The 43,882-nt window shown below is 62.6% G+C and carries 43 protein-coding genes and 1 tRNA gene (1 of these 44 cut by a window edge); 21 read left to right on the top strand and 23 right to left on the bottom strand.

The genetic code is table 11. The features are described 5' to 3' along the window. From acuI to DL1_RS11730, 4 genes are all read right to left on the bottom strand, one after another. Positions 1-244, bottom strand: the beginning of a protein-coding gene (acuI, locus tag DL1_RS11715) for an acrylyl-CoA reductase (NADPH) (protein ID WP_038066317.1). 749 nt of this gene lie to the left of the window's left edge; the window shows 244 of its 993 coding nt (coding positions 1-244); the start codon lies at positions 242-244; the stop codon falls past the left edge of the window. Positions 245-255: 11 nt separating this feature from the next. After that, entirely contained in the window at positions 256-897 is a 642-nt protein-coding gene (acuR, locus tag DL1_RS11720; protein ID WP_038066322.1) for an acrylate utilization transcriptional regulator AcuR, read from the bottom strand. Positions 898-965: 68 nt separating this feature from the next. Beyond that, on the bottom strand, positions 966-1,718 hold the full coding sequence (locus tag DL1_RS11725; RefSeq protein WP_038066323.1) for an SDR family NAD(P)-dependent oxidoreductase: 753 nt from the start codon (positions 1,716-1,718) through the stop codon (positions 966-968). Positions 1,719-1,823: 105 nt separating this feature from the next. Continuing rightward, positions 1,824-2,600 carry a DUF1013 domain-containing protein gene (locus DL1_RS11730; RefSeq protein WP_038066441.1) on the bottom strand — a complete coding sequence of 259 codons (777 nt, stop codon included), beginning with the start codon at positions 2,598-2,600 and terminating at the stop codon, positions 1,824-1,826. Positions 2,601-2,734: 134 nt separating this feature from the next. Here DL1_RS11730 and DL1_RS11735 point away from each other — a divergent pair, with 134 nt between their 5' ends. Beyond that, positions 2,735-3,373, top strand: a complete 639-nt coding sequence (locus DL1_RS11735) for a ribonuclease T2 family protein (RefSeq protein WP_038066324.1) — start codon at positions 2,735-2,737, stop codon at positions 3,371-3,373. 8 nt (positions 3,374-3,381) lie between these two features. Here DL1_RS11735 and DL1_RS11740 read toward each other — a convergent pair whose 3' ends face one another. Then, entirely contained in the window at positions 3,382-4,374 is a 993-nt protein-coding gene (locus DL1_RS11740) for an NAD(P)H-quinone oxidoreductase (protein ID WP_038066326.1), read from the bottom strand. Beyond that, the gene (locus DL1_RS11745) at positions 4,374-5,042 is read right to left on the bottom strand and encodes a COQ9 family protein (protein WP_038066328.1); all 669 of its coding nucleotides are present in this window, start codon (positions 5,040-5,042) and stop codon (positions 4,374-4,376) included. Before DL1_RS11745 ends, DL1_RS11740 begins: the two co-directional genes overlap by 1 nt. Positions 5,043-5,146: 104 nt before the next feature. Between DL1_RS11745 and rpsU the strand changes: the two genes are divergently transcribed. Both rpsU and DL1_RS11755 read left to right on the top strand, forming a co-directional pair. Next, on the top strand, positions 5,147-5,353 hold the full coding sequence (gene rpsU / locus DL1_RS11750; protein WP_011748553.1) for a 30S ribosomal protein S21: 207 nt from the start codon (positions 5,147-5,149) through the stop codon (positions 5,351-5,353). A 347-nt stretch (positions 5,354-5,700) separates the two neighbouring features. Continuing rightward, on the top strand, positions 5,701-7,086 hold the full coding sequence (locus DL1_RS11755) for a TrkH family potassium uptake protein (RefSeq protein WP_248642589.1): 1,386 nt from the start codon (positions 5,701-5,703) through the stop codon (positions 7,084-7,086). A gap of 15 nt (positions 7,087-7,101) precedes the next feature. Here the strand turns inward: DL1_RS11755 and DL1_RS11760 are convergent, their stop codons facing one another. Beyond that, positions 7,102-7,566: an Lrp/AsnC family transcriptional regulator gene (locus DL1_RS11760; protein WP_038066333.1), complete on the bottom strand. Its 465-nt coding sequence runs from the start codon at positions 7,564-7,566 to the stop codon at positions 7,102-7,104. A gap of 144 nt (positions 7,567-7,710) precedes the next feature. Between DL1_RS11760 and ald the strand changes: the two genes are divergently transcribed. Continuing rightward, positions 7,711-8,835, top strand: coding sequence for an alanine dehydrogenase (gene ald, locus DL1_RS11765; protein WP_038066334.1), 1,125 nt, complete (start codon positions 7,711-7,713; stop codon positions 8,833-8,835). A gap of 52 nt (positions 8,836-8,887) precedes the next feature. On the opposite strand, the gene mscL is transcribed toward ald, so the two are convergent. Beyond that, positions 8,888-9,316, bottom strand: coding sequence for a large conductance mechanosensitive channel protein MscL (gene mscL / locus DL1_RS11770; protein ID WP_038066335.1), 429 nt, complete (start codon positions 9,314-9,316; stop codon positions 8,888-8,890). 112 nt (positions 9,317-9,428) lie between these two features. Here mscL and DL1_RS11775 point away from each other — a divergent pair, with 112 nt between their 5' ends. After that, positions 9,429-10,124, top strand: coding sequence for a glutathione S-transferase N-terminal domain-containing protein (locus DL1_RS11775; RefSeq protein WP_038066345.1), 696 nt, complete (start codon positions 9,429-9,431; stop codon positions 10,122-10,124). On the opposite strand, the gene DL1_RS11780 is transcribed toward DL1_RS11775, so the two are convergent. The 3 genes from DL1_RS11780 to DL1_RS11790 all read right to left on the bottom strand — a co-directional run bounded on the left by DL1_RS11780 (position 10,102) and on the right by DL1_RS11790 (position 12,638). Then, the gene (locus tag DL1_RS11780) at positions 10,102-10,767 is read right to left on the bottom strand and encodes a hypothetical protein (protein WP_038066348.1); all 666 of its coding nucleotides are present in this window, start codon (positions 10,765-10,767) and stop codon (positions 10,102-10,104) included. The two genes, DL1_RS11775 and DL1_RS11780, sit on opposite strands and share 23 nt — an antisense overlap. A gap of 107 nt (positions 10,768-10,874) precedes the next feature. Then, a complete protein-coding gene (locus DL1_RS11785) occupies positions 10,875-11,666 on the bottom strand; it encodes an inositol monophosphatase family protein (protein ID WP_038066350.1) in 792 nt (263 codons plus the stop codon). 66 nt (positions 11,667-11,732) lie between these two features. Continuing rightward, positions 11,733-12,638, bottom strand: a complete 906-nt coding sequence (locus tag DL1_RS11790) for a LysR family transcriptional regulator (RefSeq protein ID WP_038066353.1) — start codon at positions 12,636-12,638, stop codon at positions 11,733-11,735. A 93-nt stretch (positions 12,639-12,731) separates the two neighbouring features. Between DL1_RS11790 and metF the strand changes: the two genes are divergently transcribed. Both metF and DL1_RS11800 read left to right on the top strand, forming a co-directional pair. After that, on the top strand, positions 12,732-13,598 hold the full coding sequence (gene metF, locus DL1_RS11795) for a methylenetetrahydrofolate reductase [NAD(P)H] (RefSeq protein ID WP_038066361.1): 867 nt from the start codon (positions 12,732-12,734) through the stop codon (positions 13,596-13,598). A gap of 130 nt (positions 13,599-13,728) precedes the next feature. Next, positions 13,729-14,220, top strand: coding sequence for a PaaI family thioesterase (locus tag DL1_RS11800; protein WP_038066364.1), 492 nt, complete (start codon positions 13,729-13,731; stop codon positions 14,218-14,220). Here DL1_RS11800 and DL1_RS11805 read toward each other — a convergent pair. Together DL1_RS11805 and DL1_RS11810 are read right to left on the bottom strand one after the other, a co-directional pair. After that, on the bottom strand, positions 14,122-15,216 hold the full coding sequence (locus DL1_RS11805) for a DUF2235 domain-containing protein (protein ID WP_074854993.1): 1,095 nt from the start codon (positions 15,214-15,216) through the stop codon (positions 14,122-14,124). The two genes, DL1_RS11800 and DL1_RS11805, sit on opposite strands and share 99 nt — an antisense overlap. Before the next feature lie 204 nt (positions 15,217-15,420). Continuing rightward, positions 15,421-16,566 carry a type III PLP-dependent enzyme domain-containing protein gene (locus DL1_RS11810; RefSeq protein ID WP_038066366.1) on the bottom strand — a complete coding sequence of 382 codons (1,146 nt, stop codon included), beginning with the start codon at positions 16,564-16,566 and terminating at the stop codon, positions 15,421-15,423. Positions 16,567-16,773: 207 nt separating this feature from the next. Here DL1_RS11810 and DL1_RS11815 point away from each other — a divergent pair, with 207 nt between their 5' ends. Then, the gene (locus DL1_RS11815) at positions 16,774-17,205 is read left to right on the top strand and encodes an Lrp/AsnC family transcriptional regulator (protein WP_038066368.1); all 432 of its coding nucleotides are present in this window, start codon (positions 16,774-16,776) and stop codon (positions 17,203-17,205) included. 197 nt (positions 17,206-17,402) lie between these two features. On the opposite strand, the gene DL1_RS11820 is transcribed toward DL1_RS11815, so the two are convergent. Further along, complete coding sequence (locus DL1_RS11820; protein ID WP_038066369.1) at positions 17,403-18,155, bottom strand: sulfite exporter TauE/SafE family protein; 753 nt, start codon at positions 18,153-18,155, stop codon at positions 17,403-17,405. Between the two features lie 232 nt (positions 18,156-18,387). On the opposite strand from DL1_RS11820, the gene DL1_RS11825 reads away from it, so the two are divergent. Continuing rightward, entirely contained in the window at positions 18,388-21,510 is a 3,123-nt protein-coding gene (locus DL1_RS11825) for a valine--tRNA ligase (protein WP_038066373.1), read from the top strand. 48 nt (positions 21,511-21,558) lie between these two features. On the opposite strand, the gene DL1_RS11830 is transcribed toward DL1_RS11825, so the two are convergent. Then, positions 21,559-22,863: an MFS transporter permease gene (locus DL1_RS11830; protein WP_038066376.1), complete on the bottom strand. Its 1,305-nt coding sequence runs from the start codon at positions 22,861-22,863 to the stop codon at positions 21,559-21,561. Between the two features lie 118 nt (positions 22,864-22,981). On the opposite strand from DL1_RS11830, the gene DL1_RS11835 reads away from it, so the two are divergent. Next, a complete protein-coding gene (locus DL1_RS11835) occupies positions 22,982-24,100 on the top strand; it encodes a pyridoxal phosphate-dependent aminotransferase (protein ID WP_038066380.1) in 1,119 nt (372 codons plus the stop codon). A 161-nt stretch (positions 24,101-24,261) separates the two neighbouring features. Continuing rightward, the gene (locus DL1_RS11840; RefSeq protein WP_038066383.1) at positions 24,262-24,468 is read left to right on the top strand and encodes a hypothetical protein; all 207 of its coding nucleotides are present in this window, start codon (positions 24,262-24,264) and stop codon (positions 24,466-24,468) included. A 24-nt stretch (positions 24,469-24,492) separates the two neighbouring features. Here the strand turns inward: DL1_RS11840 and DL1_RS11845 are convergent, their stop codons facing one another. Continuing rightward, positions 24,493-25,692, bottom strand: a complete 1,200-nt coding sequence (locus DL1_RS11845; protein ID WP_038066385.1) for a pyridoxal-phosphate-dependent aminotransferase family protein — start codon at positions 25,690-25,692, stop codon at positions 24,493-24,495. A gap of 193 nt (positions 25,693-25,885) precedes the next feature. On the opposite strand from DL1_RS11845, the gene ygfZ reads away from it, so the two are divergent. Both ygfZ and DL1_RS11855 read left to right on the top strand, forming a co-directional pair. After that, entirely contained in the window at positions 25,886-26,617 is a 732-nt protein-coding gene (gene ygfZ / locus DL1_RS11850; RefSeq protein ID WP_038066388.1) for a CAF17-like 4Fe-4S cluster assembly/insertion protein YgfZ, read from the top strand. A 418-nt stretch (positions 26,618-27,035) separates the two neighbouring features. Next, positions 27,036-27,362, top strand: a complete 327-nt coding sequence (locus DL1_RS11855; protein ID WP_038066390.1) for a DUF6280 family protein — start codon at positions 27,036-27,038, stop codon at positions 27,360-27,362. A gap of 89 nt (positions 27,363-27,451) precedes the next feature. Here DL1_RS11855 and DL1_RS11860 read toward each other — a convergent pair whose 3' ends face one another. The 3 genes from DL1_RS11860 to DL1_RS11870 all read right to left on the bottom strand — a co-directional run bounded on the left by DL1_RS11860 (position 27,452) and on the right by DL1_RS11870 (position 30,701). Further along, on the bottom strand, positions 27,452-28,402 hold the full coding sequence (locus DL1_RS11860) for a hypothetical protein (protein WP_038066392.1): 951 nt from the start codon (positions 28,400-28,402) through the stop codon (positions 27,452-27,454). Positions 28,403-28,536: 134 nt separating this feature from the next. After that, complete coding sequence (locus DL1_RS11865; RefSeq protein ID WP_051693510.1) at positions 28,537-29,928, bottom strand: TolC family outer membrane protein; 1,392 nt, start codon at positions 29,926-29,928, stop codon at positions 28,537-28,539. 122 nt (positions 29,929-30,050) lie between these two features. Next, the gene (locus DL1_RS11870) at positions 30,051-30,701 is read right to left on the bottom strand and encodes a protein-L-isoaspartate O-methyltransferase family protein (protein ID WP_038066394.1); all 651 of its coding nucleotides are present in this window, start codon (positions 30,699-30,701) and stop codon (positions 30,051-30,053) included. A 186-nt stretch (positions 30,702-30,887) separates the two neighbouring features. Here DL1_RS11870 and DL1_RS11875 point away from each other — a divergent pair. Beyond that, positions 30,888-30,961, top strand: a tRNA-Cys gene (locus DL1_RS11875). 260 nt (positions 30,962-31,221) lie between these two features. Here the strand turns inward: DL1_RS11875 and DL1_RS11880 are convergent. The 3 genes from DL1_RS11880 to poxB form a co-directional block, all read right to left on the bottom strand. Beyond that, the gene (locus DL1_RS11880; RefSeq protein ID WP_051693511.1) at positions 31,222-31,875 is read right to left on the bottom strand and encodes an NAD-dependent malic enzyme; all 654 of its coding nucleotides are present in this window, start codon (positions 31,873-31,875) and stop codon (positions 31,222-31,224) included. 63 nt (positions 31,876-31,938) lie between these two features. Beyond that, the gene (locus DL1_RS11885; RefSeq protein ID WP_051693512.1) at positions 31,939-33,294 is read right to left on the bottom strand and encodes an MFS transporter; all 1,356 of its coding nucleotides are present in this window, start codon (positions 33,292-33,294) and stop codon (positions 31,939-31,941) included. A 186-nt stretch (positions 33,295-33,480) separates the two neighbouring features. Then, a complete protein-coding gene (gene poxB / locus DL1_RS11890) occupies positions 33,481-35,199 on the bottom strand; it encodes a ubiquinone-dependent pyruvate dehydrogenase (protein ID WP_038066397.1) in 1,719 nt (572 codons plus the stop codon). A 536-nt stretch (positions 35,200-35,735) separates the two neighbouring features. Between poxB and DL1_RS11895 the strand changes: the two genes are divergently transcribed. From DL1_RS11895 to DL1_RS11925, 7 genes are all read left to right on the top strand, one after another. Next, the gene (locus tag DL1_RS11895; protein WP_143081743.1) at positions 35,736-36,947 is read left to right on the top strand and encodes an ABC transporter substrate-binding protein; all 1,212 of its coding nucleotides are present in this window, start codon (positions 35,736-35,738) and stop codon (positions 36,945-36,947) included. 83 nt (positions 36,948-37,030) lie between these two features. Beyond that, complete coding sequence (locus tag DL1_RS11900) at positions 37,031-37,885, top strand: branched-chain amino acid ABC transporter permease (RefSeq protein ID WP_038066399.1); 855 nt, start codon at positions 37,031-37,033, stop codon at positions 37,883-37,885. A gap of 3 nt (positions 37,886-37,888) precedes the next feature. Beyond that, positions 37,889-38,860: a branched-chain amino acid ABC transporter permease gene (locus DL1_RS11905; protein ID WP_038066401.1), complete on the top strand. Its 972-nt coding sequence runs from the start codon at positions 37,889-37,891 to the stop codon at positions 38,858-38,860. Continuing rightward, positions 38,853-39,620, top strand: coding sequence for an ABC transporter ATP-binding protein (locus DL1_RS11910; protein ID WP_038066404.1), 768 nt, complete (start codon positions 38,853-38,855; stop codon positions 39,618-39,620). Before DL1_RS11905 ends, DL1_RS11910 begins: the two co-directional genes overlap by 8 nt. Beyond that, positions 39,617-40,321: an ABC transporter ATP-binding protein gene (locus DL1_RS11915; RefSeq protein ID WP_038066405.1), complete on the top strand. Its 705-nt coding sequence runs from the start codon at positions 39,617-39,619 to the stop codon at positions 40,319-40,321. The genes DL1_RS11910 and DL1_RS11915 overlap by 4 nt, the downstream gene beginning before the upstream one ends. A gap of 72 nt (positions 40,322-40,393) precedes the next feature. Continuing rightward, on the top strand, positions 40,394-41,164 hold the full coding sequence (locus DL1_RS11920) for a FadR/GntR family transcriptional regulator (protein WP_038066407.1): 771 nt from the start codon (positions 40,394-40,396) through the stop codon (positions 41,162-41,164). Positions 41,165-41,248: 84 nt separating this feature from the next. Next, entirely contained in the window at positions 41,249-42,661 is a 1,413-nt protein-coding gene (locus DL1_RS11925; RefSeq protein ID WP_038066408.1) for an amidase family protein, read from the top strand. A gap of 114 nt (positions 42,662-42,775) precedes the next feature. Here the strand turns inward: DL1_RS11925 and DL1_RS11930 are convergent, their stop codons facing one another. Next, entirely contained in the window at positions 42,776-43,756 is a 981-nt protein-coding gene (locus DL1_RS11930) for a malate dehydrogenase (protein ID WP_038066410.1), read from the bottom strand. Positions 43,757-43,882 lie beyond the last annotated feature (126 nt).

The raw sequence follows: 43,882 nt of genomic DNA on the forward strand, positions 1-43,882 counted from the left end.
CGCCCGGCTTATAGTCGGGATGCTCGCTTTCGCGCACGATGCCCGAGAAATCGATCCCCGGAACCATCGGAAAGCTGCGCACGACCGGGGCTTTCCCAGTGATCGCCAGCGCGTCTTTATAGTTGAGAGTCGAGTACGCGATTTCGACCAGCACGTCGCCTTCGGGCAATTGCTCGGGCGAGACCTGGGTCTGCGAAGCGCTTTGGGTGTCGTCGGTTTTCTCAATCAGGATAGCGTCGAACATAGGACCTCCGGTCAGTTTTGAATGAGGGTGAAGAACGTGTCGGCGAACTGGCGCAAAGGCTGGGCGCTGCGTTCCATCTTGGCGCGCAAAACCGCCCCCTCCCAGCCAGTCCAAAACTGTATGGCGAGCGCCTGCGGATCGAGCCCGCCACGCAGTACCCCTTGCGCAAGCGCTGCGTGCAGGCAGGCGGCGGTGCGATCCTGCCACTCAGTCAGAACCGCGATCAACCGGGCACGAAACGGCTCAGGCAGCGCGCCGATCTCTTGGCCAAGGTTTCCGATCAGGCAGCCACGGGTGAAATCATGCCGCGCCATCCCAGCCTCCGCATCGCGGGTGAAGGCGCGCAACCGCTCCAGCGGATCAAGCGTCGGATCGCTTAGCGCACGATCCAGCTTGGCAATGAAATAGCTGTGATAGGCCTCGATCAGGGCCGCGCCGAATTCGGCCTTGGAGCCAAACTGGTGATAAAAGCTGCCGCGCGGCACGCTTGATGCCTTCAGAATCTCATCGACCCCCGTCGCGCCATAGCCGCGCTCGGTCAGATGCACGAGCCCTGCCCGGATCAACCGCGCCCGCGTCTCAGAACGGGCCGGGTCGAGCCGGGGGCGGCCCCGCCGCTTGGGCGATGGCTCAGGCTGGGGCTGTGTGCTCATGGCATTTATTAGACGGATCGGTCTAATAAAGTCAATACGGCCGCATCAGCGCCGCGCAAAAGCGCCGATCAGATCGAGCCAGCCTCGACCATGTAGTTGTTGGCCGTGCACATCGCGGCATCGTCCGAGGCCAAGAACAAAACCATCCGAGCCACATATTCCGGCTGGATCAGGTCGGGCAGGCATTGCCGCGTGCGATGGGCCTCAAGCGCCTCGGGCGAAGCCCAAAGCGTCTTTTGCCGATCGGTCATGATCCATCCCGGCACGACCGTATTGACGCGGATCCGGTTGCCGCCCAGCTCGCGCGCCATCGTCCGCGTCAGACCATGCACGGCGGCCTTGGCTGTGGCATAGGCCGGAAAGCCGCGGCCCGCTTCCCACCAGCTGTTCGAGCCCATATTGATGATCGAGCCCGCGCCTTTCGCGATCATGTCGGGCGCCACGGTCTGGATCGCGAAGAACATGTGGCGCAGGTTGTTCGCCTGCCGCTCGTCCCAATAGGCCGCGTCGATCTCGCGCCAGTCGTGACGATCATCGCGGGCGGCATTGTTCACCAGCACATCCGCCGGGCCGATCTGGTGCTTCAGCTCGACCAACCCCGCCTTGAGCGCATCGATGTCGCGCAGATCGCAGAGCGCGCAATGCACGTTCTCGAACCGCTCCGTGAGCGCCTGCGCGGCCTCGGCATCGCGATCGAGAAACCCCACACGCGCGCCCTGAGCGGCAAAGGCCTCAACGATCAGCGCCCCGATCCCCGAGGCTCCGCCCGTAACAACGACGGACTTCCCCTTAAGGCTTGGGAAAATTGCAAATTCTGGCATTTTGAACTCCTCCGGTTTCGCGCATCCTTACGCTCTGAGACCGGAGAGACAAGCAAAAGGCCGCCCCAATGGGACGGCCTCAAAGCTCAGAACGATCTGGACCGATCAGGCCCGGTTATCGTCCTCATCCTCGTCGTCATCTTCATCCTCGGGGAGGTTGAAGAAGCTGTCAGCATCCGAGAAATCGGCATGCTTGTTGTGATCGTCGTCTTCCGCATCCTGCTTGAGATCGGCGGAAGAGAAATTCTCAAGCCCGGCAATCCCCGAGGGCAGGCGCGGCTCTTCGGTCATGCCAAGGCTTTGCTCGGTCGAGACCAGTTTGCGACGCTCGTCATCGGTCATCACGCCGTCAGCCGCCGATTTCTTGGCCGCTTTTTGCACTTCCAGATCCAGTTCGGTCTGACGGCACAGCCCCAGTGCCACCGGATCGATCGGCGTCATGTTCTGGATGTTCCAGTGGGTGCGCTCACGGATCGTCTGGATCGTGGGTTTGGTGGTGCCCACGAGACGCGCGATTTGCGCATCAGCCAGCTCGGGGTGGAATTTCACCAGCCACAGGATCGCGTTGGGACGGTCCTGACGCTTGGACAGCGGCGTGTAGCGCGGGCCACGACGCTTGTCCTCGCCCACGGCAGCCTTGTTGAACTTCAGCTTGAGCTTGTGGAGCGGATCAGCCTCGCCCTTGTCGATCTCGGCTTGATCGAGCTGGTTCGACGCGACGGGATCAAACCCCTTCACGCCCGAGGCCACATCGCCATCGGCAATGCCCTGCACCTCGAGTTCGTGCATGCCGCAGAAATCTGCAACCTGCTTGAAGGTGAGCGTCGTATTGTCCACCAGCCACACGGCGGTGGCCTTTGCCATGAGGGGCTTGTTCGTCATCGCGGCCATCCTTTACATATATCTCTCCCGGGCCGAGAAACCGGCTGCGGCGAGGATCCTTCCCTGCCGCGGTCCATTTCTGGAAGGGGAATTGAGGCCCATATAGTCGTTCACGCGCCCGGAGAAAAGAGAAAATGAAAGCCCTCCTTGCCGTCATCGCCCTGTGCCTGAGTGCATCCCTGTCTCAAGCCGAGGGGGAGAGGGCCGGAGATTTCGACTATTATGTGCTCTCGCTCAGCTGGTCCCCGACATGGTGTGCCACCACCGGGGATGCGCGCCGGTCCCCGCAATGCGACGGACGACACGATTTCTCTTTCGTCCTGCACGGACTCTGGCCGCAAAACGAGAGCGGTTGGCCCAGCTATTGCCGCACCGGCGCGCGCGATCCCTCAAAACAGGAAACCGCCGCAATGCAGGACATCATGGGGACGCCCGGCGCGGCTTGGTATCAGTGGAAAAAACATGGCCGCTGCGCGGGGCTTCCGGCCAAAACCTATTTTGAAACTGCCCGCAAAGCCTATGACAGCATCACGATTCCCAAGGTTCTGGCGCAGCTCAACCGCGATGTTCGCCTGCCCGCAAGCGTGGTCGAGCAAGCCTTCATCGAGGCCAATCCCGGCCTCAAGCCAGACGAGATCACCATCACCTGCGATCAGGGGCGCATCCAAGAGGCCCGGATCTGCCTGACCAAGGATCTCGCGCCGCGCCGCTGTGGGCACGACACGATCCGCGACTGCAAGATGAGCGATGCGCTGATGGAAAAGGTGCGCTGAGCCGCAACTCAGCCCCCCGCCACCTCCAACACGATCTTGCCGATATGCTGGCTGCTTTCCATCCGCGCATGGGCCTGCGCGGCCTCGGCCAGCGGATAGAGGCTGTCATGCAGCACCCGCAGCTTGCCCGATTCCAGCATCGGCCAGACATGGGTACGCAGCTCGCGCGCGATTGCAGCCTTGGCTGCGACCGATTGCGGGCGCAGCGTCGAGCCGGTGAGCGTCAGCCTGCGCGCCATGATCTGCGCGAAGTTAATCTCGGCCTTGGGGCCTTCGAGGAAGGCGAGAAAAACCATCCGGCCATCATCGGCCAAAGACTTGATATTGCGATCAATATAGCTCCCGCCGACCATGTCGATGATCAGGTTCGCGCCGCCTTCCGCGCGCATCACATCGACGAAATCGCCGGTCTTGTAGTTGATCGCGGTGGCACCCAACTCCTCGCAGGCCGCGCATTTCTCGGCGCTCCCGGCGGTGGTAAAGACGCGCGCGCCAAGCGCCGTCGCGATCTGGATTGCCGTTGTGCCGATCCCAGATGAGCCGCCATGGATGAGAAAGCGCTCACCCGCCTGCAAGCCGCCGCGCATCACCATGTTGGACCAGACCGTGTAGCAGGTCTCGGGCAGGCAAGCAGCGTCGCGCATGGAGATCCCGGCAGGCACCGGTAGGGCATGCGCGGCGGGGCAGGTCACGAATTGCGCATAGCCGCCGCCGGGCAAAAGCGCGCAGACCGCATCGCCCACCGCCCAGTCCGTCACACCCGGCCCGAGTGCGGCGACATGGCCCGAACATTCCAGCCCCGGCAGATCAGAGGCCCCTGCGGGCGGCGCATAGGCTCCGGCGCGCTGCAGGGCATCGGGGCGGTTCACGCCGCTATAGGCGACCTCGATCAGGATCTCCCCATGACCCGGCACGGGGGCTGCGCGTGTCGCCATCTGCAAGACCTCGGGCGCGCCCGGTTCGCTGATCTCGACGCAGTGCATCTCCTTGGGAGCATCCATTATCTCGTCTCCTTTCCGGGCATATCCGCCCGGTCGTTCGGGGCGCGGATCGTCCCCAGAATTTGCGGCAGGAACGGCAATTTCATCGCCGCGCCCTTCACTTTTTCAAATTGCATCACGTTTTCAATGCGACGGTCGAGAAACGCCCAGCTATCGGCATGGTCCTCGCTCTCATCGCCCATCCAATAGAGCACGGTCGCGCTATAGACCCCCGACAGGGTCATCCGCTTGGTGTACCAATTGTAATCCGCGCTCTGATCGCCCAGCACGGTCCAGATCTTGTCACAGGTCTCCCAAACGAGCTTCGAACCGGTCGCGGCGTTTTGCGGCAGGGCAAAGATCGCCGCCCCACGCCGCACCAGTTCGGGATCCGCGGCCTCAAGCCGGAACCGCACCGCAGCCGCAATCCGGTCGCGAAATTTCATCTCCGACAGATCGGTCTCTGACAGCCGCTTCAACATCGCCTCATCGCCCTGCCGGTGATATTCCACCGCAAGATCGACCGCGCCACGCGGGCAAATCACCCGCGCCAGCTGCGCATCCATCCCCAAATCAGAGACGGCGGCCTGAAAGCTAGGCTCGGACCAGCCGTCGAAGGGCACATTTGGTTTGATCGCTTCGAGAAGCTCGGATCTGGCGCGCGCCACATCGAGATGATCATTCTTCATCGCGTACTCTCCGTTCATGACGGTAGACAAACCACCTTTTCCTCCTTATATGGAGCGCTCCTGCAACTGACTTCAACTCAAACTTAGGAAGGTGGTGACACCACATGCAGGTCAGCGTTCGCGACAACAACGTCGAACAGGCGCTTCGTGCTCTGAAGAAAAAACTTCAGCGCGAGGGTGTGTTTCGTGAAATGAAGCTCAAGCAACATTTCGAGAAACCCTCCGTCAAGAAAGCGCGCGAGAAGGCCGAGGCCGTCCGCCGTGCCCGTAAACTGGCACGTAAGAAGGCCCAGCGCGAAGGCGCGCTCTAAGCGCTCCACGCCGCGCAGGCGTCTGAAAATGCTGGCGGGCTTGCCCGCACCGATGACCCCCGTGGCCCGGCCCCGGGGGTTTTTTGGTGCGCTTTGCGATCTCACGGGCCAGATTCGGGGCCCGGTCAGCCCCCGCCCCCCGCGCAACACTTGAGCGCGAAAGCGCAGGGTCGGGCTTTTTCCCTCTCGCCAGACCCTGCAGACGAAGTTTAAGTCTGGGCAATGGCCAAACGGCCGTCACCGTCGCCATCCACTGGACACCAAGGCTGGAACCGCTCTGAATCATGTTCGATGTTCGGCCCGTCTTACATCTTTTCGGCCTGATCCTCATCGTCTTGGGGGGCGCGATGCTGATTCCGATGGGGCTCGACCTGTCGGATGGCAACGCGAACTGGCACAGCTTTTTTGAAAGCGCGATCGCAACGATCCTTGTCGGCGGATTTATGGCGCTGTCCTCGCAGGGCGGCTCGGTCAAAGGGCTCACCGCGCGTCAGGCCTATCTCCTGACGGCTGCGATCTGGCTTGGATTGCCGCTCTTTGCAGCCCTCCCCTTCATGGATGGGGCACCGCATGTCTCTTTCACCGATGCCTATTTCGAGGCGGCCTCTGGGATCACGACGACGGGCTACACGGTGTTTCCCAAACTCGACGCCCTGCCGCGCTCCGTCCTGCTCTGGCGCGGCATGCTCAACTGGTTCGGCGGGCTCGGCATCGCATTTGTCGCGATGATCTTCCTGCCGGTCCTGCGCATCGGCGGCATGCGGTATTTCCAGACCGAAGGGTTCGACACGCTAGGCAAGGTGCTGCCGCGCGCCCGTGACATCGCCCGCTCTCTACTGGGCGTCTATACCACGCTCACAGCGCTTTGCGCGCTCAGCTATGTCACGACGGGGCTCAGCCCGTTCGATGCGCTGTGCTACGCGATGGCCACCTTGGCCACGGGCGGCTTTGGCACGCATGACAGCAGCTTCGCCAGCTTCTCTCCGGCGGCGCAATATGCCGCCTCGCTTTTCATGCTCGCCTCGGCCCTCCCCTTCATCCGCTATGTGCAGCTCTCCCGCGGCGACACCCGTGCCTTCTGGAGTGACCCGCAGGTGCGGGCCTTCTTGCGCTGGTTCTTCGTAGCCCTCGGGGCGCTTTTGATCTGGCGCTACACGCATGGGCATGCCCCGGTCGAGACGATCCTGCGCGACAGTCTTTTCAACCTGTCCTCGATCATGACCGGCACCGGCTTTGGCACCTCCAACATCACCGCTTGGGGCAGCTTTGGTGTTGTCTTGGCCTTTTGGGTCGGGATGATCGGCGGCTGCACCGGCTCCAGTTCGGGCGCGCTCTCGGTATTTCGCTGGCAGGCGCTTGGCGCGGTCGTCCGCACGGCGCTTCGTCGCCTGCATGCGCCTCACCGGGTGATTTTGCCGCGCCTTGCGGGCAAGGTGATCGAAGAAGACGTGCTCTCCTCGCTCACCCTCTATTTCACCGGCTATATCCTGACGCTGGGCCTGATCTCGGTCGGGATCTCGATGACGGGCGCGGATTTCGTCTCGGCGCTGTTTGCCACATGGGGCGCGTTGGGCAATATCGGCTATGCGGTGGGCCCGTTGACCGCCAGTTCGGGAACGATGGCCGAGTTTTCCGGCACTGCGATCTGGCTGATGACGCTTGCGATGCTGCTGGGCCGGATCGGGATGCTAGCGATTCTGGTCCTGCTCTTGCCGCGATTCTGGCGCGGCTAAGCAGGCCTCGCGCACTCAGACCGGAAGCGCCGTCGTCGATTGCACACATTTGAGCGAAAAGCTCGACTGGATCTGCATCACCCCGGGCAGGCAGGCCAGCTTGGCCCGATGCAGCCGCGCGAAATCATCAGCATCCTGCGCGACGACCTTGAGCAGATAATCCGCAGTCCCCGCCATCAGATGACATTCCAGCACCTCGGGAACTTTCTGCACCGCCTGCTCAAACGCATCGAGGATCTCATCCGCCTGCCCCGAAAGCTTGATCTCGACATAGATCACGGTCGTGCGGCCCATCTTGCGCGCATCGAGAAGCGCCACATAATCCCGGATGAACCCCTCTTCCTCAAGCCGTTGGACCCGCCTGTGACAGGCTGAGGGGGACAGGTTCACCCGTTCGCTCAGATCGGCGTTCGAGATTCGCCCCTGCTGTTGCAGCACGGACAGCAAACGGCGATCCGTCGCGTCGAGTTTCCCATCCATGCAAAATCCTGCCGCGTTCGGGGGTGATAATCGAAGATACTGCCCACGCGGCACTGCCACAAGCCAATATTGGCAAAGCTCTTGCGTGGAAAATCTCGCAAAATGGGCGGTAAGACACCATGTCTTTTCGGAGGAGGATCCATCATGAAAATCGGAACCGTACGCGAGATCAAGACACACGAATACCGTGTCGGACTGACGCCCGCCGCAGCACACGAAGCCATCGCCCATGGCCATGACGTGCTGGTCGAAGCAGGCGCCGGCACCGGCGCGGGCTTTCCCGACAGCGATTATACCGATATCGGCGCAGAGATTATCGCGAGCGCAGCCGAGGTCTTTGAAGCCGCCGATATGATCGTCAAGGTCAAAGAACCGCAGGCATCCGAGCGCGCAATGCTGCGCGAAGGACAAATCCTGTTCACCTATCTGCACCTTGCCGCCGACGAGGCTCAGGCCCGCGAGCTGATGGAATCGGGCGCAACCTGCATCGCCTATGAAACCGTCACCGCGCGCGATGGCAGCCTGCCGCTGCTGGCGCCGATGTCGGAAGTGGCCGGGCGTCTTGCCCCGCAAATGGGCGCATGGACGCTGCAAAAGGCCAATGGCGGGCGCGGCGTGCTGCTGGGCGGTGTGCCGGGCGTGACCCCTGCCCGTGTCGTGGTGATCGGTGGCGGCGTGGTCGGCACCCATGCCGCGCGCGTGGCCGCGGGAATGGGCGCGGATGTGACCGTGCTTGACCGCTCACTGCCGCGTCTGCGCTACCTCGATGACATGTTCGCAGGCACATTCCGCACCGCCTATTCGTCGAAAGCCGAGACCGCAGCGCTTGTAGCACAAGCCGATCTGGTGATCGGCGCAGTACTGATCCCCGGCGCGGCGGCCCCCAAGCTAGTGACGCGCGACATGCTCAAGACCATGAAGCCCGGGGCTGCAATCGTTGATGTGGCCATCGATCAGGGCGGCTGCGTGGAGACCTCGCATCCCACGACCCATGACGATCCGATCTATGAGGTCGATGGCGTGATGCATTACTGCGTGGCCAACATGCCCGGCGCGGTTGCGCGCACCGCCACGCTCGCGCTCTCCAACGCCACCCAGCCCTTCATGCTGGCTCTGGCCGACAAGGGCTGGGAGAAGGCCTGCGCCGAGGATCCTCATCTCGCCAACGGGCTCAACGTGCATGCCGGGCAGATCACCTATCCGGCGGTGGCCGAGGCGCTTGGCCTGCCGCTGCATCCGACAGAGGCTGTGCTGCACGCAGCCGAATAACGCAAAAAGCCCGTGCGCGCGTCCCGGGCTTTTTCTTGTCCGCCTGAGCGGCTTATTTCCGAAGTGAATCCCGGATCTCGAGCAATACATCCAACTGGCTCGGCCCGGTGGGCACGTCGGGTGCCACCTCGTTGGGGCGCTCGGCCAGAGACTTCACGCGGTTGACCATCTTGACCAGCATGAAGACGACGAATGCGATGATCAGGAAATTGATGATGGCCATGATAAAGCTGCCATAGGCGAAGACCGAAGCCCCGGCCTCGCGCGCGGCGGCAAGGCTCGCCCCTGCGGGCACCGTGCCCGACAGCACCGCGTAATTATTGGTGAAATCCACGCCACCGGTGAACAAACCGATGATCGGGTTGATGATATCCTTGACCATCGAAGTCACGATCGCAGTGAAGGCCGCGCCGACAATGATGCCGACCGCCATATCCATCACATTGCCTTTCGCGATGAAGTCCTTGAACTCTTTTATCATTCTTTGCCCCCGTTGAGACCTGTCCGAACCCATTTCGAACACTAGTTTATTAACACATTTCCAAATGCCGGGGAATCAGCCCCGCGCCAGAACCGACGGAGCACGCGCCCTTATGACCGACCTGACACAGTTCCCGATCACGAAACGCTGGCCTGCGAAAGATCCGTCTGTCTTGCAACTCTATTCGCTGCCGACGCCGAATGGGGTCAAAGTCTCGATCATGCTCGAGGAGATCGGGCTGCCCTTTGAGGCACATCTGGTCAAATTCGACACCAATGATCAGATGACGCCCGAGTTCCTCTCGCTCAATCCAAACAACAAGATCCCCGCGATTCTCGACCCCAACGGACCAGACGGCCAGCCGCTGGGGCTGTTCGAAAGCGGGGCAATCCTGATCTATCTGGCGGAGAAATCCGGCAAGCTGCTGCCCCAGGCCCAGCGCTACGAAATCCTGCAATGGCTGATGTTCCAGATGGGCGGGATTGGCCCGATGCTTGGCCAGCTTGGGTTCTTTCACAAATTTGCAGGCCGCGAGATCGAGGATCCGCGCCCGAAAAAGCGTTATGTCGACGAGACCGCACGCCTGTTGAAGGTGCTCGATGGTGTGCTAGCGGATCGCGACTGGATCGCTGGCGACTACTCCATCGCCGATATCGCGATCTGCCCGTGGCTGCGCGGCCTGCGTGATTTCTACCAAGCCGGTGATCTTGTCGGCTGGACCGATCTGCGCCACGTGCCGGGCTATCTGGATCGCTTCCTCGAGCGGCCCGCCGTTCAGCGCGGGCTCAACATTCCCGCACGCGACTAGATCCCGAAAGCGCCTCAAGCCGATCCCGCGCGCGGGCCACAAGCAGCACCGCGATGCGGGCCGCGCATTGGGTCGAGGCCGCATCGAGTGGGGCGTCCTCGTCTCCGGCGGAGATTTCATAAAGCCGCGCGCGGGCCTCGAACCGGGCGCGGCGACTCACCTCCTCGGGGGTGAGGGCCAAGGCCTCGCGCACAAGCGCGCGCGCCTCGTCCGGGGCGATGTTGGGATCAAATCCGGGTGCGGCACATCCCGTCGCACAAGACAAATGCAGCCAGCTGCGCAGGCGCCTTTGAGAGGCCCGCATACGCGCCCGCGCAAGATCTTTCTGATCGGCGTGGAAGGCATGCTCAAGCGGTAGGGTCTCGGCCAGTTCGGCGCGCTCTTCACCAAGCGATGCCGCCGCACTCCAAAGGGCTTCCGCCTCTTCGGCCGTGCTTCGCGCCGCATCTGCCTGACAGGCCCGGATCATGCCGTCGAGCATGACCACCCGGTTATCCGAAATCAGATCCGCCGTCTCGGCAATGGCCAGATCATGCGCCGCGCATTGCAATTCGCGCAGCGCCGCCTCAAGCGGGAAGGCGGCATTGGCCGCGCGCGATGAGAGCGGCTGATCCGGTTCAACCTCGTGATAATCTTGGAACATGGCGACCTTCCCTGATGAAGACAGGGGAAGGCTTGCACGCAGAAGGTGAACAGGAAGTGAACACGATCCGTAAAAATCGTATCACCTCACTGTAGAGCACCGATATATCAGGATTTTTCCGTCAAAACTTTCGTCAGCGGATCAAACATCGCCGCGTTGCTGGCAATCACGGAGCCCGATTCGAAGATCGTGCGCCCATCGCGCAACGAGGACACGAAGCCCCCCGCCTCTTTCACCAGAATCAGCCCGGCCGCGATGTCCCAGCTGTTGAGACCGCGCTCCCAATAGCCCTCGTAGCGGCCCGAGGCCACGTAGGCGAGATCGAGCGACGCCGCGCCCCAGCGCCGGACACCGGCACATTGCGGCATCAGGCGCGCCAGATCTTGCAGCGTTGCCGGCAGGGTCGATTTGCCGCCGAACGGCACGCCGGTCGCAAAGACCGACTCGATCATCTTGTGACGGCCAGAAACCCGCAGGCGGGTCTCGTTCATGAACGCGCCCATGCCTTTTTCCGCGTAATACAGCTCGTCCTTAGCGGCGTCGAAGATCACACCGGCAATGACTTCGCCCTTATGCTCCAGCGCGATCGAAACCGCCCAATGCGGCAGGCCGTGCAAGAAGTTGGTCGTGCCGTCGAGCGGATCAACGATCCAGCGGCGCGTCGGATCTTCGCCCGCCTCTTCGCCGGTTTCCTCGCCCACCCAGCCATAGGACGGACGCGCGGCACGCAGGTCTTCCTTGATGATGGCCTCGGCCTCGCGATCGGCCTTGGAGACGAAGTCACCCGGCCCTTTGGACGAAACCTGAAGGTTCTCGACCTCGCGGAAATCCTTGACCAGCGAGCGGCCAGCCTTGCGCGCGGCCTTGATCATCAGGTTGAGATTTGCGCTACCTTGCATGGAACGGGCTCCTTGAATGTCAGGCGCGTGGATTACAGGGGTTGCGCGCAGAATCCAAGCCTCGTTTCACGCCCTTTGCAGCTTAACCGGTTCGGAGCGTGCAAGCTTCAGGAAATGGGCCATGAAAGGCCGGGTCGCATCCTCGACGCGGGTGGCCGCAAAAAGCCGCTTGGTCAGCCCGCCTTCGGTGACCGGGCGGGTGATGTAATCGGGCTGATACTTCACCTCGCGCATCACCCAGTCGGGCAGTACCGCCACCCCGCGCCCCGAGGCCACGAGCATCAAGATCACCGCCGTCAGCTCCACCTGCCGATGCGCCCGAGGCTCGACCCGGGCGGGCGTCAGAAGCTGCGAGAAGATGTCGATCCGCGCCCGGTCCACCGGATAGGTGATCAGCGTCTGATCGGCGAAATCCTCGGCCACGACAAAGGCTTTGGCCGCCAGCGGATTGGAGGATGCGGCCACAAAGGTCGGCTGGTAGTCAAAGAGCGGATTGAACTGCACGTCCTCGATGGTTTCGGGATCGGACGAGATCACCAGATCCACCTCTTCGCGCGACAAGGCAGGCAGCGCGTTGAAGGCGAGCCCCGCGCGAATATCCACGTCGATCTCGGGCCAAGCATGGCGGAATTTCTCAAGGACGGGAAAGAGCCAGTCAAAGCAGGCATGGCACTCGATGGCGATGTGCAGCCGCCCCGCACGCCCCGAGCGCAGCGCCTCGAATTCGGCCTCGGCGGCGGCAATCTCGGGCAGGATCCGCTCGGCCAGCCGAAGCAGTTTCATGCCCGCCGCGGACAGCTTGAGCGGCTTGGAGCGGCGCACGAAAAGCTCCACCCCGGCCTGATCCTCCAGCCCCTTGATTTGATGCGAGAGCGCACTTTGTGTTATAAACAGTTGGTCCGCAGCCCGCGCGAGCCCTCCCGCATCGTGAATGGCCTTGATCGTGCGCAGATGACGGAACTCGAGATGCATAATGTAGTTAGGCTCATAACCATTGTGAGGATTATGAGTTTGTCTCACAAAGCCCGATCTGGCACAAGATACGGAACGAAAAGGAACGCCACCATGATCACGCCGAATGTCAGCTTCGAATTCTTCCCCCCGAAAACGCTCGATGCGTCCTTCCGGCTGTGGGAAACGGCACAACTTCTCGCTCCGCTCAAGCCCAGCTTCACCTCCGTGACCTATGGCGCAGGCGGCACCACGCGTAAGCTGACCCATGAGGCGGTGGGCGCGATCCACAAGAATTACGGGCTCAACGTGGCCGCGCACCTGACCTGTGTTGAGGCCACGAAAGCCGAGACGATGGAGATCGTGGATGCCTATGCCGAGGTTGGCGTAAGCGAGATCGTGGCGCTGCGGGGCGATCCGCCGCAGGGTGCCAAAGGCTTCACACCGCATCCCGAAGGCTTTGCCTCTTCGGTGGAGCTGATCGAGGCGCTGGCCGAAGATGGTCGCTTCACGATCCGCGCAGGCGCCTATCCCGAACCCCATCCCGATGCCGCCGACCCGATGGCCGATGTGCGCTGGCTCAAGCGCAAGGTCGAGGCGGGCGCCACCTCCGCGATCACCCAGTTCTTCTTTGAGGCCGATACGTTCTTCCGCTTCCGCGACGCCTGCGAGAAAGAGGGGATCACGGCCAAAATCATCCCCGGCATCCTGCCGATCCAGTCCTGGAAGGGTGCAAAGAAATTCGCTCAAAGCTGTGGCACCTCCATCCCCGCTTGGGTCGAAGAAGCCTTTGAGGCCGCGCTGCGCGACGACCGCGAGCAGCTTCTGGCGACCGCCATCTGCACCGAGCTGTGCGACAAGCTGATCGAAGGCGGCGTCGAGGATCTGCATTTCTACACGCTCAACCGTCCCGGCCTGACCCGCGACGTGTGCCACGCGCTTGGCGTGATGCCCGATACGGTGCTCGAAAACGTCGCTTGATCCAAGCGTCGGACCCAATCTGAAATCGGGGGGCTCACGGCCCCCCTTTTTCATGACAGCCTGTCAGAGCAGCCCTTTCCTTCGGGCCGGTCGGCCTTAGCCTATAGCGCGACCGCAGAGGAGAGCCGCAATGCCAGAGCCCCGTTACGCCGATGGACCCGATGATTTCCTGAAACCGCAGGACGTGCTGTCGATGTCCGGGCTCGACTATATCCGCAAGATGATCGCCGGAGAGGTACCCTCCCCCACCGTGCAACGCCTGATGTCCTATCGCATCATCGAGGCCGAGCTGGGTCATGTGACGTTGCACGGAACGCCGGAGCATCCCCAAACCAATGGCTATGGCGGCATTCACGGCGGCTGGTACGCGATGGTGCTGGACACGGCGATGACCTGCGCGGTGGTCACCGGCCTGAAACAGGGGCAGACGCAGACCACGCTGGAATTCAAGGTGAACCTGATCCGAGCGATCAAACCGGGGACCGAGGTCATCGCCACGGGCCAGCTCGATCATATCGGGCGCTCAACCGGTGTCGCGCGCGGAGAGATCCGGGGCGCGGAGGACGGACGGCTCTACGCCACCGGCACCGCCACCTGTTTCATCATGACGCCCGAGCTCTGAGCCCTTCGCATCGGACGCCGTGCGATGCCCGCGCAGCAAATGGGGCCGCAAGATCCACCGCCGGTCGCTCGGCGCAGGATCGGGGACAGAACTGTGCACCCGCTCGCTCGGATCGCGCCCGACGATGCGCGGCGCGCGCATCAAGGAATATTTCCCCCAGCCGCGCCAATTGCCGACCGAAGGGGCCGCAGGATCGCAGGGGAACTGCGCACGCCATCCGGGCGGCAGCGGCAGATCCAGCTCCTCGGCCCGCTCCAGCATCCAGACCAGCGGGATATTGGCCAAGGGGCGCGCCTCCGGGAACGCCCCCAACTGGCCGCCGATATCGCCGTGACAGCCGCGAAACCAAACCTGCTCGACGCGCTCGGCGGCCGCATCGGTGCTGTCCCAGATCAACGGCTCATAGGCCGACCGGGTCTCATCAAGTGCCAGCGCCTGATAGCCGTGATGTACGCTGTGCCCAAGAAAGTGGTCATGAAACCGCGTCCGCTTTTCGTTCCAGCCCAGAAAGAACGGCAGCGGCACGCCCAGCGCGCTGACCGTATCGAACACGCCAACCATCTCGATGCGGACATGCGCATGGCACAGCCCAGTGCGAAAGCTCTGCAAGATCGGCGCCGGCGTCTCGCCCTCATAGTGACGCCATGCCAACCGGACATTGCGCTCGATCGCGGCCTCATGGCGCAGCAGGCCGACCCGTTCGATCATCCCCGCCAGAGAGCGCACCGCGAAGGCACCGCGCGAATAGCCGATCAAGAAGATCCGGTCGCCGGGCTGGTAGCGCATCGCCAGCCAGCCATAGGCGCGCAGGATCTGGCGGTTCACGCCCCAGCCGAACCAGACATCCGAGGTGTCATGCCATTCGCGCCATTGCAGCCCCTTGCCGTAATAGACCGACATGCCCGGCGCCGAGCCCCGCAAAAGCCGGTACATCATTCCGATCGAGGTGAGGCGATCCGGGCGCAGGCTGCCAAGCGTGCCATCGAGCAGGATCACGTGGTTAACCGGGCCCCGCCCGCGCAGGCCCGGATGCGCCTCAGCCCGCCGCTTGCCGCGTTGGCGAAATGCCGAAATAACCCTATCGAATAGCCCGCGTATCACAACATTCCCCCCAGCACCGGCAGTGCCCCTCCCTCTTCAATCTAGGGTGATCTGGGTTAAGTTTCATCTAATGAATGCGCACGGTCCAGCCAAACTAGGTCAATCGGTCAGTCGCATTGCGGTGAGCGTCTCAAGCTGACCAAAGCCGTTAAAGCGGGTATTGGTCACGCCGGAATAGGCACCAAGCCCATGAAAAAGAATGTAATCTCCTTCGGCCAGATCCCCCGGTAGCGCCATCTCTCCGGGCAGCCGATCAAGCGAATCGCAGGTCGGACCGAACACGACGCGCGGGTATGCGGGGGCGCGGCGCGGCCGCCCGTCCGGCGCGATGACCTCGATCCGCTCTAGCAAACCGATTTGCGGCAGCTCTGTCAGCGCGCCGTAGACACCATCGTTGAGAAAGACGTCTCGCCCGTCGCGCAGCGCCTTCACGCAGGCGATATGGGTCACGGAATCGGCCACAAGCCCCCGGCCCGGCTCGCAGACCAGCGCCGGGCGCGCGGCTCCGAACGCAGTCTCTACCGCCTGATCGATCCGCGCGAAGATCTCGTCCAGCGCGGGTGCCGGCCCTTGCGCCCGATGGCTCGGAAAGCCCCCGCCCAGATTGAGACGTGCCAGAGTGACCCCCGCCGCGCGCGCGATCGAGGCCGCCGCCCGGATATATGTGTCCCACGCAGCCGGATCGGTGCATTGTGTGCCGGGATGGAACGTCAATGACGGGCGGAACCCGAGCGCAGCCGCCTGCGCCAATAGCTGCACCGCCTGAGCCTCGGTCGCGCCGAATTTCGAGCCGAAATCATAGGCCGCACCGGCAACCGGCAGCTTGAATCGCACAGCGATCTCGGACCCGGGCACGAGCCCCTGCGCGCGCAGCTTGTCCAACTCGCTTTGCGAATCCACCGACCAGCTCGTGACCTCGGCGGCGATGGCGCAGGCGATCTCATCGCGGCTGCGCACCGGATTGTGGTAATGAAGCGCCGACCCCGGCGCGAGGCTTCGGATCAAGGCGATTTCCGCAGGGCTTGCGACGTCAAATCCGGTGATCCCAGCTGCGACAAGGTTTTCGATCACCATCGGCTCGGGATTGGCCTTGACCGCATAGGTCACAAGCCCCGGAAAACCGTGCAGGAAGTGCTGCGCCGTCGCCTGAAGCGCGCTCGGTGCGAAGACCGAGATCGGATGTTGCGGCCTGCGGGCGCGAATGATCTCACGCGGGCTGGCCCAGATTGGGTCGGAAAGTTCCATGCTCTGCCTCCTTGTCGCGGGCGCCCAGCTTGGCCTTCTCGCCCCGATCACCGCGCCGCTCTGCGGAACAGCGATGGGGGTGCCGCCTTGCGCCTATCCTTCCATGATCCGAAAGCGCGCCGTCGATTTCATCGGGCAGATGAACAAATCTGCTGTATATTTTCGTTAAAATGACAAAAATGCCGGTCATACTGCAGGGAGGTCGCCATGGATGAGCTGGATCAGAAGATTGTCGGGTTGCTGGCGGGCGATGCGCGGATGTCGCTGGCGATGCTGGCCCGACGGCTACATATTGCGCGCTCCACGGTGCAGGCGCGCCTTGAAAGGCTCGAAACACAAGGCGTGATCGCGGGCTATACGATCAAGCTGGGAGATGCCGCCGAAGCTGGGCGATTGCGCGCCACGGCGATGCTTGAGATCGACCTGCGGGTCCAACCCGCGATCTTGCAAAAGCTCCGCAGCCTGCCCGAGGTCGAGCGGATCATCACCTGCTCGGGCCGGATCGATTTGATGCTGCAACTCGCCACGCGCTCCACCCAGCAGCTGGACGCCGTGCTGGACCTAATCGGGGAAATCCCGGGCGTTCAGAACACCGAAAGCCTGATCCATTTGACCACCAAGCTCGACCGCGCGATCTGAATGCGCGGATCGCAGTCTGAACCCCGCCCGAAGGATTTAAATCGATCAAACGTCCGGCTTACACCCTGACGGAAAGGGAAAGCCGGACGCCCTGATCTGCGCGCCTTATACGCGGGGTATCGGACCTTCTGGCCTTACCCTCACCACCGTTTTGCAGCGATTCTGGTAAAGAAACTCTTACCGCCTGCACCACGCTCTCAGCCAAGCACAGGGGATCCGATCTCAAACCCGCCGCGGATCAACAGCAGGATCGACAGGATCAGCAGCAGGATCTGAATCACCCGCACATAAAGCGCCTCATCCATCAGCCGTGTCAGCCAGCGCCCGATCACCGTACCGATGATCCCGGAGACAGACAGAGCCACGATCAAACCCCAGTTCAACCCCGACAGCTGACCGATCACCGCATAGGCGGGCAGTTTGGCAAGATTGCCAATCGCGAAAGAGATCGCAATCGTGCCTGCGAATTGCAGCTTTGGCAGCTTTTGCGGCAACAGATAGGCCTGAACCGGCGGCGCGCCGGAATGGGTGATGAAACTCGCAATCCCGGTGAGCGCGCCCCAGAAAATGCCGGGGGCCACCTCTGTGCGGCGCGCCTCAGAGCTTCCCCGCCCAAACCACGCCCGCGAGATATACCAAAGCCCGATCAACCCGGTGAAAATCAGCAGCGCGGATTCCGGCGTATAGGGCGTGATCACCGTAGCGATCACGATGCCCAGCAGGATCGAGGGAACAAGGATCTTCAGATTGGGCAGAGAGAAGTCTCTGCGATACAGCCAAACGCCGATCCAATCCGTGACGATATAGACCGGCAAAAGCGTGGCCGCCGCCTTCACCGGGTTCATGAACAGCGCCAGCATCGGAACCGCGATGGCCGCAGCCGAGGCCAGCCCGCCCTTGGCCAGACCAACAATCAGAGCGGCGATCAGAAACAGGGTCGTATCGAGCATCAGAGAGCCTTCTCGAAATCAGGGCAAGCGCGGCCAGTTTGGCACCGCCCAGCGCTCGCGAGACGTAGCCCGCCAAGCCTCGAGCGCAAGTTGGAGAGGCCCATTTTCGGGGATGGGACAGCCCCGCTGCCGCAACCGTGAGCCAAGCCGCGTCCCCTGCCTGCGCCACGAAGGGTTTTCCTTGTCCCCGGCGCAGGCTAAACAACGGGCAAGCCAGTAAGGATGCCATGACATGACGATGGACAAAACTTTCGACGCAGCCCAAGCCGAGCCGCGGATCTACGCGAAATGGGAAGAGGCCGGAGCCTTCAAGGCGGGCGCGAATGCCAGCCGCTCCGAGACCTTCTGCGTGATGATACCGCCTCCGAACGTGACCGGCGCACTGCATGTCGGGCACGCCTTCAACAACACCGTGCAGGATATGCTTGTGCGCTGGCACCGGATGCGGGGCTTTGACACGCTCTGGCAGCCGGGACAGGACCATGCGGGCATCGCGACCCAGCTGATGGTCGAGAAAGAGCTGGCCAAGACCGGGCAACCCAAGCGCATCGAACTGGGGCGTGAGAAATTCCTTGAGAAGGTCTGGGATTGGAAGGGGCAATACGGCTCCACCATCATCACCCAGCTCAAGCGTCTGGGCGCAAGTGCTGACTGGTCGCGCAACGCCTTCACGATGGCAGGCGCGCCGGGCGATCCGCGCACGGGCCATGAGAACAGCGCGAATTTCCACGATGCGGTGATCAAGGTCTTCGTGGATATGTATGAAAAGGGCCTGATCTATCGCGGCAAGCGGCTGGTGAACTGGGACCCGCATTTCGAAACCGCGATTTCCGATCTCGAGGTCGAGAATATCGAAGTTGCCGGTCACATGTGGCACTTCAAATATCCGCTCGCCGGGGGCGAGACCTATACCTATATCGAGCGCGACGAGGACGGAAACATCACGCTTGAAGAAGAGCGCGATTATATCTCGATTGCGACGACGCGCCCCGAGACGATGCTGGGCGATGGGGCTGTCGCCGTGCACCCCTCCGATGAGCGTTACGCCCCCATCGTGGGCAAGCTCTGCGAAATCCCGGTCGGCCCGAAAGAGCTGCGCCGTCTGATCCCGATCATCACCGATCAATATCCGGACAAGAATTTCGGCTCGGGTGCGGTGAAGATCACCGGCGCGCATGACTTCAACGATTACCAAGTCGCCAAGCGCAACGAGATCCCGCTTTATCGCCTGATGGATACCAAGGGTGCGATGCGCGATGACGGCGCGAGCTATGCCACCTGTGCGGCCCGCGCGATGGAGATCTCGAAAGGGGCGGGCTTCTACGAGGCCGAGATCGACAGCCTCAACCTCGTGCCCGACGAATTGCGCGGGCTCGACCGTTTCGAGGCCCGCGAGGCGGTGATCGCGCAGATCACGCGCGACGGTCTTGCGGTGATGATCCCCGATCCCAATCCCGAAGAGGGCACGGATCCGCAGATGATCCCCTATGTCGAGAACAAGCCGATCATGCAGCCTTTCGGCGATCGCTCGAAAGTGGTGATCGAGCCGATGCTGACCGATCAGTGGTTCGTCGATGCCGAGAAGATCGTTGGCCCCGCGCTCGATGCGGTGCGCAATGGCGAGACCAAGATCATGCCCGAGGCGGGCGAGAAAACCTATTTCCACTGGCTTGAGAATATCGAGCCGTGGTGCATCTCGCGCCAGCTCTGGTGGGGGCATCAGATCCCGGTCTGGTACGGCCTTGATCTTGAAGCGCCCGATTTCCGCGACGACGAGGGCGATGGCGCAATCGATCTCGTCGAGATGGGCCGCCTGCTGGTCGAGACACGCATGGTCCATCGCGACGACCGCTACCATTGCGCGCCCGATATCGACGGCGTCACCGGCTATTTCAAAGCCGGGATCGCCAATCTGCCGACGCCGCTCAACGCGGCGCGGATCGTCGAGGTCGAGGACCGCCATGCCGCCATCGAGGCACTCGCCTCGACACTGGCGCAATACGCCATGACCGAGGATCCCACGCAGCTGATCTACCCGATCTGGCGCGATGCCGATGTGCTCGACACGTGGTTCAGCTCGGGCCTCTGGCCGATTGGCACGCTGGGCTGGCCCGAAGATACCGCGGAGATGGCAAAGTACTTCCCGGGCGATGTGCTCGTCACCGGCTTCGACATCCTGTTCTTCTGGGTGGCGCGGATGATGATGATGCAGCTTGCCGTGACCGATCAGGTGCCGTTCCACACCGTCTATCTGCATCAGCTTGTCCGCGACGAGAAGGGCAAGAAGATGTCGAAGACGACGGGCAATGTGATCGACCCGCTCGAGATCATCGACACTTACGGCGCCGATGCGCTACGCTTCACCAATGCCGCGATGGCGGCGATGGGGGGCGTGCTGAAGCTCAGCGAGGACCGCATCAAGGGCTATCGCAACTTCGGCACCAAGATCTGGAATGCGACGCGCTTTGCCGAGATGAACGGCGTGTTCGAAGGCCCGGTGGTCACCGCCCCACCGCAGCCCGAGCACACAGTGAACCGCTGGATCATCGGCGAGACCGCGAAGATCCGCGAACTGGTCGATGAGGCCTTTGAGAGCTACCGCTTCAACGACGCAGCACTGGGGCTCTATGGCTTTGTCTGGGGCAAGGTCTGCGACTGGTATGTCGAGTTCGCCAAGCCGCTCTTTGATGGCGAGCATGCCGAGGAAACCCGCGCCACGATGCGCTGGGTGCTCGATCAGTGCTACATCCTGCTGCATCCGATCATGCCCTTCATCACCGAAGAGCTTTGGGATCTGACCGCCCCGCAAGGCGATCGCGCCAAGTTGCTGGTCCATACCGACTGGCCGAGCTACCGCGCCTCCGATCTGGTCGATGAGGCTGCGGATCGCGAGATGAACTGGGTGATCGATCTGATCGAGGCGATCCGCTCGTCACGCACGCAGATGGGCGTGCCGGTTGGGCTGAAGCTGCCGATGGTGCTGGCCGAGGCCGATGACGCAGCGCGCACCGCGATGGCCCGCAACGAGGCGCTGATCTTCAAGCTGGCCCGCATCGAAAGCCTGACCGAGGCACCGATCCCGAAAGGCGCGATCTCGCTACCCGCGCAGGGCGCACTCTTTGGGCTGCCGCTCGAAGGGGTGATCGATATCGGCAAGGAGAAGGCCCGGCTCGAAAAAGCTCTGGGCAAGATGGAGAAGGAAATCGGCGGCATGAAGGGCCGTCTGAACAATCCGAAATTCATCGCCAATGCGGACCCGGAGGTTGTGGTGGAGACCCGCGAGAACCTCGCCCGCGCCGAGGAAGAGGCCGAGAAGGTGCGCGCAGCCGTCACCCGCCTCGCCGCTCTGGGCTAAAAGACAGCGCGCCGCGCCCCGATCCAACGGGCGCGGCGCGGATCGCCCTTACTCCGAGCCCGAGCTGGCCTCTTTCATCGTGAAGGCCACACCCGAGGCGAGGATACAAATCACCGCATAGGCGCTGAGCACCGCCTCCGGCCCCGCCAGCGCGACCGCCGAGCTGAACGCCCCGAACACCAGCAGCAGCAAACCAACCGTCGTGTTCGACACCGCCGTGTAGGCTGCGCGGTTATCGGCAGGCGCCATATCGACAAGATAGGTCGAACGCCCCAGCCGCACGCCCTGATAGCCGATCATCAGCCCGAACAGCGACAGCGGTGCGGCCCAGACAGACCCCATCACCCCGGTCAGATCCAGAACCACGGCCAGCGCCAGAAACGCTGCCGCTACAAGGCCGGTAAAGATCAGAACCTTGCGCGACGACCGATCCGCCAACCGCCCCCAGATATAGGCGCTCAGAAGCGAGGCCAGCGCCGAGGCCAGCACCAGCGCGCCCAGCTCACCAAACCGGTTGTCACCGGCTTGCGCGGCCAGCAGCACGATATAGGGCGGGGCCAGAGCGGTGGGCAAAAGCAAGCTCCGCGCGATCACGAACTTGCCCAGATCGCGGTCCTGCCAAAGCAGCTTCATCTCGCCGAGCCCAACCGCATCGCCGCCATCGCCCGGCTGATCCTCTTCCACCAAGGTCGAGAACACCGCAGCGGCGGCCACCCATAGCAACGCCGCCAAAGAGATCGCTCCGATCACCAGCCCCATGCGCGCAAATAATCCCGTCAGCAGGATGATCGCGAAGATGATGACGCCCGCCGAGGAGACGCTGGTGGCAATCCCGGTGGTCGTGCCACGCCGCGTCCGGTCCACCGTCTTGCCCAGCACATCCTTGTAGCTCACCGAGGAAAGGGACCGTGCCACGGCCAGCACCGCCAATGCGGCCAGAATGGCCAGCCCCGCGCCCATGCCCTGCATCAGCACCGCAACCAGCACGATCGCCGCCGCAGCTATCCCCTGCACAAGGCTTCCCAGCGCCCAGGCCCATTTGCGCTGCGCCATCCGGCGCACGCGCGGCGCGATGAACAGTTGCGGCAAGAGCGAGCCTGCCTCGCGCAGCGGCACCAGCCAGCTCACCAGCGAAACCGGCGCGCCCACCGCCTGCATCAGCCAGCTCAGCACAAGCTTCGGATCGATCAGCCCATCGGCAAGCTTGGTCATCGACAGCGAGGCGACATGGCGCAGGAAATTGCCCGGCTCGTGGCGCGCAGCATCTGGGCCGAGCTCCCGAGTGTCGCCGCGCGTGCTGCCCGTGAGGCGCTCAAACAGGGAAGTCGCAAGGTTGGTGTCGCTGGCGCTCATCGGCTGGCTCTCCGGTCGGGTTGTCTTACTCTATCTATACTGAGCAAAGTCCGCGACATATTCCGTGGTTCCCGACTTTCGCTTGCTGCAGATCGGCTTTGCCCTTACGCCTTGAGGCATGACACATCCCCGCTATACCCGATTGATCGACGCCCTTCCCTCCACCGTCCCCTTCGTGGGCCCGGAAGCGCAGGAGCGCGCGGCAGGACGCCCGTTCACTGCAAGGCTCGGGGCGAATGAAAACGGCTTTGGCCCAAGCCCACGCGCCATCGCGGCCATGGCGGCGGCAGCAGGCGATGTCTGGAAATACGGCGACTCGACCAGCTTCGAGCTGCGCGCCGCGCTTGCGGCGCATCACGATGTGAATGTGCCCAATGTGCTGGTGGGCGAAGGGATCGACGGGCTACTGGGCTATCTGTGCCGCCTGCTGATCGAGCCCGGCGATGCGGTTGTCACCTCTGACGGGGCCTATCCGACCTTCAACTACCATGTCGCTGGGTTCGGCGGGGTGCTGCACAAGGTCCCCTACAGCGATGATCACGAGGATCTCGACGCGCTGATCGCCAAGGCCATCGAGACCGGCGCCAAGCTGATATATCTCGCCAATCCTGACAACCCGATGGGCACGTGGCACGGGCGCGAGGCCATCGAGGCGATGATCAAGAAAGTGCCCGATGGCACGCTCTTGCTGCTCGATGAGGCCTATGTCGAATTTGCCCCCGAAGACACCGCGGCCCGGATCGCCGCCGATGATCCGCGCGTGATCCGGATGCGAACCTTCTCGAAGGCGCATGGCATGGCCGGGGCGCGGGTGGGCTATGCGATTGCAGCCCCCGAGTTGATCGCGGCCTTCGACAAGATCCGCAACCATTTCGGGATGTGCCGGATCAGTCAGGCGGGTGCCCTGGCCGCTTTGCAGGACACGACATGGCAGGCCTATATGCGCCTGCTGGTGGCCGGCGCGCGCCAGCGCATTGCGGATATCGCTGCGCAAAACGGCTTGAGCACCCTGCCCTCAGCCACGAATTTCGTCGCCATCGATTGCGGCGGCGATGGGGATTTCGCCCGCGCCGTCCTAACCGCCCTTGGCGATGCGGGCGTCTTCGTGCGCATGCCCTTCGTGGCACCCGAGAATCGCTGCATCCGGGTCTCGGTCGGCCCCGAGCCCGAACTCGACCGATTTGCCGAAGCGCTGCCGCACGCGCTTGAGGCGGCCCGGACGTCGCGCATGAAATAGATCTTTCCGGGGCTCATTTTCGCAAGAAACCGCCATGCGTCAGCGTGACGCGGCGGCTTCACGCCCATCTAGGTCCATTTCGAATCTATATCGCATCAAGGTGAATTGCGACACCAAGACCTCGGCCCCATGTTCGCTCAGCGAGAACAGGAGCCCTGACCATGAGCCGAACCAAACGAAATTCCCGCATTGCGATGCTGAGCCCGCTGGCCTTTGCGCTGGCATTCGGAGCCTATGCCGGTTCCACGAATGTCAGTCGCGAACCCCGGATTTCCTCATCGGCACGCGAGGTTTCACAGATCCGGCCCGAGGATGAGGAAGATGCTGGCTGGCTGATGGAGTGGCTGGAGCGCCACGGCGAGGCCTGAGCGGCCCCGCGCCGTGACTCTGCCTCAGCCCTTCGCGATCTCGGCGGCGGCGGCGTCAAGCGCGCCGCTGCCATGGGGAATTCCCAAAGCCTGCATACCCGCCTCCATCGTCGCCAGCGCGCCAAGCGTCATATGCGCGTTCACATGCCCCATATGAGCCACGCGCAGGAAGTCATTGGCCTCGGGCGTGCCGGGCTCGGCCATACCAAGGCCAATGCCAAGCGTCACACCGGCCTCGGTCTCAAGCCAGCTGCGCAGGCGCTGCGCCCCGCCACCCCCGATCCGTGCGGCCGTGACGGAATGCGCGCGATGGGCGGGATTGGCGAGGTTGAGCTTGATATCGCCCGCCTGCCCCCAGGCATCGAACGCCGCCCAAACGGTGCGCGCCAGCGTCGCGTGACGGGCCCAGATATGCTCCAGCCCTTCCTCGTCGAGGATCATCTTGAGCGATTCATCGAGCCCGAAGAGATGGTGCGTCGGCGAAGTGCCTCCGAAATACTGATAAACCATTTCCGGGAAGGCGCGCGGTTGCCAGTCCCAATAGGGCGTCTTCAGCCCTGCGGATTTGCTCACCTGATTGGCCTTCTCGGAGAACCACACGAAGCCCAGCCCCGGCGGCACCATCAGCCCCTTCTGGCTCGCACCGACCATCACATCGACGCCCCAGTCATCCATGCGGAACACGTCACAACCAAGCGCCGCAATCGAATCCACCATCAGAAGCGCCGGGTGACCTGCCGCATCGATGGCGGCGCGCACGGCGGGGATATCGTTGCACACCGAGGTCGCGGTATCGACATGGGTCAACAGGACCGCCTTGATCTTATGGCCGGTATCTTCGCGCAAGGCCTGCTCGACCTGCGCGGGATCGACCGGCGACTTGATGCCGAAATCGAGCCGCTGCACGTCAATCCCCATCATGCCTGCATTGCGGGCCCAAAGATTGCCGAACCGCCCGGTGACCAATCCCAGCGCCTTGTCTCCGGGCGAGAAGATATTGGTCAGCGCCGCCTCCCAAGCCCCATGCCCGTTGGAGATATAGATCGCCACATGGCTTGTGCTGCATGCCACGCGCCGCAGCCCATCCGTCACCCGCGCCGCTAGCAGCTCGATATCGCCTTCATAGATATTCGGCGCAGGGCGATGCATGGCGGCGAGCACCCGGTCGGGCATCGTCGAGGGGCCGGGAATGGCGAGATAGGCGCGACCTTGGGACAGGCTCATTGGGATCTCCAGAAGACGTAGGCGGTTATCGGTAATCGCGCATGCGAGGGGCGTCAATCGCAACCCGGGCACAGCCCCCTCCGCGCGGCGCGCGATTGCACCCGCCCGGATCGGACGCTAAGCAAAGACTGCGCCCATACAGGGCTGTCGGCGAGAGCAATCAGACCTACATCCCGCTTGAAAGGAGTGCTTCATGTCCCAGCGTCGCCTCTACGAGATCACCGGCCCCGAGCGAGAGCATTTTCTGCAAGGGCTGGTCACCAATGACCTCAAAAAGCTGAAAGACGGCCCGGTTTATGCCGCCCTGCTCACACCACAGGGCAAGTATCTCGCCGATTTCTTCCTCGTCGCGCAGGGGGATGCGATCTTGCTCGATATCGACGCCGAGATCGCGGAGGCCACGATCAAGCGCCTGTCGATGTACAAGCTGCGCTCGGATGTCACGATCACGCCGTCCGAGCAGCAGGTCTATTGCGGAACGGGGCCCGCGCCAGACGGCGCGCTGGCCGATCCGCGTCACCCGGAAATGGGCTGGCGACTTTATGGCGCGCGTTCGGGCGATGATGGCAGCGATTGGGACGCGATCCGCGTGGCGCATTGCATCCCTCAGACCGGGATCGAGCTGACCCCCGACACGTTTATCCTTGAAGCCGGATTTGAGCGCCTCCAGGGCGTCGATTTCCGCAAAGGCTGCTATGTCGGTCAGGAAGTGACCGCCCGCATGAAGCACAAGACCGAGCTGCGCAAAGGCTTCGTCACAGTGCAGATCGAAGGCGCGGCAAGCCCGGGCACCGAGATCACCCAAGACGACCGCAAGCTGGGCCAGATCTTCACGCGCGCAGGCAATCGCGCGATTGCCTATCTGCGCCTCGACCGTGCAGGCGGCGATATGCGCGCCGGATCGGCCCAGATCACGCTTTTATGACCTTGCCGCGAGGGAAGTTTTCGGAAACGTCAAGACCCGAGCCTCGCTTTCCAGAGAGTCGTGTTTTGCCCGAAACGCCCCGCGCGCGGGCAGATAAAGCCCCATGCGGAAAAGTTTTTTAGACGGAAATTTCCGCTGTCAAAAATCTGTAACATTTTGCTTTTTATACATAAAACAAAGGCGCTGATGGGCTGAAAGACGGCTATCTGCGTCCCGGCCATCGCTTGAAACCGCAGCCCCGCTTCCTAGATCAGAGCTTGATATCAACGTGCCCGAAAGAGTTATGCAATCTTTGTAGGGCGTGCTATGCGATAGGCGCATAACTGCCATGAGCCATGGACCGTATCGAATCGGTGTCGTTCGGCAATAGATGGCCTCTACGCCAAGAAACGCAAGAGCAATAACAAAGGACGGAAACATGCGCGATTTTGTTGATGGCTCGGCCTTCAATTATGAGCAGGGTCAACGCGCTCGCAAGCTGTTCGCGGCCGTGGTGTTGGCTGCTCTGGACGATGCGATTGCCGATGACAAGAAATATGGAAACGGCCCCGAGCAGATCGCTCGCTGGGCCCGCTCGCGCGATGGGCGGGAAGTTCTGTCCTGTGCCGGGATCGACCCCAACGAACGGGTTGTGAACGGCCTTATGGAATTTGTCGGAAAAGGGGTTCGGACCTCTGTTGCGCTGTCGCGCGAGGAAAGCGAACGCCGTATGGCCGCCGTTGCGGATGAAGCGGAAGCTGCCTGATCTGCTAAGGGTCTTATAATTGAAAACGGCGCGCCTCAGGTTCAGAGGCGCGCCGTTTTCATATCTCTCTGCGGGTCTTTCGCCGCGACCTATTCGAGATCGCGGCTCAACAATGCGCGCTGCACCTCGCGCCGCACGAGCTTGCGCAGATTGCGCGTGATGCGCGCGCCAAGCTCGCCCTGCAATTCCTGACGGATCAAATCGCGGACAAGCGCTTGCAGCGCGTCTTCGTCGATTGGCAAGGCGAAATCGAGCGCGGCGTCTTGGCGCGCCTCGAAATCCACGACCGTGAAATTGTCCGCCTCGGGGAAACTGACCTCCAGTGCGATCTCCTCGCGCGTCCTCTCGTAGCTCGACGGGCGCTTGGGCGGTGCCTGATGCCATTCTTCCGCATCGCTCAGATGCAGCCGACGCGGCTCGGAGGGCGCAGCTTCAACCGCGTCCAGCCCGGGCCAATCGGGATCGGGCCGCGCCGTCTGCTCCCAATCGGCGCGCAGCAGATCCGGGTCGATCAATTCGTCCTCGGGCGCCGCCTCACGATCGCTGGCGGCCTCTGCCACAGATGCAGACAGCGAGCTCGGATCGAACTCTTCGGGCAGTTCAGCCAAGGGCGAGACACCATCGGGCGAAAACCGATCACCTGTCTCGGATTCGAAATCGGCCTCGCTTTGCGTGACCTCGGCTTCAAGCCGGGCGATCGTGTCTTCCAGACGGCTCAATTCGTCACCGACCTGAAAGCTCGCCTCCAGCCCTGCGCCGTCTTGAGGCCAGTGATCAACGGCGCTGTCGTCGAAATCCGGCTCCCAGTCCTGCGGGGGAGCAATCTTGCTCGGGCGCGTGTCAGAGGCAGCAGGCGTGATATCCACCGCCGCTGAGGGCTGCTCCGTCTCATTCACCAGATGTGCGGGGGTGAGCACCAAAAGACCGGGATCACGGGCGCTGTTGGGCCCGGACACGTCGCCGCGCACGTCCTGCGAAACCAGTCGCCGGATCGAGGACAACACATTTTCGATGTCGCGTTGGCTATCTGCTTTTGTCATATCACAACTATCTTGCGGCTCGAGACCCCGCCTGTCCAGCATCAAACGCGTAAAACTAGACGAAGGCCACTCATCCCACCCGGCGATCCCGGTAAAGTTTGCGGCCGCACAGGGCGACCGCAAAGCCTCTCAGATCAGTTCTTGCCCATCGCCTTGAGAACGCGGTCAAGCTTCTTGCCTTGCGGGCTTAGCGTGATCGGCGCGTTGCGCACGGCGTTGTAATAGGCCGCCGGATCATAGGTCGGGATACCCAGTTTGAGGTTGTTCACCGTCAGCAGACCCATCGCCGAGAGCAGCTGATAGTAGGAGACCTGCAGCGTCGCCGACGCGTTGATCCGCCCGGCCTGTGCGTCCAGCAAATCCTGCTCTGACGACAGCACATCCAGCGTGGTCCGCGCGCCCAAAAGCGCCTCTTCGCGCACGCCTTGATACGCCGTCCGTGCTGCCTTGATCTGCTCGTCAAAGGCCGAGATCTGCGCGCGGGCGATATCGATGGCCGCCCAAGCATTGCTGACATTTTGCGAGACCGTCACGCCAGCTTGGCTGAGCTGAGCTTTGGCGGCTTCGGCATTGGCAATCGCCTGACGCTGCCCTGCCACGAGCCCGCCACCGGCATAGAGCGTCTGGCTCATACCGATCATGGCGGTCGCGCCATGGTCCCCGCCCTCATCCAGATCATAGCCCAGCGTGCCGGTCACTTCGGGCATACGCTGCGCGCGGGCGAGCGAAATGCCCAGATCGAGAACCGCGACGGTGTGCTGAAGCTGCTTGATCGACGGATGGCTGCGCAGCGCAATCGCGCGGGCCGCATCCAGAGATTTCGGCAGGGTCGGCTGGCGCGGGAACGCGGCCAGCTTGCTCGGGTAATGCCCGGTCGCCGCCTTGAACGATTCGCGTGCCGTGCGCAGGCTGCCCTGCGCCGAGGCCAGCGACGCACGCGCCGAGGCCAATTGCGCCTGAGCCAGCGCCACGTCCGTCTTGGTCACTTCGCCCACTTCAAAGCGATCGTTCGAGGCTTTGAGTTCCTCATTGAGGACGCGCACGGAGTTCTGGTTGATCGCCACCTGCTCGGAGGCGCTTTTCACGTCCGAATAGGCCTGAATGGCGCTCAGCAGCACTGCTTGCTCGACCGAGCGCAGCGCCTCGCGGGTTGCCAGCACGGATTCTTTCTTCATCTCGACCGCGATCCGCTCGCGACCAAAGCCCAGAAGCGTCATCGTCGCGCCCAGCGTGGTCGTCGCCGCGCGCGAGGTGAAGGACACGCCCGTCGAATTGAGGCTGTTCGTGTGCGAAACCGTGTAATTGGCGGACCATTGCAGGACCGGGCGCAACGCGGCCACGGCCTGCGCCACATCTTCGTCAGCGGCGCGCAAGGTCGCGCGGTTCTGCTCAAGAAGATTGGAGTTACGATATGCGGAGATCAACGCATCTGCGAGCGTCTCTGCGCTGGCCGCCACCGGTGCCGCCATCAACATCGCCGCCCCGATACCCGACAGGATTACGGTCTTAAACCTATTGCGAAACATGCCTTTTGCCCTCGATCTTTATGCGCGCCAGCACCGTTCTCGCCGGCTTCTTTGCCGCGGAGTTTACCGCTTATCTGCGTTTTTTCAATTGATCCTGCTCATAAGACAGGAAGCTGTGCCTGTCAGAGCACGAAGCCGCGCTCCAGTACGAAACCTGGCAGGACCGGCGCCGTGCCGTTGAAAATATCTCGCCAGCTGATCTGGCCATTGATCTTGTAGCCGATCCGGGCGACGCCAAGGGCGCCTTCCATGAAGATCGCGGCGATCCGCCCGCCCTCTTTGAGCTGATCGAGCACCGCAGACGGAACCGTCTCGACAGCGCCCTCGATCATGATCGCATCATAAGGTCCGTGTTTCGCGGCCCCTTCGGCCAATGGGCCTGCCACAACGGCTGCGTTGTCGACATCCATCTCGGCCAGCAAGGTTTCCGCCTGCCCGGCCATGTCCTCGACCTCAAGAGCGACGACCGCTTCGGCCAGACGCGCAATCACTGCCGAGGAATAGCCCAGCCCGCAGCCGATATCGAGCACCAGATCATCGGGCACGACATCAAGCGCATCGAGCATTTTCGCGAAATTGCGCGGCTCCAGAATAACGCGGCCTGCCGCGATCTCGACATTCTCGCCGATATAGGCCGCCTCGCGGCGTCCCTCAGGCACAAATTCCTCACGCGGCACATGGAGCATGGCTTCGATGATGGGGAACTTGGTCACATCATTGGGACGGACCTGCGTGTCGACCATCATCGTACGGCGCGTCGCGAAATCTTGCATGTCGTGAACTCTTCGGTGTGAACCCTATAAAGAGGTAGTGCCACAGAACCCCAAGCAGAGCAAGAAGCCCCGCGCAAAGCAACCGCGCACATGCCGCGCGCTTGGGGCGCACAATTTCGATCTTGGCTGAACATCCCCCTTGCATGCCTCAATGCGATACCGTATCTGATCGCGCACACCACGGATGGCGAGTTGGCGGAGTGGTGACGCAGCGGATTGCAAATCCGTGTACACCGGTTCGATTCCGGTACTCGCCTCCACACGTTTCAGGCTTCTGCGTTAGCCAGCTTTTCCCTCTCTTTGAAATTTGAGACTGCCTTTAGAACCTTCACGTCCCAGACGTGCTCTGTTCGAGGTTGTTTCTTGCCTCTTCGTTTGTCCCTCCAACGCGCGCAGACGCACTTTAGGCGCACTCGGCGGGGATGCCGGTCTGTGTCCATCGGCTCAAACGCTGATCCGCTGCCCGTGGCGTCGGTGCCGACGGGCAGCTTCAGCTGCTTGGGTCTTGCCTGCTCAGCCCTCAACCCGCTTCGTCGTGATAGACGGGCTTGTAGATCTGGCTTTGGATCGTCACGCCCGCCGTGCCCTGAATGTCGTCGTTATAGATCAGGTAATCGTTCTTGTAGCGATCGAAGAGTCGCAGCGCGTCGGTGCCTTTCCAATCCTCGAAATGGATACAGACGCCGGGGAAGACCTCGTTCGCGGCTCGCATGAACTCATCCATCAGCGCGTCAATCTCATCGCTGCTGGCGACGTCCTCATGCAGGCCGGGATAGAGCGGATCATCGCGCAGATCGCGGTTGGTGGTGCCGATATCCATATGGATCGGCAGCAGCGCATTTGGCGGCACGCCCGCGCAGGCGGTGTAGAGATGCAGCTTGCCGATGGGGATGAACCGCACGGGGTCATGCATCAGAACCGCGAAGAACAGGGGCTCGTTCCGATCGCACAGGCTCATCAGATAAATGTAGCGTTCCAGATCGGTCTGCTTGGCATCAAGATGCGACATGACCCGTGAAATCTGGGTGTCGAGCGTGTCCACATGGGCAGGCAGCAGGCCGGTGATCCCCAATGCCTCGCGCTCTTCCTCGGAATAGGCTGTGCCTTTGTCGAGTATCGGATCGTTGAGAACGGTCAGCGAGGGGTGGGTGCGGCTGGTGGGTTTGGCGCTCATCACTAGACACTTCGCTTTGATGGGAGAGGGGCCGCATACGGCCCCTCCGGCGCGTCTGCGCTGTCAGCGACCCTCCGGGAAAGGATGGTCGATGGCATCGCGGTCGGGGCGGTGGAACAGGAACGTCACCACCACTGAAGAGGCCGCAAGCCCCGCGAGGATGAAGAAGGCCCGCTCGAAGCTGCCGCTGTTGCCCACGACCCAGCCGGTGATCGCGGGGGCTGCAAAGCCAGACACGGCGAAGAAGAAATCCATGATCCCCAGCGCGGTGGCCGAGCGGTCCGGCGCGATGTCGACATTGACGGCATAATAGACCGCGTTCGCCCCCATCGAGGCCGCGACCGCCACGCTGATCAGAAGCAAGGCCACCCAAAGCGTCGAGGTGAAGGCCACCGGCAGGATCACGACGGCGGCGATAAGCTGCGTGATGATGATCTGCCAGCTGCGCGAGATCCGGAAGCTATGGGTCTTCTCCAGCAGACGGTCGGATAGATTGCCCAGAAGCAGCAGGACGAGGGCGGCAAATCCCCAGGGCAGGAACGAGAACCAGCCCACGCTGCCGACCGAGATCGAGAATTTCTGTTCGAGATACCCGGGCAACCAGGTCATGAAGAAGAACAGGAAATAACCGAAGACGAAAAACGCCCAGTAATTGGCCAGAAGCGTGCGGTTCGTGAACAGCCGCTTCCAGGTCGTCTCTGTCGCATTGTCCGATTGGGCAGGCGCGACATCGCCCTCACCGCGCCCCTTGTTGATGCTATCGGTGTCCCGATGCTGGATATGCGCCAGCTCGGCCTCGTTTACATGGGGCGAGTCCTCAGGCTTGTTGCGGAACATAAAGTACCACAGCGGAAACCAAACGAAGCTCGCAGCGCCGAGGATCCAGTAGAGCGTGCGCCAGTCGGTGAAGGACAGGATGCCGCTGACCACGGGGCCGCCGATGGCCAGCGCGAAGGGCACGGCAGCCAGCGAAAGGCCAAGCGCCTTGGCGCGTTCCTTCGGCGACAGCCAGTGGGCCACGACGCCGGTCAGGCCCGGGAACATCGGCCCCTCCGACAGGCCCAGCAACGCGCGCAGGGCTATCAACAGGAAGAAGCTGGAGGCGACGGCGGTCAGAGCGCTCGACACCGCCCAGAGGATGACCGCAACGGTCAGAATGATACGCGGACCGAAGCGGTCAGTTAGAACGCCACCGATGAAAGTGGTGAACATGTAGCCGATCCCGAAGGCACCGAGGATCAAACCTTTTTGTGCGTCCGAAAGGGTCAGCTCTTTCGAAATCGGGTCGATCGCATAGGAGATCGCCGCGCGGTCAACATAGTTGATCACGACAATCGCGAAGAGAAGTGCGATGACGATCCATCGATAATTGGTCGCGGCTGTGCCTGAGTGGGCGGGTGAAGGGCTTGATTTTGCCATGCGGTTCTTTCCTGTTTTAGCTTTGCATTAGCGCAGCATCGCCCGCAGGAACCTCCCTGCGGGTGGCCAGGACATCCCCATTCTGCTCCTCCTCCCAAGTGAGGCCGGCGATTCTACAGTGCTTGTCGTATAGTCACCGGCTCTCGATACTAAAATAAACAAGGGCTTGAACGAAGGGCGCGGTAGCTATCTGAACAGGTTACTCTTGGCCAATTCCATGATTTCGTCACCACGGCTGTTCAGGATGGCCCGCATCCCGTAAAGGCTGAAGCCAACGGCTTCTTTCGCTTTGATTGCTGGCGGCATTGCCAGTTCTTGCCGGTTCGAGACCACATCGATCAGGGCCGGACCGTCATGGGCGAAAGCCTCAGTCAATGCGCCCTTCAACTCTCCGGCATCCTCGACGCGCACCCCCATCAAACCCAACGAACGTGCGACATCGGCGAAGTTGGGGTTCTTCAACGCGACGTTTTCGGGCAGGTATCCGCCCGCTTTTTGCTCCAGTTCGACAAAGCCGAGCGTGCCGTTGTTCAGCACCACGATTTTGACCGGAAGGTTGAGCTGCACGGCGGTCATCAACTCGCCAAACAGCATCGCCAAACCACCATCGCCCGACATCGACACGACCTGCCGATCAGGGAACGCGGCCTGTGCGCCGAGCGCCTGGGGCAACGCGTTGGCCATGGAGCCGTGGTTGAACGAGCCAACGATCCGGCGCTTGCCATTGGTATGGAGATAGCGCGCAGTCCAGATCGCAGGCGTGCCGACATCGACGGTAAAGACCGCATCCTCGGCTGCCACCTCGTTGACGACGGAATAGACATATTGCGGATGCAGGGGTTTGCCCGGCTTGGTGGGAGTCGCCAGAGCGTCCAGATCGCGGCGCGCGTTGGCATAGTGCTTGAGCGCCTTGTCGAGGAAATCGCGCGGCCGTCCGCCATTGATCTGCGGCGTGAGCATCCGGGCAAACTCGACCACATCGGCCTCGATCCCCATCGTCAGGGCCACCCGTTTGCCAAGCGCGCCGGGGTCTCGGTCGACCTGAATGACCTTGGCACCCTCGGGGTAAAAGTTCCGATAGGGAAAGTCGGAGCCCAGCATCAGCAGCGTGTCGCAATCCTTCAGCGCGTGATACCCCGACGAAAAGCCGATCAGCCCCGTCATGCCAACGTCAAAGGGGTTGTCCCATTCCATATATTCCTTGCCGCGGAACGCATGGACGATGGGCGCCTTGAGCGCGTTGGCCAGCGCCACGACCTCGTCATGCGCTCCCGCCGTGCCGGCGCCGGCCAGAATCGTGACATTCTGCGATCCGTTCAGAAGCTCGGCTGCCGCCGTCACATCGCCCTCGCCCGGAACACGGCGCACCGGTCTGGGCGGCACAAAGACCGGGGTAGCCCCATCGAACTTCATCAAGGACACGTCGCCGGGGATCACGATGACCGAGACGGTATTGCGCCCGATGGCCGTGCGCAGCGCGCGGTGCAACACGCCGGGCATCTGCTTGGGCGAGGTGACCAGTTCGCAAAATTCGCTGCATTCTTCGAAGAGCTTGGTCGGGTGGGTTTCCTGGAAATAGCCCAGCCCGATCTCGGTCGAGGGGATATGCGAGGCGATGGCCAGCACCGGCACGCGGTTCCGGTAGCAATCGTAGAGCCCGTTGATCAGGTGCAGGTTGCCCGGCCCGCAGCTGCCTGCACAGACCGAAAGCTCCCCCGTCACCGCCGCCTCTGCACCGCAGGCGAACGCGCCCGCCTCTTCATTGCGCACATGCATGAACTCGATTTTGCCGTTCTCGCGCAGCGCGCCGTCGATGGCGTTCAGACTGTCGCCCGTCACACCCCAAATGCGCTCCACCCCGGCAGAGGCGAGGGTATCGACAAGAAGTCTGGCAAGAGTGGTCATCGGCGGGATCCTTTTCGGAAAGGGGTGACAGACGCGTCCCCCAAAGGAGCAGCCGCCTGTGCGGCAGGAGGGTCAGCTTTGTTTCGGAGCAACGCGATCTGTACCGTGGGGTTCCTCTGCCTTGGAACCATCGCACGGATCGCACACACGAGGTTGCGCCCGAAAATCTGTATCAAATCCAATACAGCAACACTTTGACACGATTACGCAGGTGCAGCATGCCGTATGGGATCCCCTCGATGCCTGATCCGGCGAAGGGAAAAACTTCGTGAGGAGCCGCGCGGGATGAAAAAGAGGCACCGTCTGCCAAACTGAAGGCTGGCAGAGAGGCGCACTGGCGCCCCCGGCACATCTCAGACACGCGCCAGCCAGCCGCCGGTTTTGCAAGCCGATTTGTTTGCGTGCGCATGGCCGTCGGCGGCGATGAAAAATACCGCAATGGATACCGACCCACCACCATCACGCGTTTGTGATTGAATCTATACGTATAGATATGATCAACATGACGGATACAAAAAACGCGACAGGGAAATACCATGATCACAAGACGCAAGTTTCTGGCGACCTCCGCGCTCGCCTCTGGAGCCCTCGCAATGCCCGGGCTGTCAGGACAAGTTCTGGCTCAGGACAAGGCCATCACCTTGGCCGTGCCGGTGCCGATTTCAGGGGCCTTTGCCGCCAACGGCAAATATGCCGTGATCGGTGCGCAGCTGGCGGCCGACGAAATCGCGGCTGCCAAGGGCATCAAGATCAACACGCTCGATCTCGACACCGAGGGCAAGCCCGCCACCGCCGTGCGCAAGGTTCAGGACGCAGCCGAGCAGGATGGCGCACGCCTCTTCGCAGGGGGTATCCTGTCCTCCGTCTCGCTTGCGATGGGCAAGGAGGCCGAGCGCGCAGGCGGCGTCTTCATGACCACAGCCGGTGCCGATGAGATCACAGGCAAGGACTGCAACAGCGCGACCTTCCGCTGGTCGGTGCCCACCTATGGTGCGATCAACGAGACCGTGCGCCCGCTGATCGACATGCTGCCCGACGCCAAGAAATGGTACACGATCACCCCGCAATATGTCTTTGGCGAAGGGCTTCTGAGCGCGGCCAAGGACGTGTTCAAGGAAAAGGGCATCGATCATGTCGGCAACAGCTACCATTCGCTGAGCGAGCGCGAATTCTCGGGCTACCTCACCAACGCAATGGCCGCGCAACCCGACGTGCTGCTGCTGCTCAATTTCGGCTCGCAATCATCGGCCACGCTGCGTCAGGCGATCTCCTTCGGGATGAAACAGCGTATGACGATCGTCATCGCCTGGGCCTCGGGGCTCGAGCAGTTCGAAGAGCTGGGCGCGGATACCTGCGAGGGCGTCTATTTCGGTGCGCAATATTGGCATGAGGCCGATGCGCCCGCCAACAAGGCGCTCGTAAAGGCCGTGCAAGAGAAATACGGCTACAACCCGAACTACTCGCTCGCGGGCTCCTACATCATCTCGAAGCTGCTGCTTGAAGCCGCAGTCGAGGCGGGCAGCACCGATGGTCCGGCTGTCGCCAAAGCACTCGCGGGCAAGAAATATGACGGCCTGACCGGACCTGAAGAGGTGCGCGCCGCCGATCACCAAGTGCTCAAGGACTACTACCTGCTCAAAGGAAAATCGAAGGCGGACATGAAGGACAAGGATGATTACGCCGAGATCATCCATTCCGGCCAGTCGTTCCTCGACCCCCAAGCTGCGGGTTGCACCATGCCGTCCTAACCGGCACGCACACCGTAGCCGATCCGCCGGAGTGTCCCCAAGGCCGGCGGATCACCAATCCCCCCTACTGGGAGCATGCGCCCGTGATCTACCTGTTCCAGATCCTCAACGGCATCGGACTGGGGATGCTGTATTTCCTGCTCGCGGCTGGCCTGAGCATCATTTTCGGCCTGCTGCAATTCGTGAACTTCGCCCACGGAGCTTTCTATCTGCTGGGCGCCTATCTGACCTATGATCTGGTCGAGCGGGGCGTGAGCTTCTGGATCGCGCTTCCGGTGGCGACGCTGATCGTGGCGATCGTGGCAGGCGCCATCGAGGCGCTGCTTCTGCACCGGATCTACAAGCTGCCCCACACATTCCACATCCTCGTGACGGTCGGCATAGCACTGGTGTTTCAGGAACTCGCGATCATCATCTGGGGGCCCATCGGCGGCTCTGTCCCCACGCCCGACGGGCTGGGCGGCGTGGTTATGCTGGGCAATTTCGTCTACCCGCAATATCGGCTCTTCACCATCGCGGTGACCGCTGTGCTGGCCGGGGGGCTGTGGTGGCTGCTTGAAGGCACACGGGTCGGGGCGATCGTCCGGGCGGGCTCTGAATCCGCGTCGAACATGGCGCTTCTGGGCTATAACACGATGCGCATCAACACCGCCGTCTTTGCCTTCGGCGCGGGCTTGGCCGGGCTTGCGGGTGCGCTTGCCGCCCCGATCCGTGGCGTGGAGCCCTTCATGGGGGCCGAGGCACTTTCGGTGGCCTTCGTCGTCGTCGTGATCGGCGGCATGGGCAGTTATACCGGCGCGCTCGCGGCGGGTCTGATGATCGGGATCATCCAAAGCCTGATGACGACGATCTGGCCGCAGGGCGCTCAGCTTTTCATCTATATCGCGATGGCAGCGGTGATCGCGATCCGCCCGCGCGGTCTGTTGGGGAGGGTCTGAGCGATGCATATCCTCGACACAGCAAAAGTACAGATCTGCCTCGCCTTGGCGACCGTTTTGCTCCTGCCCTTCGTTCTCAACTCCGGCATCCTTGCAACCGAGATCCTGATCTACGCGATGGTCGTGGCCGCCTGCAATCTGCTGCTGGGCTATACCGGGCTTTTATCCTTCGGGCAGGGCATCTTCTTTGGGCTTGGCACCTATGTCGCGGGGGTTCTGACCACCCGCTGGGCCGTGCCGATCCCGCTTGTTCTGCTGGTCGCGGTGGTGCTGGGCGGGCTTGTTGCGACCGCGGTGGGCTGGTTCTCGATCCGGCGGCAGGGCGTCTATTTCGTGATGCTGACGCTGGCCTTCGCGCAGATGTTCTACTTCCTCGCCTATACGTTCAGCGACATCACCGGGGGCGATAACGGGCTGTTGGGCGTGCCGCGTCCGCAGATCATGGGGCATGTGCTGGATGGGCCATGGGGCTATTACAGCTTTGTGGCGATCTTCTTTCTTGTGATCTTCGCGGTCCTGTTGGTGGTTACGCGCTCGACCTTCGGGCGCACGCTTCTGGCGATCCGCGAGAACGAGGGGCGCGCTGCCGCCATCGGCTTTCCGGTGCGACTGTTCAAGATCGAGGCCTTCGCGATCTCGGGTGCAATCACCGCCTTGGGCGGCGCGCTGCATGCGCTCTTGATCGGCATCGCCCCGCTTGAAAGCATCAACTACCACACCAGCGAGATGATCCTCGTGATGACGATCATCGGCGGCTCCACCAGCCTCTTCGGCTCGGTCATGGGGGCGGGGTTCTACCTGCTGCTCTCTGACACGCTCTCGGTGATCTGGCCGCGTTGGTTGCTGCTTCTGGGCCTCGTGCTGGTCACCGTCGCGCTATTTTTCCAGCGCGGGCTGTGGGGGCTCGTCGAGCGCGGCTGGGACGCCTTTGCCGAGCGCCGCAAAGGACCGCAGAAGGAGGCTGGCGATGTCTGATATTGCCCTGCAAACCCACGGGCTGGGCGTGCGCTACGGCACGTTCGACGCGCTGAGCGATGTCAATCTCAGTGTCCGGTGCAACTCTGTGCATTCGATCATCGGGCCGAATGGCGCGGGCAAGACGACGATGTTCCACGCGCTCACCGGCACGGTTGCCGCCAGCAGCGGACGGATCGAACTGGAAGGCCGCGATGTCACGCGCGCCTCTGACGACGACCGGGTGCGGCTTGGCATCGCGCGCTCGTTTCAGGTCACGAGCCTCTTTCCCGAACTGAGCCTGCGCGAGAACCTGCGGCTGGCCGCCCAAGGCCGCACGCCGTGGCAGGCGCTCATCCCGTGGCGCCGCGCGGAGGCCAGCAAGAGCGTCCTCGACATGGCCGATGCGGTGATCGAGCGGCTCTCGCTTGGCCATGTCGCGACCCGGGCGGCTGGAGAGCTGTCGCATGGCCAGCAGCGCAGGTTGGAAGTCGGCATGGCAATCGCCGCACGTCCACGCGTGATCCTGCTCGATGAGCCGACGTCCGGGATGGGGATCGACGATATTGAGGGGATGAAGACCCTGATCCGCGATCTGGGCCGTGACCACACCGTTTTGTTCATCGAACATAACATGGGCATCGTCATGAACATCTCGGACACGATCACGGTCATGCGGCTGGGGCGCACGCTTGTCGAAGGCCCACCCGCCGAGGTGCGCGACAATCCCGAGGTAAAGGCCGCCTATCTGGGCAACATGATCACGGGGGACATCGCATGACAGCGACGCTTCGACTGACCGATCTGCACAGCTATTACGGCAAGAGCCACATTCTTCAGGGCGTCTCGCTCGAGCTGAGCGAAGGCGAGATCGTAACCCTTCTGGGCCGCAACGGGGCGGGCAAAAGCACGACGCTGAAAACCGCCGTGGGCGCGGTCACGCCGCGTTCGGGGCGTGTGGAGCTGGCCGGGCGCGATGTCACGGGCCAGCCCGCCCACCGGATCGCCAAGGCCGGGCTTTCGCTCGTCCCCGAAGATCGCGGCATCTTCCAATTGCTGAGCGTCGAGGAAAATCTGCGTATCGCTGTGAAACGCGGCTCGCCTTGGGCAATCTCGGATATCTACAAAATCTTCCCCCGCCTTGAAGAGCGCAGGCGCAACGGCGGCGGGCAATTGTCGGGCGGCGAGCAGCAGATGCTCTCCATCGCGCGGGCCTTGCTGGGGGGGCCGAAAGTTCTCATGCTCGACGAACCGGTCGAGGGTCTCGCCCCGATCATCGTCGAAGAGATTGTCTCGCAGATCGGGCTGATCCGCGATGCGGGCGTGCCAATCCTTCTGGTCGAGCAGAACCTCGCTGTCTGCCGTGCGCTTGCCAATCGCCATTACATCCTTGAAATGGGCCGGATCGTCCATGAGGCCAGTGCGACGGAATTCGCCAGTGATTCCGAGACGATCGACCGCTATCTTGGGGTGAAGGCCTGAGACGGGTGACACATATTAGGATACGGTGCGGCACGGCTATCGGCAGGCGGCGCAACGTTCGACAGGAAGCGGATGGACAAGGCAAACACTCAACGCCCAAGCGGCAGGCTGGCGCGGATCAAGCTTTCGGACCAGATCACCGAGGATATCCGCCGCCGCATCTCGCGCGAGGGGCTGCACCCGGGAGATCGGTTGCCCAACGAGCGCAGCCTGATGGAGCATTACGGCTGCTCGAAAGGCACGATCCGCGAGGCGCTCAAGGCGCTCGAGGTCGAGGGATTGTTGCGTATGGTGTCGGGGCCCAATGGCGGGCCGGAGGTGCAAGCTGCCTCCATCGACATCGTCACCCAGCAATTGCGCCGCTACCTGCATTTCCAAAAGCTCGACTTCGCGCAGGTCTACGAACTGCGTCAGACCCTCGAGGTCGTGCTTGCACGCAATGTGACCGAGCGGCTCGACGACGCGCTTCTGTCCCGGCTCGAGCAGAATATTGCGGATTGCGATGCGGCCAACGAGATGCAGGACCGCGAGCGGGTGCGCACCTTGGAAACCGAGTTCCACGACATTCTGTGCGAGGCCTCGGACAATGTGATGCTGATCTTCATGTGCCGGTTTTTGAACTCGATGCTGCGCGATCTGGTGAGCTACCGCTCCGAAGCGATGGCCGAGCACGAGGATTTCGGCGCGCACAATGTCGATGCCCATCGCAATCTGCTTGCTGCGTTTCGCGCGCGCGACGCCGACACCGCCGCGCGTCTGATGAGCGAGCATATGGCCTGCGCGGCCTCCTTCATGACGACGCTCGACGCATCCTTTCACATGGACCGCATGCTCTCGCGCTGAGCACTGCCCCCGCGCTGCAATCCGGCAGGCCCGCCCCTTTGGCGCGGCCCGTGATACCTGTATTTCAAGAACGGAGATTTCCCGATGAGTGACCCGGCTGATACGGCCCTCTGGGCTTTGGGCGCGACCGAAGTGGCGGCCCTCGTGCGCGCGCGCAAGATCAGCGCGCGCGAGATCGCACAGGCCGGGCTCGACCGGCTCGACGCTGTGAACCCAGAGATCAACGCGGTGGTCGAATGCCGCCCCGAAGAGACCCTCGCCGCCGCGGATGCAATTGATGCCAAGATTGCCCGCGGCGAAGATCCCGGCCCGCTCGCAGGCGTGCCGGTCACGATCAAGGTCATCGCGGATCAGCGCGGCTATGCCACGACAAACGGCTTGCGGCTGCAAAAGGATCTCATCGCGCGATCCGACAATCCGGTGGTCGTCAATCTGCTGGGCGCAGGCGCGGTCAGCCTTGGGCGCACCAACACCCCGGCCTTCAGCTATCGCTGGTTCACCAATAACCAATTGCACGGCCACACCTACAATCCGCGCCGCAAGGATCTGACGCCCGGTGGCTCATCGGGCGGCGCAGGATCGGCGGTTGCCGCAGGCATCGGTGCAATCGCGCATGGCACCGATATCGCGGGCTCCATCCGCTATCCGGCCTATGCCTGCGGCGTGCACGGGCTACGGCCCAGCTTCGGTCGGATCGCGGCGCATAACGCAAGCGGGGCGGAGCGCGATATCGGCGGGCAACTCATGGCGACCTCGGGGCCGCTGGCGCGCTCGGTCGGGGATCTGCGGCTGGCTTTTGCCGCGATGGCGAAACCCGACCCGCTGGATATCTGGTCCGTTCCAGCGCGACTGACGGGCCCCGCCGTTGATCGGCGCGCAGCGCTCTGCCTGCGCCCCGACGGCGCGCAAAGTGATCCCGCACTCGAACGGGCGCTTCTTGGGGCTGCGGGAAAACTGCGGGCCGCCGGCTGGGTGGTCGATGAGATCGACGCGCTGCCCCCCATCGCAGAGGCCGCGAAGCTGCAGATTACGCTCTGGCTTGGCCATGATCATCCGGGCAAACTCGCCGCCGCCAAAGCAGAGGGCGACCCGGGCGCGCTGCGCGCGCTCGAAGGTCAGGCGGAGTTCGTCCAGTCGCTGAGCGCCGACGCGATCCCGCGCGCGCTCATCCGGCGTGCAGAGATCACCCGCGAATGGGCGCTGTTCATGGTACGCTATCCGCTCGTCCTGCTGCCTCCGGGGTCGGAATTGCCCTTCCCGGACAATCTCGATCTGGGCAGCGACGCCGATTTCCGAAGGGTCTGGGACGCGCAGATGTCGATGGTCGGGCTACCGGTCACGGGCCTTCCCGCATTGGCGCTGGCCACCGGGGCCACAGCCGATGGCGCGCCGCTCGGCATCCAGATGGTCGCGGGCCGGTTCCGCGAAGATGTGTTGTTCGATGCCGCGACCGAGATCGAGGCGCGCTCGCCCCCCGTAGAAATCGCGTTGCTCTAGCCCGATTGGGGGCGCGGTCGCCTCGGCTACCGTCCCACTGGGCAAACGCCACCGCATGAAAAAGGCCCGGCCGCCCCTCGGGCGCCGGGCCTCTCTCATTCCGATCGAGAACGCTTACTTGCCCAGAGCGGCCTGACGTTCCTCTTTGAGTTCTTCAACCGAGAGGTCGATCATCTTGCGCGCATAGTCATCAATCTCGATGCCTTCCACGAGCTTGTACTTGCCGCCCTCGCAGGTGACCGGCATGCCGCAGATCAGACCCTCAGGGATCCCATAAGCGGTGCCATCGGTCGGGATCCCCATCGAGACCCATTTGCCATCGGTGCCGTTGATCCAGTCATGCATGTGATCGATCGCGGCGGAGGCCGCAGACGCCGCGGAGGACGCACCGCGGGCTTCGATGATCGCCGCGCCGCGCTTGCCGACCGTCGGGATCAGCGTGTCGCGATACCAGGTCTCGTCATCGACGATATCGGCAACTTTCTTGCCGTTGGCGACGGTGTTGGACCAGTCGGGGAACATGGTGGGCGAGTGGTTGCCCCAGACGACGGCCTTTTCGATATCGCGCACCGCGATCCCGGCTTTGGCCGCCATTTGCGACAGGAAGCGGTTATGATCGAGGCGCAGCATCGCGGTGATATTCTCGCGCGGGAAATCAGGCGCGTGCTCGGCCAGCGTCAGTGCGTTGGTATTGGCGGGGTTACCCACCACGATGACCTTCGCATCACGCTTGGCGGCATCGTTGAGCGCCTTGCCCTGAACCTTGAAGATCTCGGCATTGACGGCGAGCAGATCGGCGCGCTCCATCCCTTTCGAGCGCGGGCGCGAGCCCACGAGGAACAGCGCATCAGCGTCCTTGAACGCCTCAACGGGATCATCCGTCGCGATGATTTCTTCGACCAGCGGGAAGGCACAATCTTCCAGCTCCATCAGAACACCTTTGAGCGCACCCATGGCCTGCGGGATGTCGAGAAGCTGAAGGATAACCGGCTGATCGGGCCCATAGACATCGCCCTTCGCGATGCGAAACAACAACGAGTAGCAGATCTGTCCGGCCGCCCCGGTAATAGCAATACGTTTTGCGGGAAGTGTCATCTGGGCCTCCTAAGTCCCGGTTGCGTTGCATGGCAATTAGCATGCCCGCCGCCGGGGTCCAATGAGCTTTGTGTAAATGGGAGATTTTGGGCTAGACGGTGCGTCGGATCGCGGCGCGTCCTGGCC

The sequence above is a fragment of the Thioclava dalianensis genome (assembly GCF_000715505.1).
Lineage (GTDB): Bacteria > Pseudomonadota > Alphaproteobacteria > Rhodobacterales > Rhodobacteraceae > Thioclava > Thioclava dalianensis.

What these genes read in the sequence shown, in the direction of transcription:
- acuR (WP_038066322.1), bottom strand. Translation starts at nt 897, where the DNA reads ATGAGCACACAGCCCCAGCCTGAGCCATCGCCCAAGCGGCGGGGCCGC.
- DL1_RS11725 (WP_038066323.1), bottom strand. Translation starts at nt 1,718, where the DNA reads ATGCCAGAATTTGCAATTTTCCCAAGCCTTAAGGGGAAGTCCGTCGTT.
- DL1_RS11730 (WP_038066441.1), bottom strand. Translation starts at nt 2,600, where the DNA reads ATGACGAACAAGCCCCTCATGGCAAAGGCCACCGCCGTGTGGCTGGTG.
- DL1_RS11735 (WP_038066324.1), top strand. Translation starts at nt 2,735, where the DNA reads ATGAAAGCCCTCCTTGCCGTCATCGCCCTGTGCCTGAGTGCATCCCTG.
- DL1_RS11740 (WP_038066326.1), bottom strand. Translation starts at nt 4,374, where the DNA reads ATGGATGCTCCCAAGGAGATGCACTGCGTCGAGATCAGCGAACCGGGC.
- DL1_RS11745 (WP_038066328.1), bottom strand. Translation starts at nt 5,042, where the DNA reads ATGAAGAATGATCATCTCGATGTGGCGCGCGCCAGATCCGAGCTTCTC.
- rpsU (WP_011748553.1), top strand. Translation starts at nt 5,147, where the DNA reads ATGCAGGTCAGCGTTCGCGACAACAACGTCGAACAGGCGCTTCGTGCT.
- DL1_RS11755 (WP_248642589.1), top strand. Translation starts at nt 5,701, where the DNA reads ATGCTGATTCCGATGGGGCTCGACCTGTCGGATGGCAACGCGAACTGG.
- DL1_RS11760 (WP_038066333.1), bottom strand. Translation starts at nt 7,566, where the DNA reads ATGGATGGGAAACTCGACGCGACGGATCGCCGTTTGCTGTCCGTGCTG.
- ald (WP_038066334.1), top strand. Translation starts at nt 7,711, where the DNA reads ATGAAAATCGGAACCGTACGCGAGATCAAGACACACGAATACCGTGTC.
- mscL (WP_038066335.1), bottom strand. Translation starts at nt 9,316, where the DNA reads ATGATAAAAGAGTTCAAGGACTTCATCGCGAAAGGCAATGTGATGGAT.
- DL1_RS11775 (WP_038066345.1), top strand. Translation starts at nt 9,429, where the DNA reads ATGACCGACCTGACACAGTTCCCGATCACGAAACGCTGGCCTGCGAAA.
- DL1_RS11780 (WP_038066348.1), bottom strand. Translation starts at nt 10,767, where the DNA reads ATGTTCCAAGATTATCACGAGGTTGAACCGGATCAGCCGCTCTCATCG.
- DL1_RS11785 (WP_038066350.1), bottom strand. Translation starts at nt 11,666, where the DNA reads ATGCAAGGTAGCGCAAATCTCAACCTGATGATCAAGGCCGCGCGCAAG.
- DL1_RS11790 (WP_038066353.1), bottom strand. Translation starts at nt 12,638, where the DNA reads ATGCATCTCGAGTTCCGTCATCTGCGCACGATCAAGGCCATTCACGAT.
- metF (WP_038066361.1), top strand. Translation starts at nt 12,732, where the DNA reads ATGATCACGCCGAATGTCAGCTTCGAATTCTTCCCCCCGAAAACGCTC.
- DL1_RS11800 (WP_038066364.1), top strand. Translation starts at nt 13,729, where the DNA reads ATGCCAGAGCCCCGTTACGCCGATGGACCCGATGATTTCCTGAAACCG.
- DL1_RS11810 (WP_038066366.1), bottom strand. Translation starts at nt 16,566, where the DNA reads ATGGAACTTTCCGACCCAATCTGGGCCAGCCCGCGTGAGATCATTCGC.
- DL1_RS11815 (WP_038066368.1), top strand. Translation starts at nt 16,774, where the DNA reads ATGGATGAGCTGGATCAGAAGATTGTCGGGTTGCTGGCGGGCGATGCG.
- DL1_RS11820 (WP_038066369.1), bottom strand. Translation starts at nt 18,155, where the DNA reads ATGCTCGATACGACCCTGTTTCTGATCGCCGCTCTGATTGTTGGTCTG.
- DL1_RS11825 (WP_038066373.1), top strand. Translation starts at nt 18,388, where the DNA reads ATGACGATGGACAAAACTTTCGACGCAGCCCAAGCCGAGCCGCGGATC.
- DL1_RS11830 (WP_038066376.1), bottom strand. Translation starts at nt 22,863, where the DNA reads ATGAGCGCCAGCGACACCAACCTTGCGACTTCCCTGTTTGAGCGCCTC.
- DL1_RS11835 (WP_038066380.1), top strand. Translation starts at nt 22,982, where the DNA reads ATGACACATCCCCGCTATACCCGATTGATCGACGCCCTTCCCTCCACC.
- DL1_RS11840 (WP_038066383.1), top strand. Translation starts at nt 24,262, where the DNA reads ATGAGCCGAACCAAACGAAATTCCCGCATTGCGATGCTGAGCCCGCTG.
- DL1_RS11845 (WP_038066385.1), bottom strand. Translation starts at nt 25,692, where the DNA reads ATGAGCCTGTCCCAAGGTCGCGCCTATCTCGCCATTCCCGGCCCCTCG.
- ygfZ (WP_038066388.1), top strand. Translation starts at nt 25,886, where the DNA reads ATGTCCCAGCGTCGCCTCTACGAGATCACCGGCCCCGAGCGAGAGCAT.
- DL1_RS11855 (WP_038066390.1), top strand. Translation starts at nt 27,036, where the DNA reads ATGCGCGATTTTGTTGATGGCTCGGCCTTCAATTATGAGCAGGGTCAA.
- DL1_RS11860 (WP_038066392.1), bottom strand. Translation starts at nt 28,402, where the DNA reads ATGACAAAAGCAGATAGCCAACGCGACATCGAAAATGTGTTGTCCTCG.
- DL1_RS11865 (WP_051693510.1), bottom strand. Translation starts at nt 29,928, where the DNA reads ATGTTTCGCAATAGGTTTAAGACCGTAATCCTGTCGGGTATCGGGGCG.
- DL1_RS11870 (WP_038066394.1), bottom strand. Translation starts at nt 30,701, where the DNA reads ATGCAAGATTTCGCGACGCGCCGTACGATGATGGTCGACACGCAGGTC.
- DL1_RS11880 (WP_051693511.1), bottom strand. Translation starts at nt 31,875, where the DNA reads ATGAGCGCCAAACCCACCAGCCGCACCCACCCCTCGCTGACCGTTCTC.
- DL1_RS11885 (WP_051693512.1), bottom strand. Translation starts at nt 33,294, where the DNA reads ATGGCAAAATCAAGCCCTTCACCCGCCCACTCAGGCACAGCCGCGACC.
- poxB (WP_038066397.1), bottom strand. Translation starts at nt 35,199, where the DNA reads ATGACCACTCTTGCCAGACTTCTTGTCGATACCCTCGCCTCTGCCGGG.
- DL1_RS11895 (WP_143081743.1), top strand. Translation starts at nt 35,736, where the DNA reads ATGATCACAAGACGCAAGTTTCTGGCGACCTCCGCGCTCGCCTCTGGA.
- DL1_RS11905 (WP_038066401.1), top strand. Translation starts at nt 37,889, where the DNA reads ATGCATATCCTCGACACAGCAAAAGTACAGATCTGCCTCGCCTTGGCG.
- DL1_RS11910 (WP_038066404.1), top strand. Translation starts at nt 38,853, where the DNA reads ATGTCTGATATTGCCCTGCAAACCCACGGGCTGGGCGTGCGCTACGGC.
- DL1_RS11915 (WP_038066405.1), top strand. Translation starts at nt 39,617, where the DNA reads ATGACAGCGACGCTTCGACTGACCGATCTGCACAGCTATTACGGCAAG.
- DL1_RS11920 (WP_038066407.1), top strand. Translation starts at nt 40,394, where the DNA reads ATGGACAAGGCAAACACTCAACGCCCAAGCGGCAGGCTGGCGCGGATC.
- DL1_RS11925 (WP_038066408.1), top strand. Translation starts at nt 41,249, where the DNA reads ATGAGTGACCCGGCTGATACGGCCCTCTGGGCTTTGGGCGCGACCGAA.
- DL1_RS11930 (WP_038066410.1), bottom strand. Translation starts at nt 43,756, where the DNA reads ATGACACTTCCCGCAAAACGTATTGCTATTACCGGGGCGGCCGGACAG.